This is a genomic window from Mucilaginibacter rivuli (genome assembly GCF_019391655.1).
In the GTDB taxonomy this organism is placed as follows: domain Bacteria; phylum Bacteroidota; class Bacteroidia; order Sphingobacteriales; family Sphingobacteriaceae; genus Mucilaginibacter; species Mucilaginibacter rivuli.
Genome location: NZ_JAHXPQ010000006.1, coordinates 1 through 57671, shown reverse-complemented (window position 1 = coordinate 57671; position 57671 = coordinate 1). Strand labels below are relative to the sequence as shown.

Annotated in this window: 47 protein-coding genes and 1 tRNA gene (1 of these 48 running past the window's edge); 21 read left to right on the top strand and 27 right to left on the bottom strand. The window is 42.0% G+C overall.

Annotation, left to right across the window (positions count from 1 at the left end; translation table 11 throughout):
* On the bottom strand, positions 1-1278 hold the 5' portion of the coding sequence (gene ilvB, locus KXQ82_RS14560) for a biosynthetic-type acetolactate synthase large subunit (RefSeq protein WP_219489131.1). The gene continues 459 nt to the left of window position 1, outside the view; only the first 1278 of its 1737 coding nucleotides appear in the window; the start codon lies at positions 1276-1278; the stop codon falls past the left edge of the window.
* A gap of 93 nt (positions 1279-1371) precedes the next feature.
* Positions 1372-3078 carry a dihydroxy-acid dehydratase gene (gene ilvD, locus KXQ82_RS14555; protein WP_219489130.1) on the bottom strand — a complete coding sequence of 569 codons (1707 nt, stop codon included), beginning with the start codon at positions 3076-3078 and terminating at the stop codon, positions 1372-1374.
* A 534-nt stretch (positions 3079-3612) separates the two neighbouring features.
* Here ilvD and KXQ82_RS14550 point away from each other — a divergent pair.
* Positions 3613-4992: an alpha/beta hydrolase family protein gene (locus KXQ82_RS14550; protein ID WP_219489129.1), complete on the top strand. Its 1380-nt coding sequence runs from the start codon at positions 3613-3615 to the stop codon at positions 4990-4992.
* Between the two features lie 18 nt (positions 4993-5010).
* The gene (locus KXQ82_RS14545) at positions 5011-5505 is read left to right on the top strand and encodes a gamma-glutamylcyclotransferase family protein (RefSeq protein ID WP_219489128.1); all 495 of its coding nucleotides are present in this window, start codon (positions 5011-5013) and stop codon (positions 5503-5505) included.
* 263 nt (positions 5506-5768) lie between these two features.
* Here KXQ82_RS14545 and atpC read toward each other — a convergent pair whose 3' ends face one another.
* A complete protein-coding gene (gene atpC, locus KXQ82_RS14540) occupies positions 5769-6017 on the bottom strand; it encodes an ATP synthase F1 subunit epsilon (protein WP_219489127.1) in 249 nt (82 codons plus the stop codon).
* Positions 6018-6129: 112 nt separating this feature from the next.
* Entirely contained in the window at positions 6130-7632 is a 1503-nt protein-coding gene (gene atpD, locus KXQ82_RS14535) for a F0F1 ATP synthase subunit beta (RefSeq protein WP_219489126.1), read from the bottom strand.
* A gap of 247 nt (positions 7633-7879) precedes the next feature.
* Between atpD and KXQ82_RS14530 the strand changes: the two genes are divergently transcribed.
* Entirely contained in the window at positions 7880-9091 is a 1212-nt protein-coding gene (locus KXQ82_RS14530) for an OmpP1/FadL family transporter (RefSeq protein WP_219489125.1), read from the top strand.
* Between the two features lie 19 nt (positions 9092-9110).
* The gene (locus KXQ82_RS14525) at positions 9111-10421 is read left to right on the top strand and encodes an SGNH/GDSL hydrolase family protein (protein WP_219489124.1); all 1311 of its coding nucleotides are present in this window, start codon (positions 9111-9113) and stop codon (positions 10419-10421) included.
* Between the two features lie 268 nt (positions 10422-10689).
* Here KXQ82_RS14525 and KXQ82_RS14520 read toward each other — a convergent pair whose 3' ends face one another.
* Positions 10690-11670 (bottom strand): NAD(P)H-quinone oxidoreductase, encoded by a 981-nt coding sequence (locus KXQ82_RS14520; RefSeq protein ID WP_219489123.1) that lies wholly within the window; start codon positions 11668-11670, stop codon positions 10690-10692.
* 255 nt (positions 11671-11925) lie between these two features.
* Here KXQ82_RS14520 and KXQ82_RS14515 point away from each other — a divergent pair, with 255 nt between their 5' ends.
* The 4 genes from KXQ82_RS14515 to obgE all read left to right on the top strand — a co-directional run bounded on the left by KXQ82_RS14515 (position 11926) and on the right by obgE (position 14340).
* Positions 11926-12387: a redoxin domain-containing protein gene (locus KXQ82_RS14515; protein WP_219489122.1), complete on the top strand. Its 462-nt coding sequence runs from the start codon at positions 11926-11928 to the stop codon at positions 12385-12387.
* Positions 12388-12475: 88 nt separating this feature from the next.
* Positions 12476-12549: transfer RNA gene (locus KXQ82_RS14510), tRNA-Arg, on the top strand.
* A 56-nt stretch (positions 12550-12605) separates the two neighbouring features.
* Positions 12606-13178, top strand: coding sequence for an adenylate kinase (locus KXQ82_RS14505; protein ID WP_219489121.1), 573 nt, complete (start codon positions 12606-12608; stop codon positions 13176-13178).
* Between the two features lie 157 nt (positions 13179-13335).
* Positions 13336-14340, top strand: a complete 1005-nt coding sequence (gene obgE / locus KXQ82_RS14500; protein ID WP_219489120.1) for a GTPase ObgE — start codon at positions 13336-13338, stop codon at positions 14338-14340.
* Positions 14341-14439: 99 nt separating this feature from the next.
* Here the strand turns inward: obgE and KXQ82_RS14495 are convergent, their stop codons facing one another.
* The 15 genes from KXQ82_RS14495 to KXQ82_RS14430 are packed head-to-tail and all read right to left on the bottom strand — an operon-like array spanning position 14440 to position 29661.
* The gene (locus KXQ82_RS14495) at positions 14440-16008 is read right to left on the bottom strand and encodes a hypothetical protein (RefSeq protein ID WP_219489119.1); all 1569 of its coding nucleotides are present in this window, start codon (positions 16006-16008) and stop codon (positions 14440-14442) included.
* Positions 15989-16720 carry a glycosyltransferase family 2 protein gene (locus KXQ82_RS14490; RefSeq protein ID WP_219489118.1) on the bottom strand — a complete coding sequence of 244 codons (732 nt, stop codon included), beginning with the start codon at positions 16718-16720 and terminating at the stop codon, positions 15989-15991. Before KXQ82_RS14490 ends, KXQ82_RS14495 begins: the two co-directional genes overlap by 20 nt.
* 28 nt (positions 16721-16748) lie before the next feature.
* The gene (locus tag KXQ82_RS14485) at positions 16749-17918 is read right to left on the bottom strand and encodes a glycosyltransferase family 2 protein (protein WP_219489117.1); all 1170 of its coding nucleotides are present in this window, start codon (positions 17916-17918) and stop codon (positions 16749-16751) included.
* Complete coding sequence (locus tag KXQ82_RS14480) at positions 17915-18838, bottom strand: glycosyltransferase family 2 protein (protein ID WP_219489116.1); 924 nt, start codon at positions 18836-18838, stop codon at positions 17915-17917. The genes KXQ82_RS14485 and KXQ82_RS14480 overlap by 4 nt, the downstream gene beginning before the upstream one ends.
* Positions 18839-18846: 8 nt before the next feature.
* Positions 18847-19701 (bottom strand): beta-1,6-N-acetylglucosaminyltransferase, encoded by an 855-nt coding sequence (locus tag KXQ82_RS14475; RefSeq protein WP_219489115.1) that lies wholly within the window; start codon positions 19699-19701, stop codon positions 18847-18849.
* Between the two features lie 27 nt (positions 19702-19728).
* Positions 19729-20616, bottom strand: a complete 888-nt coding sequence (locus KXQ82_RS14470) for a glycosyltransferase family 2 protein (protein WP_219489114.1) — start codon at positions 20614-20616, stop codon at positions 19729-19731.
* 44 nt (positions 20617-20660) lie between these two features.
* Positions 20661-21275 carry an acyltransferase gene (locus KXQ82_RS14465; RefSeq protein ID WP_219489113.1) on the bottom strand — a complete coding sequence of 205 codons (615 nt, stop codon included), beginning with the start codon at positions 21273-21275 and terminating at the stop codon, positions 20661-20663.
* A 7-nt stretch (positions 21276-21282) separates the two neighbouring features.
* Positions 21283-22488 carry a glycosyltransferase gene (locus KXQ82_RS14460; protein ID WP_219489112.1) on the bottom strand — a complete coding sequence of 402 codons (1206 nt, stop codon included), beginning with the start codon at positions 22486-22488 and terminating at the stop codon, positions 21283-21285.
* Positions 22478-24010 carry an O-antigen ligase family protein gene (locus KXQ82_RS14455; RefSeq protein ID WP_219489111.1) on the bottom strand — a complete coding sequence of 511 codons (1533 nt, stop codon included), beginning with the start codon at positions 24008-24010 and terminating at the stop codon, positions 22478-22480. Before KXQ82_RS14455 ends, KXQ82_RS14460 begins: the two co-directional genes overlap by 11 nt.
* Before the next feature lie 5 nt (positions 24011-24015).
* Positions 24016-24150, bottom strand: coding sequence for a hypothetical protein (locus KXQ82_RS19885; protein WP_255563670.1), 135 nt, complete (start codon positions 24148-24150; stop codon positions 24016-24018).
* The gene (locus tag KXQ82_RS14450; RefSeq protein ID WP_219489110.1) at positions 24147-25343 is read right to left on the bottom strand and encodes a glycosyltransferase; all 1197 of its coding nucleotides are present in this window, start codon (positions 25341-25343) and stop codon (positions 24147-24149) included. The genes KXQ82_RS19885 and KXQ82_RS14450 overlap by 4 nt, the downstream gene beginning before the upstream one ends.
* A gap of 22 nt (positions 25344-25365) precedes the next feature.
* Positions 25366-27492, bottom strand: coding sequence for an exopolysaccharide transport family protein (locus tag KXQ82_RS14445; protein WP_219489109.1), 2127 nt, complete (start codon positions 27490-27492; stop codon positions 25366-25368).
* The gene (locus tag KXQ82_RS14440; protein WP_219489108.1) at positions 27492-28187 is read right to left on the bottom strand and encodes a TolC family protein; all 696 of its coding nucleotides are present in this window, start codon (positions 28185-28187) and stop codon (positions 27492-27494) included. The genes KXQ82_RS14445 and KXQ82_RS14440 overlap by 1 nt, the downstream gene beginning before the upstream one ends.
* A gap of 6 nt (positions 28188-28193) precedes the next feature.
* Positions 28194-29279, bottom strand: coding sequence for a sugar transferase (locus KXQ82_RS14435; RefSeq protein ID WP_219489107.1), 1086 nt, complete (start codon positions 29277-29279; stop codon positions 28194-28196).
* Positions 29263-29661, bottom strand: a complete 399-nt coding sequence (locus tag KXQ82_RS14430; RefSeq protein ID WP_219489106.1) for a response regulator — start codon at positions 29659-29661, stop codon at positions 29263-29265. Before KXQ82_RS14430 ends, KXQ82_RS14435 begins: the two co-directional genes overlap by 17 nt.
* Before the next feature lie 506 nt (positions 29662-30167).
* Between KXQ82_RS14430 and KXQ82_RS14425 the strand changes: the two genes are divergently transcribed.
* The 3 genes from KXQ82_RS14425 (at position 30168) to KXQ82_RS14415 (ending at position 39684) form a co-directional block, all read left to right on the top strand.
* Entirely contained in the window at positions 30168-33239 is a 3072-nt protein-coding gene (locus KXQ82_RS14425) for a PAS domain-containing hybrid sensor histidine kinase/response regulator (RefSeq protein ID WP_219489105.1), read from the top strand.
* 62 nt (positions 33240-33301) lie between these two features.
* Positions 33302-35524, top strand: coding sequence for a PAS domain S-box protein (locus tag KXQ82_RS19990; protein WP_219489104.1), 2223 nt, complete (start codon positions 33302-33304; stop codon positions 35522-35524).
* Between the two features lie 221 nt (positions 35525-35745).
* Entirely contained in the window at positions 35746-39684 is a 3939-nt protein-coding gene (locus KXQ82_RS14415; RefSeq protein ID WP_219489103.1) for a Pls/PosA family non-ribosomal peptide synthetase, read from the top strand.
* Positions 39685-39688: 4 nt separating this feature from the next.
* Here the strand turns inward: KXQ82_RS14415 and KXQ82_RS14410 are convergent, their stop codons facing one another.
* Positions 39689-40903 (bottom strand): 3-deoxy-D-manno-octulosonic acid transferase, encoded by a 1215-nt coding sequence (locus tag KXQ82_RS14410; RefSeq protein WP_219489102.1) that lies wholly within the window; start codon positions 40901-40903, stop codon positions 39689-39691.
* 66 nt (positions 40904-40969) lie between these two features.
* Here KXQ82_RS14410 and KXQ82_RS14405 point away from each other — a divergent pair, with 66 nt between their 5' ends.
* The 5 genes from KXQ82_RS14405 to KXQ82_RS14385 are packed head-to-tail and all read left to right on the top strand — an operon-like array spanning position 40970 to position 46134.
* Positions 40970-42283, top strand: coding sequence for a UDP-glucose dehydrogenase family protein (locus KXQ82_RS14405; RefSeq protein ID WP_219489101.1), 1314 nt, complete (start codon positions 40970-40972; stop codon positions 42281-42283).
* Position 42284: 1 nt separating this feature from the next.
* A complete protein-coding gene (locus KXQ82_RS14400; RefSeq protein ID WP_219489100.1) occupies positions 42285-43268 on the top strand; it encodes a UDP-glucuronic acid decarboxylase family protein in 984 nt (327 codons plus the stop codon).
* A gap of 2 nt (positions 43269-43270) precedes the next feature.
* The gene (gene galE, locus KXQ82_RS14395) at positions 43271-44296 is read left to right on the top strand and encodes a UDP-glucose 4-epimerase GalE (protein ID WP_219489099.1); all 1026 of its coding nucleotides are present in this window, start codon (positions 43271-43273) and stop codon (positions 44294-44296) included.
* 39 nt (positions 44297-44335) lie between these two features.
* On the top strand, positions 44336-45388 hold the full coding sequence (rfbB, locus tag KXQ82_RS14390) for a dTDP-glucose 4,6-dehydratase (RefSeq protein ID WP_219489098.1): 1053 nt from the start codon (positions 44336-44338) through the stop codon (positions 45386-45388).
* A gap of 2 nt (positions 45389-45390) precedes the next feature.
* Entirely contained in the window at positions 45391-46134 is a 744-nt protein-coding gene (locus KXQ82_RS14385; RefSeq protein ID WP_219489097.1) for a tyrosine-protein phosphatase, read from the top strand.
* On the opposite strand, the gene KXQ82_RS14380 is transcribed toward KXQ82_RS14385, so the two are convergent.
* Together KXQ82_RS14380 and KXQ82_RS14375 are read right to left on the bottom strand one after the other, a co-directional pair.
* Entirely contained in the window at positions 46135-47373 is a 1239-nt protein-coding gene (locus tag KXQ82_RS14380; RefSeq protein ID WP_219489096.1) for an ABC transporter permease, read from the bottom strand. It lies immediately after the preceding gene.
* 123 nt (positions 47374-47496) lie between these two features.
* Positions 47497-47850 (bottom strand): HesB/IscA family protein, encoded by a 354-nt coding sequence (locus KXQ82_RS14375; protein WP_219489095.1) that lies wholly within the window; start codon positions 47848-47850, stop codon positions 47497-47499.
* 92 nt (positions 47851-47942) lie between these two features.
* On the opposite strand from KXQ82_RS14375, the gene KXQ82_RS14370 reads away from it, so the two are divergent.
* The 3 genes from KXQ82_RS14370 to dnaA all read left to right on the top strand — a co-directional run bounded on the left by KXQ82_RS14370 (position 47943) and on the right by dnaA (position 51935).
* The gene (locus KXQ82_RS14370) at positions 47943-48473 is read left to right on the top strand and encodes a DUF7935 family protein (RefSeq protein WP_219489094.1); all 531 of its coding nucleotides are present in this window, start codon (positions 47943-47945) and stop codon (positions 48471-48473) included.
* Between the two features lie 9 nt (positions 48474-48482).
* Positions 48483-50033 (top strand): acyl-CoA mutase large subunit family protein, encoded by a 1551-nt coding sequence (locus tag KXQ82_RS14365; RefSeq protein ID WP_219489093.1) that lies wholly within the window; start codon positions 48483-48485, stop codon positions 50031-50033.
* Between the two features lie 474 nt (positions 50034-50507).
* Positions 50508-51935 (top strand): chromosomal replication initiator protein DnaA, encoded by a 1428-nt coding sequence (dnaA, locus tag KXQ82_RS14360; RefSeq protein ID WP_219489092.1) that lies wholly within the window; start codon positions 50508-50510, stop codon positions 51933-51935.
* A 100-nt stretch (positions 51936-52035) separates the two neighbouring features.
* Here dnaA and KXQ82_RS14355 read toward each other — a convergent pair whose 3' ends face one another.
* The 4 genes from KXQ82_RS14355 to KXQ82_RS14340 form a co-directional block, all read right to left on the bottom strand.
* Positions 52036-52584 (bottom strand): NUDIX hydrolase, encoded by a 549-nt coding sequence (locus tag KXQ82_RS14355; protein WP_219489091.1) that lies wholly within the window; start codon positions 52582-52584, stop codon positions 52036-52038.
* 85 nt (positions 52585-52669) lie between these two features.
* The gene (locus KXQ82_RS14350; protein WP_255563669.1) at positions 52670-53476 is read right to left on the bottom strand and encodes a TPM domain-containing protein; all 807 of its coding nucleotides are present in this window, start codon (positions 53474-53476) and stop codon (positions 52670-52672) included.
* 49 nt (positions 53477-53525) lie between these two features.
* Complete coding sequence (locus KXQ82_RS14345; protein WP_219489090.1) at positions 53526-53960, bottom strand: TPM domain-containing protein; 435 nt, start codon at positions 53958-53960, stop codon at positions 53526-53528.
* 88 nt (positions 53961-54048) lie between these two features.
* Entirely contained in the window at positions 54049-54627 is a 579-nt protein-coding gene (locus KXQ82_RS14340) for a LemA family protein (RefSeq protein ID WP_219489089.1), read from the bottom strand.
* Positions 54628-55066: 439 nt separating this feature from the next.
* Between KXQ82_RS14340 and KXQ82_RS14335 the strand changes: the two genes are divergently transcribed.
* Positions 55067-56614, top strand: a complete 1548-nt coding sequence (locus KXQ82_RS14335; RefSeq protein ID WP_219489088.1) for an NAD(P)/FAD-dependent oxidoreductase — start codon at positions 55067-55069, stop codon at positions 56612-56614.
* A 55-nt stretch (positions 56615-56669) separates the two neighbouring features.
* Complete coding sequence (locus KXQ82_RS14330; RefSeq protein WP_219489087.1) at positions 56670-57035, top strand: CoA-binding protein; 366 nt, start codon at positions 56670-56672, stop codon at positions 57033-57035.
* Positions 57036-57671 lie beyond the last annotated feature (636 nt).

Genomic DNA, 57671 nt, shown 5'->3' with positions numbered 1-57671 from the left:
GCTGCGTGTTTTGTTGAATTTGGCATAGCGGCAAGCTACCATTTGGTGCTGGCCTACATCGGTAACAATAACAGCTTCACCTAAAGTAAGGTCATTCAGTTGTTTTATCACTTCGCCCATTGTCATTTCTTCGGTAGTTGGGTTAAGCTCTTTTTCTATAACAGCTTCAACTTCCTGGCGGGTATATTCGTTAAACTTAGCCAACCATTCGGTATGTTGTTTTTCGTCAACCAAAGCGGTAAGTAATGGTAAAGTCTCTTTACAATCGCCCCAAACGGGTACTGTTGATTTTACGTTCTTGTCAATTTCGGCAGGGTCAATATCCAAATGTACAACCTGTGCCTGTTTTGCATATTTATCTAAGCGGCCTGTAACGCGGTCATCAAAACGCATCCCGATAGCGATCAATACATCACACTCGTTAGTTAAAACATTCGGCCCGTAGTTACCGTGCATACCCAACATACCCACATTTAAAGGGTGATCTGTCGGGATTGCACCTGCACCCAAAACTGTCCATGCTGCCGGGATACCGCTTTTTTCAACAAAAGCTTTAAACTCCTGCTCTGCACTTCCCAATAAAACCCCTTGTCCGAATAAGATGAACGGCTTTTTAGCCTGGTTGATCAATTCTGCAGCTTGCTCAATGTATTGGTGTCTTACTACCGGTTTTGGTTTGTAGCTGCGGATATGTTTGCATTTTACATAACCCTCAAAATCAAATTTCTGGATCTGAGCGTTTTTGGTAATGTCGATCAATACCGGTCCGGGGCGGCCGCTTTTAGCGATGTAGAATGCTTTGGCGATAGCTTCCGGGATCTCGCGGGCATCGGTAACCTGGTAGTTCCATTTGGTAACCGGGGTGGTGATGTTGATCACATCCGTTTCCTGGAAAGCATCAGTACCCAACAAGTGCGCGAACACCTGGCCGGTAATACAAACCAATGGCGTACTGTCAATCTGCGCATCGGCTAAGCCTGTAATTAAGTTGGTGGCGCCTGGCCCGCTTGTCGCGAAAACCACCCCTACTTTGCCCGATGTACGTGCATAACCTTGCCCTGCGTGAATACCGCCTTGCTCATGGCGAACAAGGATATGCTCTAATTTCTCTTTATAATCGTACAGTGCATCATATATCGGCATGATGGCACCGCCGGGATAACCAAAAATAGTTTCAACACCCTCGGCTATCAGTGCTTCCAGCAAAGCTACCGAGCCCGAAACCTCAACGGTTTCCTTTTTCGGAGTGTCAATTGTTATTTCTTGTGTAGTTTCCATATTCTTATTTCGGATTTCGAATTTTCGATTTCGAATTTATTTTTATTGATTCTGTTTTCGCTTTCTGCTTTCGCCTTTAAGCTTTAAACTCTCTTAGTTTTCGTCAGTAACGCAACCTTCAGCGGCTGTACTTACTGATTTTGCGTACTTATATAATAAACCACGAGTGACTCGGAGCGCAGGCTGTTTCCATGCTGCTTTCCTTGCGGCTATCTCTTCATCGCTTATCATCAGGTTAATGCTGTTTTTAGTCGCATCAATTAGTATCCTGTCGTTATCTTTAACCAATCCTATCAAACCACCATCGAAACTTTCAGGCGTGATGTGACCCACCACAAAACCATGTGTACCGCCCGAAAAACGACCATCGGTAATTAAAGCTACTGAGCTACCCAAGCCTGCGCCAAATATGGCCGAGGTTGGTTTTAACATCTCGGGCATGCCGGGTGCACCTTTAGGGCCTACGTTAGTAATTACTACTACATCGCCGGCCTTAACCTTGCCGCTTGTTATACCTGCTATCAGTTCAAACTCGCCATCAAATACACGGGCAGGGCCTTCAAAACGTTCGCCTTCTTTACCGCTTATTTTTGCAACGCTACCGCCTTCGGCAAGGTTTCCGTATAATATTTGTAAGTGTCCCGTAGCTTTTATCGGGTTTTCTTTCGGGAAAATGATCTTTTGGGTCTCAAATTCAAAATCAGGCACCGATGCTAAATTCTCAGCTATTGTTTTACCGGTAACAGTTAAACAAGAACCATCTATCCAACCCAGTTTCAACAAGTATTTCATTACTGCCGGCACACCGCCAATGTTGTGCAGGTCTTCCATCATGTATTTACCACTTGGTTTCATATCGGCCAATACCGGGATACGGTTACTTACCGATTGAAAATCATCCTGTGTTAATGGTACGCCAACACTTTTAGCCATGGCTATCATGTGCAGCACCGCGTTGGTTGAGCCCCCCATTACCATAATGGTAACTATAGCGTTCTCAAAAGCCGCACGGGTCATAATATCGCTTGGCTTGATATCGCGCTCCAATAAAACCTTAATGGCTTTACCGGCTGCTAAACATTCTGCTTTCTTTTCTTCGCTTAAAGCGGGGTTTGAAGAGGAGTAAGGCAAACTCATACCCAATGCCTCAATAGCCGATGCCATGGTATTTGCTGTATAGATACCGCCACAAGCACCCGCGCTCGGGCAGGCATTTTTTATGATGCCCATAAAATCGATATCATCGATCTGTCCGGCAATCTTTTTACCCAATGCTTCAAAAGCTGATACAATGTTCAGGTCTTCACCTTTGTAGTGGCCAGGCTTTATTGTACCGCCATACACCATAATAGACGGGCGGTTTAAACGGCCCATGGCTATAATAGAACCCGGCATATTTTTATCACATCCCGGCAAGGTAATTAAGCCATCATAATATTGAGCGCCGCAAACTGCTTCTATCGAGTCGGCAATGATATCGCGGCTCACTAAGCTGTAACGCATACCTTCGGTACCGTTGCTCATGCCATCGCTTACGCCAATGGTGTTAAATATCAATCCTACTAAACTTTCGTCCCAAATACCTTGTTTAACCAATTTAGCCAGGTCATTCAGGTGCATGTTACAGGTGTTGCCATCATAACCCATACTTGCCACACCGACCTGTGCTTTTTTCATATCCTCGTCGGTTAAACCTATTCCGTAAAGCATAGCCTGCGCGGCCGGCTGGGTAGGGTCTTGCGTAAGTACTTTACTGTACTTGTTTACTTCGGTAGCTTGAGTGGTATCGGTAGTACTCATTGTTTTGGTTGTAGAAATTGGATATTATAAAAAAGACGCCTTCAAATTTTTTGTGAGAAGGCGTCTTTCTGAATTTATTTTCTTAGTGATTGAAACGCTTTCTCGTTATATGAATTGGTACCAGCACCAGGTTGTTTTGAATGCCGGGCACGCTGAGTAAAAATGTATTAATTACAGCCAGAATTTCTGATGTTTTGGTTAATAATTTCATAGCGTTTGTTTGTTTGAATTGTATAATTGTAAGGTAGGTGCTTTCATTTTATGTATCAATACCCTATGTCATTTATTTGCAATTAGTATTTAATTTTGTTTTATTATAATATGCGAAATTAAATAATGGTAATTGCTTGTAATTTGTTATTTTTAAATGTGTACCGTATACCAAAGTTATAATTGGTATACGGTACAAAAAAATAGTTTAGATACGGTACACCTCAAATTCTGCCTAAATTTGGAGGTGACATGAAAAAATTTGTAATTTCAACATACCTAAATACACGCAGTGATCTATTAGTATATTCAGTATAATTTTTGATGAGGAAGGTTATTTTAAGCTGTGTTTTTATCTTATTTGCTTTGGGTAGTTTTGCACAAGATATTACCGGGACATGGTATGGAGCAATGCTAACACCAGGTGGTAAGTTTACCCTGATTTTCCATATTAATAAGGATGAAGATCTGTACGGATCGACCATGGATAGCCCGGCGCAAAATTTTGCCGGTGTACCTACAGCGGGTACAACATTTACCAATAGTAACTTAACCATAATTGGGCCAGGCGCAGTTTTCAGCTTTACCGGCAAGTATAATATAGACAGCAACAAGGTATTTGGCACGTTTACACAAGGTACGGTAAAGCTGCCCATGACATTTACGCGCGACCTGGCAGGTACCGCCGTGCGAAGGCCACAAGATGCAAAAGACTATCCTTATATAAAGGAAGAAATTACCGTTCTGAATGCCAAAGCGCCGGAGGTGATGCTTTCGGGCACGTTAACTATGCCACGGGATAAGAAGGCGAGCAAAATAGTAGTGCTCATCACAGGATCCGGACCGGAGAACAGGGATGAGGAAATGTATGACCATCGCCCCTTTGGAGTTTTGGCCGACTGGCTTACCCGACAAGGTATCGCTGTGATACGCTGTGATGACAGGGGGGTAGGGAAATCCACAGGGAACTTTTTAACTGCTACCACTTATGATTTTGCTGATGATGCCAACGCGATAGTAAGTTACATTAAATCGCGCGCCGATTTGAAAGATATGAAGGTGGGTTTGGTAGGCCATAGCGAAGGCGGCGTGATGGCAGCCATAGCAGCAGGGCAAAACAAGCAGGTTGATTTTACAGTATTGTTAGCTTCGCCGGGTGTGCCGCTTACACGTATATTAATAGAAGGTACGGAACTGGCATCGGGCAGTAATGATGCTTCATCGTTATATGAAAAAATATATCAATTCATTATACAAAACCCCACTTTAAGTACCGACGAAATAAATAAAGGGATAGATGCTGTAATTTATAAAACATTCGCATTAACACCCGGTGGCAAAATTAACAGCTTAACCGCTAAAGCATTTTCCGACCTGTGTAAAGCTCAGGGCTTTTCTGGCCCGTGGTTCAGGAAGTATGTGGCTTTGGAGCCGGTGGTATTTATATCAAAACTGCAATGCCCCGTTTTAGCCATTAACGGAACTTTGGATATGGTGGTGCGTAGCGAAGAAAACTTAAATGCCATAAAGGGCGCTTTGCAGGCAGGTGGCAACAAGCATTTTGAAGTGACACCCATCACTAACCTGAACCACCTGTTTCAAACCACAAAACCAGGGCCTATAGTCACCTATGATAAGATAAGTGAAACCTTTAGCCCGGTGGCTTTAGCTAAGGTGAGCGATTGGATTAATGGTTTGAAGTAAAATCTAATAAAAAATACCATGATACTTTTTGCATATGCCTCGAACATGAATATGGAAGAGTTCCGTGAGAACATTCCATTGGCGCAAAAGTTATGTAACGCTTATATACCGGGTTACGAGTTTTGCTTTAATAAAAGCGGCGATGATCTTTCCGCGAAAGCGAATATACAGCCATCGACAAACGCTGCCGCGAAAGTTTGGGGTGTGCTGATATCAATACCCGAAGAACAAGAGGAACATTTCCACGAAAATGAAGAGCTGGACCTGGTACAAATGAAATGCATGTGCAGCGATGGCGAAATGAAGGAAGCTGCTGTATTAATATCAAAACCACATGCAATAAATAATTACCTGTTGCCCTACGATTGGTACAAGCAAAAGATTGTTGTTTTTGCTAAAATGGGAAAACTGCCTGAAGAGTATATAAAGCAGCTGGAAAGAATGGAAGCCAAAATCGATCCTGATACTAAAAGGCGAGAACGCAGGTTGGAGAAAATTGCGAAGTATTTGTGAGGTCGAGTAAAGACACAAAGGCGCTAAGAACTCCGTAGGACTATCCTGTTTATAGTAGGTTTTCGAAACGAATTATAAGCTCCGTAGGTGCTTCCTGTTATTTATTAGTTTTGGGAGGCACCTACGGAGCCATTTCTCTGTCTTTCCTTTTTTATAAACAGGATACTCCTACGGAGTTGGGATAATATTTCAAAAATATTATCCCAACAAAAAAGCCGTCCCGATAATTATCGCGACGGCTTTTTTAATATGTTATGGTAATTTTATTTGGCCGAAGCAGCTTCCGCTAAAACCATTACCTGGTTGTTCAATACTTCAACAACGCCGCCTTTTACCAAAAACACTTCTTCTTTACCTGCAGTACGCACGATCAGTTTACCATCGTCCAGCGTAGATATGATAGGAGCGTGGTTATTCAATATCTCGAACGAACCCATTGTACCCGGTACCGTTACCGAACGCACTTCGCCTTCGAATATCTTTTTATCGGGTGTTAATATTTCTAAATTCATTTGTCCTTAAATGTGCAAATGTGCAAGTGTGCAAATGTGCAGATGAATTATTTTAATGTTTATTAGCAATGAGAGCATATGCATATTTGCACATCCTCTCATTTGCATATTATTAGTTATTAGCGTCCGCTAATAGTTTTTTACCTTTTTCTATAGCCTCTTCAATGCTGCCTACAAGGTTGAATGCTGCTTCAGGATACTCATCAACTTCGCCATCCATAATCATGTTGAAACCTTTGATGGTATCTTTAATATCAACCAATACACCTTTTAAACCGGTGAACTGCTCAGCAACGTGGAAAGGTTGAGATAAGAAACGTTGAACACGGCGTGCGCGCGATACTGTTAATTTATCCTCCTCAGATAACTCATCCATACCTAAAATGGCGATGATATCCTGTAACTCTTTGTAACGTTGTAAGGTTTCTTTAACGCGTTGAGCGGTGTTGTAATGCTCATCGCCCAATACTACAGGGTTAAGGATACGTGAAGTTGAATCCAACGGATCCACCGCAGGGTAAATACCTAACTCAGCAATTTTACGTGAAAGTACAGTAGTAGCATCCAAGTGGGCAAATGTTGTTGCCGGTGCAGGGTCAGTTAAATCATCCGCAGGTACGTAAACGGCCTGTACTGATGTAATTGAACCACGTTTTGTTGATGTGATACGTTCCTGCATCAAACCCATCTCGGTAGCCAGGGTTGGTTGGTAACCTACCGCCGATGGCATACGGCCCAATAACGCCGATACTTCGGCACCAGCCTGGGTGAAACGGAAGATGTTATCAACGAAGAAAAGGATATCTTTACCCTGGCCTTCGCCGTCACCATCACGGTAATATTCAGCAACAGTTAAGCCTGATAAAGCCACACGTGCACGTGCACCTGGAGGCTCGTTCATTTGGCCAAACACCAATGTCGCTTTCGATTCTTTTAATTTTTCTTTATCAACTACTGACAGATCCCAGCCGCCTTCTTCCATCGAGTGTTTGAAAGCATCACCGTAGTTAATTACGTTCGATTCGATAAACTCACGCAATAAGTCGTTACCTTCACGGGTACGCTCACCTACACCGGCAAACACAGATAAACCTGCATAAGCTTTCGCGATGTTGTTTACCAGCTCCATGATCAATACGGTTTTACCTACACCGGCACCACCGAACAACCCAATTTTACCACCTTTTACATAAGGCTCTAACAAATCGATAACCTTGATACCTGTAAAAAGCACTTCGGTTTCGGTTGATAACTGATCGAATTTTGGAGGCAGGTTGTGAATTGGAGAACCGTTAGAATTATCTAACTGGTCAATACCGTCAATAGCTTCGCCCACAACATTTAACAAACGGCCTTTAACGGCATCGCCAACAGGCATTTTAATGGCCGAATGCGTGTCTAAAACAGGCATACCGCGCAATAAACCGTCAGTCGAGTCCATCGCGATGGCACGAACACGGTCTTCGCCTAAGTGTTGTTGAACTTCAAGAATGATCTTTTGGCCGTTTTCTTTTGTGATCTGTAACGCATCAAAAATTTTAGGCAACTGGGCACCCTCAAAACTTACATCGACAACTGGGCCGATAATTTGTGCTATTTTTCCAATGTTTGGCATACTATTGAACTATGTCTTTTGTTTAATTATTAAGCAGCAAAAGGCGCTGTTAAAACCATGTGCTGTTTCGGGTTGCAAAAATAAGCTTTTGTACCGATAATCAAACACTTCGGTAAAAGAATTTATGTACAATATTTTTTTACCTGATTTTAATAAAAAAATAAAGATTTACTATGTTAGCATAGTATTTTTTATTTATATTTGTTTTAAGAAAAACCTTTTACAGGATAAACCAATTTATACAATTATGAGAAGATTACTACTAATGGGGCTTTTGCTATTGCCTTTTTTGGGTATGGCACAAGGCTTCCAGGTCAATTTGCACGGAGAGAAGCAGATTGGTATGGGCCACACAGGCACAGGGCTTTTACAGGATGGCGCGTCTGTGCTGTTTAATCCGGGAGCGGTGGCCATGTTGCCCGAAAACTTTATCCAGGGAGGTATTAACCCCTTGTTTTTTAATTCGTCGTTTTTACTGGCAGGCTCAAACCAGCAAGAGAATGTAAAGAACAACGTAGCCACACCTTTTAATGTATATGGCGTTTGGGGGCCTAAAAATGCCAAATGGAAAATAGGCATGGGTATTTATACACCTTTTGGCGGTTTAACCGAATGGGGTAATACCTGGAGCGGTAAATACTCGCTCATTAGCCTTAACCTTAAAGCTATTTATTTCCAACCAACATTAAGCTATAAATTTAACGATGTGATAAGTGTAGGTGCCGGCTTTGTAATTGATTACGGCAGCGTTAATTTAAAAAGAGCTATACCAACAACACCTGATGGGCAGGCAGAATTGGATGGCAGCGGCAGCGGTACAGGTTTTAACGTAGGTGTGTTTATTAAAGCGAGCCCTAAATTTACCATAGGCTTAGATTACCGCTCAAAAGTGCAAACCAGTATAAATGATGGTAAGGCAACCTTCAGCGTTCCTGCTTCATTGGCTTCAAGTTTCCCTTCGCCAAATACCTTTTCGGCATCAATACCATTGCCTGCAACGGCATCAATTGGTTTAGGTTATAAACCATGCGATAAATGGTTGGTAGCTTTTGATTTTCAGTGGGTAAACTGGGATGTATATAAATCGCTCGATTTTAATTACGGACAGACTACCAGTACGCTGAAAAATACCTCATCGCCACGTAACTATGAAGATGCATTTGATTTTAGGGCAGGTGCGCAATATGAAGCTGATAAAGGTGTATTCATCCGTTTTGGCGGTGGTTATGCAACTACCCCGGTTAAAGATGGTTATGTAACACCTGAGGCGCCTGATGCTAACCGCGTTTACGGTACAGCAGGTTTGGGTATTAAAGCAGCTAAACATTTGGATATTGATATCGCCTTTGAGTATGAGCATTTAATGAGCCGTACCCAAACCAATATCGAATCGGGCTTGTCGGGCACATTTGCAACCAACGTATTTATCCCGGGTATATCATTAGCTTATCACTGGTAAACCTTAAACTATTACAGCAATGAAGAATTTTAAAAATTACGCATATATACTACTGGCGGCCGCATCAATAGCGGCGTGTAAGCCGGTTATTACAGTGCCTACACCCACAACCGGCTCGGCAGATTTTACCCGGTACATATCGGTAGGTAACTCATTAACGGCAGGTTATGCAGATAATGGCTTATACCTTTCGGGACAATTAAACTCGTACCCAAGCATTATAGCGGCGCAAATGCAAACTATAGGCGGTCCTGCCAGCTTTAACCAGCCTTTGTTTAGCACCGCACAGGCAAGCGGAACGGGTTATTTGTCTATAGATAAGTTTAACGCTGACGGAACTCCGCATTTTGTTACGATAGCAGCTACTGCGGTACGTGGGATAAGCACTGTTACCGGCGGTCCGTTATTTACAAAATACTCAGGCCCTTTAGATAATTATGGTGTGCCGGGTATTAAACTCTCGGATATTACCAATCCGCTTTATGGAAACGGGAATCCATATTTTGAGCGCTTATTGCCGGGTAATGGCCCGTTCCAAACCCAATACATTGATTTCATTACCGCAAGCAGCTTTACCTTTTTTACCAATTGGTTAGGTAATAACGATGCGCTTGGTTATGCAACAGGTGGCGGCGGTGGTTATGCAGGAGCTGGAGTACTTACTGATAAAGGAAATTTTAGCACTTTATATACTACCTTAATAACCAGGTTAACAGCAAACGGAGCCAAAGGCGCATGTGCTACTATACCCGATGTAACAACTATACCTTTCCTTACTACTGTAACATATGGAGCCATATTAGCGGGTGTGCAAAAAGTTGCCCCACAAGTAACTGATATTTATATTAATGCGGCTGATGCAACAGGTGCTGTTTACGCGCCACGTAAAGCAACAGCAGCAGATTTGTTCACTTTAACATTTAACTCAAGTGGGCAGCTTGCTAAAATTGGTACTAACGGTTATGGTGTATCTCCATTAAACCCTATCGAAACACAATACGTGTTGGATGCTAATGAGGTAGCTTTGGTTAAAGATTATGTAAACTCATATAACAACACTATTAAAACTGCTTCGGCTTCAAAAGGGCTTGCTGTATTTGATTCCTTTGCCTTCCTCACTAATATTAAAACCAATGGCTTGTTAGTAAACGGCATTAGCCTTAATTCTAATTTTGTAAGCGGTGGTATATTTTCTTTAGATGGTGTGCATTTAACGCCACGTGGCTACGCAATTGTAGCTAACCAGTTCATATCGGTTATTAATGCTCAGTACGGATCGAATATCCCTACAGTTAATGTTTCCGCTTATGCCGGTGTGACATTCCCGTAATTAAACTTTTGTGATTGTTAGTTTTTTATGGAAGCCGTTCTGATCTGTCAGGGCGGCTTTTTTTATTATTAATATGGATTTTTTTATTTACCCCATCGGGGTAATAGCCCGGTAGAAGAAAATGAGTTAGTCATTTTTGCGCCGTTAGGTGCAATACATTTCCGAAGGCCGGGTTTTGTACCTACGGCACAAATTTCTTCTTATGCATAATATGGCTACCGGGCTTTTGCTCCGACGGAGCAACCTTTCTAAAGATGTTGCGTGTATTCTATTTTATCGTCAATACGATCTTACCAATATGCTCGCTGCTTTCCATTAGCCTGTGCGCATCAGCAACCTGTTCAAATGGAAAGGTTTTATAGATAACAGGTTTGATTTGCCCCGATGCAAGTAAGGGCCATATTGTTTTCTCCAGATTTTGGGCAATGGCACTTTTAAAGCCCGTGTCGCGGGCACGCAAAGCCGAGCCGGTTACAGTAAGCCGTTTATGGGTGATGAGGCTCAGATCAATAGTTCCCTCTTTACCTTTTAAAGAACTGATGACAACAAGCCGCCCATCAAAGGCCAATGAGCGGATATTATCAGGTGTATAATCGCCGCCTACCATATCCAATATCACATCAATGCCTTTGCCGTTGGTTATTTCTTTTATTACTTCCCTAAAGTTTTCTGTTTTGTAATTAATGGCACGGGTCGCGCCAAGTTCTAAACAGAATCTGCATTTCTCATCACTACCTGCTGTAACGTATACATCGCAACCCATTGCTTTTGCCATTTGGATGGCCGTTACACCAATGCCGCTTGTGCCCCCATGTACCAGCAAGGTTTCGCCTTTTACCAGCTTTGCGCGATCGAAAACATTGCTCCAAACGGTAAAAAAGGTTTCGGGTAATGATGCCGCTTCTGTAAATGATAAACCTTTGGGAATAGGCAAGCACTGCCCTTCGGGTACGGTGCAATATGCTGCATATCCTCCCCCTGTTACCAGTCCGCAAATTTGGTCGCCAATTTTCCATCGTTTAACACCTTCGCCCAGTTCGGTTATGGTTCCGGCAATTTCCAGTCCTGGTATATCCGACGCTCCGGGTGGGGGAGCGTATAATCCTTTGCGCTGGGCTATGTCGGGCCGGTTAACGCCCGCGGCTGCAACCTTTATCAATACTTCGCCGGGAGCGGGTTTGGGTATGGGGCGTTCTTCGGTTTTTAATACTTCCGGCCCGCCGGGTTGGCTGATGGTGATGGCTTGCATGGTTGTTTAACTTGGGAGCCAAATTAATGTTTTATATGTGAAGGAAAGATTTGACAAATCTAAACGTGCAGATTTTCTGATGAGGATATTTTTTGCTATATTGTATGGTATTGGGATGAAGGAATAAGAGCAAGGAATAAAGATGAATGTTTTTAAAAGATACCTGTTTTTACTGCTTTTTTAATACAAAAAGACACAAAACCAACAATTGAAAAGGAAGATATCCTTAGTTTCGTACCAAAATATAAACTCACTATGTCATTACAACCAGGCCAGGCCGCACCACAATTCATTTTAGTATCCGACGAACTTAAATCGGTTAGCCTTGCCGATTTTAAAGGCAAAAAGGTAGTTGTTCATTTCTTCCCAATGGCATTTACCGGTACATGTACCACACAGCTGTGTACCATGCGCGATAGCTTTGGCTATTACGATGGTTTGAACGCGCAGATATTGGGCATTTCTGTTGATTCGCCTTTCACTTTAAAGAAATTTAAAGAAGAGAACAATTACCAGTTCCCGCTATTGTCTGATTTTAACAAGGATGTATCGCGCGATTACGGTGCTATTTATGAAGAATTTGTGTTGGGTTTAAAGGGGGTGTCTAAAAGGGCGGCCTTTGTTATCGACGAAAATCAAAACATTATTTACGCCGAAGTGTTGGAAAAAGCCACTGATCTGCCCGATTTTACAGCTATTGCAGAGAAAGTAAAATAATTCAAATTTTTTTTAGGGATTTGAAAAGAAATCATATTTTTGCAGTCCGTTAAAAAAGGCATTCGCCACTTAACGGATTTGTTAAAACGCACTCGTAGCTCAATTGGATAGAGCGTCTGACTACGGATCAGAAGGTTAGGGGTTCGACTCCCTTCGAGTGCACTAAATATGAAGTCTTTCTGCCAATCACAGAAAGACTTTTTAAATTTTATCACAGGATGCTGAATTTAGTACTGTTTGGCCCTCCCGGTGCAGGGAAAGGGACTCAATCTCAAAAACTGATTGAAAAATATCAGTTGGTTCATCTTTCAACCGGCGATATCCTTCGTGGTGAAATTACACAGGGAACAACCCTTGGCCTCGAAGCTAAAAAACTGATGGACGAAGGTTTATTAGTACCTGATGCGGTGGTTATTGGTATGATAAGCAATAAGCTTGATGCCAATAAAGATGCAAAAGGTTTCATTTTTGATGGTTTCCCACGCACAGTAGCACAGGCAGAAGCATTAGATGGTTTGCTGGCATCTAAAAACGACAGCATATCAGGTATGATAGCGCTTGAAGTTAATGATGACGAACTGGAGCACCGCTTATTATTAAGAGGAAAAGAATCGGGCAGGCCCGATGATGCTAACCCCGAAGTGATACGTAAACGTATTGTTGAATATAATAGTAAAACAGCCCCTGTAGCTAATTTTTATAAAGCACAGGCTAAGTTTAAAAGTATAAACGGCATTGGCAGTGTTGATGATATATTCCACTCGGTTTGCGGAGTGATCGATACGCTGTAAGCTGCTGATATAATAAAATACGCCATCACGAGGTACGAAGCAATCCTCGCTCATACAATTGGCGCAAATACAAAGTTTAGGATTGCTTCATGCCTCGCAATGGCGCGTGGTTTAAAAAAATCCGAAATCGGACATCCGACTTCCGAAATCCATAACTATGTCTCAAGGTTCAAATTTTGTTGATTACGTAAAGATATGTTGCCGCTCGGGACATGGCGGTGGCGGCTCGTCGCATTTGCACCGTGATATCCTCACATCAAAAGGTGGCCCCGATGGTGGCGATGGCGGCCGTGGCGGCGATATTATTGTAGTTGGCAATGCACAACTTTGGACTTTACTACACTTAAAATATCGTAAACACATTATAGCCGGCGATGGCGATGCCGGTGGCAGCTCATTGCGTACAGGTAAAAGCGGACGTGATGAGATTTTAGAAGTTCCTTTAGGTACAATAGCCAAGGATGCCGAAACAGGCGAGATCTTATTCGAGATAACAAAAGACGGCGAAAAGCGTGTGCTTACACAAGGTGGCCGCGGTGGTTTAGGTAACTGGCATTTCCGCTCGGCAACGCAGCAAACACCTCGTTTTGCCCAAACCGGTGAAGAAGGAAAAGAAGAGTGGAACATTCTTGAATTGAAAGTGCTGGCCGATGTGGGTTTAGTTGGTTTCCCTAACGCAGGCAAATCTACTTTACTATCTGTAGTATCGGCTGCCAAGCCTGAGATAGCCGATTACGCTTTTACAACGTTGGTGCCTAATTTGGGTATCGTGGCGTATCGCAACAACAAATCATTCGTGATGGCGGATATCCCGGGTATCATAGAAGGTGCATCAAAAGGTAAAGGTTTAGGATTTAGGTTTTTGCGGCACATTGAGCGTAACTCGGTGTTGTTATTTATGATACCTGCAGATACCAGCCGAAGCATTAATGATGAATACCAGATACTGCTACACGAGCTTACCGAATACAATGCCGAGCTTACCCACAAACCACGCATATTAGCCATTACAAAAAGCGATATGCTGGATGATGAACTGCAAGCCGAAATGGCGAAGGAAATTCCGGCAGGCATCCCTGCGGTATTCATCTCATCGGTAGCACAAAAGGGCCTTACCGAATTAAAAGACCTGCTCTGGAAAGAGATAAACAACCATATTTAATTGTTGGAGTAAGGAGTAAAGAACAAAGATGGTGTTTCTTTAAAATGCCGGCTTTTATCACCTTTTTTTGAGTACAGCTACAACGCTCTTAGGTGATGGTTAGTTCTCTGCCGAGTACAGGTAGTTGTTGCCTAATTTCTTCACTGTAAAGTGATGGTAGTTTACGAAGGCCTTGCTGATGTGATAAGCCACCCCATTTTTTTGATAAACTTCGGGCATTAGCATATAAATTGTTCCGGCTTTACCGGTGTATTTTACTTCCTTTAACTCTTGCGCACTCATATCCTGTACGCTTAATGTTAAAACCCGGTTGTTGCGTATTTCAATTGCCAGATCAGGGGCAGTAGTTACAAAGAGGGCAGTATTTGGGTGGAGGCTGTCAAGCCGGCTTAGTTCATTAAGGGTAAGCTGATCATAAGCCTGCTGTGATAAACCCGAAGGGCCATGGCCCGAATGGATGTTCACCTTGTATTCAATTTTAAAGTACGATGTTTCCCAGCAGATAAATAAAAACCATACCATGCCGAAAACTATTCGGGCAATTTTTGACTTGCTTACCCAATATATCAGTCCGGGTATGGTTAACAAGCCAATCACACGGAAGTGCCTGCCTTCAAAAGATACATCTGCCTGTTTAATATATAGGTAGCTGAAAAACAATGTACCGGTAATGTAAACTATAATGAGGGCCAATGCATAATCTTTATTAGGCAAATGTTTTAATACGCTGTTTACAAAAAATACGCTGCCAAATGCAAGCAGGGCAAGCAGCACTATTGACCAGGTGTAAGATAATATTGCTGCATCAGGGTGATAGATAAGTCCGTTGAATATCTCATCGATTGACAGACCTGATAATAAAGGCGATGCCAAAGGAAAGCTAAAAGTTTCGGGCATAATAAGCCATGGCCCGTCGGCGTTTGATGGGTTAACTCCTTTTGTTATGTAGCAAAAGTAAATGATAGCCACAGCAGCCAGTACAGGTATAGCCAGCAAAACCCCGTTACGAAGCCAGTGTTGAATATTTTTTTTACTGGCTGATAGGTTGATCCATACACAAGCCACACCTGCAGCATACATCCACAAAACAGATGATTTTGCTACGAAGCCCAGTAGCCCTGCAAGGAAAAGAAAAACAAAAGCCTGCCAGTTTAATTTTTGAATGCCAAAGCAGTAATATAAAAACCAGCCACCAAAAGCGAATAGCAATACCTCGCCGCCAGGATAAAAAATAAACGGCAAAATGAAATAGGCCTGGCTGGCTATAAAAGCAATGCTGATGGCCGATAACCAGTTTGTAAAGCCTAATCTTTTAAATAATTGATAGTAGCCCGCCAAACCAAGTATTGAGCACAGGGTAACGGTAAGTGCTACGGCTTTGCCGGTGTTAAGCCCGAAAATGATTTTGAACAGGTAGGGCAACAGGTATTGCCCCGGCGACCACCATGATAAAAAATCAGTATTATCAATGGCTATGTTAGCCGGATTGGGGCTTGGGATGAGATTAAACGCATGCCCCTGTTCCATATACCGCATTACCTGGAAACCCCAGCTTGGGTCGGGGAAAGGGTTGGGTGGTACAACAAATATGAGTACCCCGAGCATCAGCGTGATAGTGCCGATGACCAGGAGCAAAATACGGTAAGGTTTACTTTTTAATGAAAACATTGTACTTAAATATACACCATATTGCCCTGAAACCATCTTTCCAGTTTATCTTTTTGCCTTCGCTGTATGTACGGCCGTAGTAAGATATACCTACCTCATAAATTTTTATGTTAGGTATACGTGCAAGCTTAGCGGTTATTTCGGGCTCAAAGCCAAAGCGCTTCTCCTGTAGTACAAGGTTTTTTAATATGGAAGTACGTATCAATTTATAACAGGTTTCCATGTCAGTAAGATTGAGGTTGGTAAACATGTTGGATAGGAAGGTGAGTATCTTGTTGCCGATACTGTGCCAGAAAAATAGAATACGGTGTGGCTGATCGCCCATAAAACGCGACCCATAAACCACATCGGCACCTGCTTTTAATACAGGTTTCAGTAATATGGCATATTCATCAGGATCATACTCCAGGTCGGCATCCTGAACTATACAAAAGTCGCCCGTAGCAACTTCAAATCCACGATGAATGGCGGCGCCCTTGCCTTGGTTAAAGGCTTGCTCTATCAGGTTAATATCCATATCATGTTCATCGGCGAAAGCCTTAACAGCTGTTGTGGTGTTATCAGTTGAGCAGTCATTTACAACAATAACCTCTTTGGTAATACCAAAAGGCAATTGTGCATGTACAATGCGTTCTAATATGAGGGAAATAGTTGCTCCCTCGTTATACGCAGGGATGATGATGGAGAGTTTATGTACAGCGGGGAGTGTCATGAAGCCGCTAATTTAATAAAATAACCGATTATCTGCGTTCGGCTTTTTCCCAAACGGCGCTTTGGTTTTTGCGGTAATACCGGATGATGCCGGCGAGCACCGCGTAGTTCATTACGCAAAAATAGTACGGGATAAAGAGTATTTTGATACGCAGTTCGCGCTTCTCCAAAATGAAGCCTAAAAAAGCCATCAGGTAAAACATGATCTGGGCCACAAAGAGGATCTGGTAAAAAGTAGCTTCAGCGTTACGGGCTATAAGGAAGTTGAGCACGAAAGCTAATATCAAAAAGAAAGGAGTAACCGTCCACCGTAAAACACGGTGGCTAACGTACTGAAAGTTTAGTACGCTCGCAAACGGGTTGAGCAGGCTTTTTAACCGCAAAATAGATTGGATACCGCCCGCGGCAATGCGCACTTTGCGCTTCAACTCTTCGGATACGTTGGCCGATGCTGTTTCTGTAGCGTAGGCCGTTGGTTCATAAACAATGCGGTAACCTTGTTTGGCTATCAGCATCGATATCATAAAATCATCAAGAATGGTATCCGGATAAACAGGTTTATACAGGTTGGTGCGTACACTGAACAGCTCGCCCGCGGCACCAACTACCGAATATAGTTCAGAGTCCCATTTTTTTAGCGCAGATTCATACTTCCAGTAAAAACCTTCGCCGGCAGAGCTGGCATCAGCATTTTCTTCAACATGTACACGTTTTTCGCCTGCAACGGCGCCTACGGTCTGGTCGGCATAATGGCGACAAATGTTAATGAGCGCATCAGGGTTTAAAAAGGTATTGGCATCGGTAAATACGGTTATTTCGGTATCAACGCTTTCCATGGCGCGGTGTACGGCAGCAATTTTGCCCATACGCCCGGGTCGGTGCAGCAATTGTATTTGTTGGTAAGCGGCTATTATTTCAGGCGTTCCGTCATCAGATCCATCGGTAACAAAAAGCAATTTGAGTTTACCTGCAGGATATTTTAGTTTGAGGGTATCGGCAATTTTTTCTTTTATGAAGCCCGCTTCGTTGTAGGCAGCTACCACCAGTGTGCAAGTTGGCAGGGTATCCATATCAACAGGTATTTGTTTTGGCATGCCTTTCACTTTACGCTTAATGCGGATAATGATGTACAGCAAAATGCCATATCCCACAAAAGTGTATACAACAATAAAGAGGCTTAACCATAAAAGTATTTTCATGCGATGGTTTTAATAGGGTAACCCAGTTTCATGCTGTTTCGTGGTTGAACAATATTCCAGCCTATGGCTTTAAACAGCATAAGGATAAAATTATAGTTTTTATCTTTAATATAAAGTATGATGTTGCGGGGCGTAACTAACAGCAAAAAGTAAATGTAAAAGAACCAGCGCTTTAAAAATGGCGCGTTGCGGCGCATAAACAAAATGCGGTTACGATTCATAAAGTATTCCTTCAACGCACTTTTTGCACCTACAGATACCGACTCTTTATGATAGATGAGCGCATTGGTGCAAACCCAGGCCTCATAACCCGCACGCTTGATGTGCTCGTTCCAATCCATTTCTTCGTAATAGAGAAAATAGTTTTCGGCCATCAGTCCAGCTTTATCAACGGCCTCACGGCGCAGCATCATGGCGGCACCATGACAAAAGCCGGTAGGAGCGGTAATTCCATCGTACTGACCCTTATCTTCCTCAAACTGGCCCACACATTTATTAGCGCAGGTATAATAGTTCATTGGTGTAAAGCCAACGTACTGCAGCACATCCGGCTGTTGGAAATATTTTATTTTTGGTGAGATGATGCCTGTGTTTGGGTTGGCTTCTAAAACGTTTACAAGCGTTTCTGTTAACCCTGTTGTAAATTCAGTATCATTATTCACCAGAAAATAATAATCGCCTGTAGCGGCTTTAATGCCTAAGTTATTGCCGCCTGCAAAACCTAAGTTCGCATCAGAACGGATGAAAATAACATCAGGATATTGCGCCTGCCATTGTGGTACCGGATTGGTTTTGCTACCATTATCCACCACGATAATTTCGATATTATTATAGGTATTGGTATCACTGATAGAAGAGAGCAATGCCTCGGTTACAGCGGGCTGATTAAAATTTACGGTAATGATGGATACTTTCTTCATAATCATCCTCAGAATTTATTCAGCAGTTTTTCATCAAGGTAATTCAATACTTCGGGTTTTTGATCCAGGTCGAATTTACGCGCATACAGCGCCGGTGATTGGAGTAGCTCGCCGGCATCCTCCATGCCTAAAGTTTTTGGGCTGACATCATTTGCCGACCAATCAATATACCTCAGGTTATTATTCACTATTTTGAACTTGAGGTGCGAGTTGTACAATACGGTTTGTATCACCACCTCATCAGAACCCCATGATAGCCTGAAAAAATCGACTACTTTTGGGTGTTCCACCAAAAAATTAATGACGTACTTAGCTGCTTCTTCAGTTATGGTTAGCCATTGCGAGCGCCCAACAAACTCCAGATCGGCCGGACGTTGGCGGGCCGGGAAGAAATTGTTAATTAAAGATTGTATAGTATACTTTCCGGGAAACCGGTAATCAGTTAAGTGGTATTGGGTAACCCTGCTTTTAACGCTTTTCCACCAGTCCGAATCTTCGGTAAGGTATTCCATAAATATCTTATCAGTATTGGCTGCAAAATAGTTATGGATATCCTGAACGGTTTTTATAGGGTAATCATCACCACTTAGCAGGTTGATATAAGCGTAGTTGTTCTTAGCATCCAATATTTCCCTAAATCCATTTAGCGTGGCTTCTACAATGCTATACGAACCCCAGTAAACTTTTATTCGCTTTTTGATGGCATAAACGTTCGGCCGCTGTAGCAGTTTTTCAAAAGGTTCAAACCTGGTTTTAGCATCCAAATGAACATAGATATCAGCATCCGGATGTTGTAACCTGTCCATTAACCGGGCTAATTGCTTAGGGTTTTTGTGTACCAGGATCAGGTGCGCTATCTTCATCTATGAAATTAGGTAGGTGACAATAAATTAAGCGTCTTTGCTTTTGCCGGTAACATATTCGCCAAGGCCGCTGCCATGGCTTTTAAAACGATTTTTAAAAGCGGCCCAAATACCACCATCGTACATTAGCCGGCGCGGCGAAGTAAATACCCGTGCCTTCATATCAAGCACCAGTTTTAAACGGCCTTTCTTTTTTAAATTAACAGCCATGGTGCCGTCTTCTGCTTCATCAACAAAGTAATCACTGCCGGCGGCGTTATCAAACATGCGTACCTGTTTTACTTTAAAGCCACCTGTTTCGCGGCCTACCTGGGTAACAAAACCCATGTTAAAGCCAAGGGTGTTTAAGTATTCGCGTTTGCGTTTGCGTATTTGTACCAGTATACCGGTAATTAACTCGTAAAACCAAAGGCCAAACCTGTTATACCCTTCGGGTGGGATGAATGAATAGCGCCCGTAAACACCGGTAATGCCCGGGTCTTCTACCATTGGCTTAACCATCAGGTCGATCCATTGGGGCGGGTAAAATGTATCCGAGTCTGCACAGAGGTGGTATTTGCCGCGGGCTTTTTCGAGGCCCATTTGCCGTGCATGGGGGGTACCTTGTTCGGGCTGCAGGTAACTGCGTACGCCAAGCTGGTCTAAAACCTGTTGTGTACGGTCTTTGGAGTTGTTGTTTATTACAACTATCTCCACCTTATATTTTGTTTGGTTTGCCGATAAGGATGACAGGGTACGAAAAATATTATTCTCCTCGTTCCAGGCGGGTATAACCACCGAAATATCAGGCTGATCTTCCGTAAAAGCAGAAATTTGCTTTTGCAGGGCAGCTATTTCAACGGTGGTTAAATCGTCAAATTTTTTGCCTGTAAACAGGTGAGGTTTTATCCAACCGGGAAGTGCGAATAGTGACATGCTTCTTGTTTTAGGGCTACTGATGGTTTACCAATTTACGTTTACTATGCTTTTTCCCACTTTGCAATTTCAAAATTATATTTCTTTATCACTTTGGCAGGATTACCTACCGCTACCGAATAATCGGGGATATTTTTTGTTACTACGCTGCCGCCACCTATTACCACGTGTTTGCCAATGGTAACACCTGCTGTTACAACGGCATTAGCACCTATCCAAACATCATCGCCGATGGTAATTTGGGCGGTAGTTTCTTTCTGAACGCTTGGTGGCAGGCTCACGTCCTCATACCCATGATTTAAGCCTGATACCACAATATTTTGAGCAAACATTACATCGTTACCGATACTTACCGGGCCGATGATAACATTGCCAATACCAATAATAGTGCGGTCGCCAATTATCACATCGCCTACGCCATTGTTAATGGTCGAAAAATCTTCAATTACCGAATTTTCTCCCAATTCAAACTTATTATACGGAAAAACATCTGTCCTGGTTCTGTTTCTTATGATAGATTTCTTTCCGCGTTTGTGTTTAAACGGATTGACCATCATTTTTACCCAAAGCCGTGGTTTATGTTGCCCGGCAGGTATCATCATCCACAACGCTAATTTTTTTAACGTAGGGTTAGCTTTTATTTTTGATACGATAGACATCCGGGTGTTAATGATTTAATGTATTTATGGCTTTATATATTTCGTTCGCGTTATTCTCCCATGTGTGCGATGCAGCAAAGCTTTTACGCTCTTGCTGTAGTTCAGTTGTATTTTCGTCGAGTGCTTTTTGGATCAGGTTTAAATAATCCTCTTTCGTTTCCCCAAGATAAGTATAATCTTCGAAAATTTCCATAGCACGGGTTTTTGTAGCAACGGTTGGTTTACCCATGGCCAGGTACTCATCAATTTTGCGGGGGTAGTTACCAATGGTAACTTCGTTTATTAGTTGTGGGTTAATGCATACATCAAACGAGTTAATATATGTAGGCAACATACCACCATCCTTAGCACCTAAAAAGTGAATGTTTTTCACTTCGTGCAGATCGCTTACTTTAAACGCTTCATCTTGCGGGCCAACCAGCACAATGCTCCAATCGGGGCGTTTAACGGCAATGTATTTTAACAATTCCATATCAAGCCTGATGCTTTGCAGTACACCAACATAACCAATTATGGGGCGTTTTATCAGTTTAACATCATCGGGTATAGTAAAACCTTCGGTGTTGTTAAAAAGGCTCAGATCGCAACCCTGCCCAACGTAATATGAGTTCGGATTATATTGGGCACAATAATCAGACAGGTATGGCGAGTTGGCTACGCACAGGTCACTTTTGGCAATTAATTGCGGCTCTAAAGTAGTGCCATGCTTTTTCCAGTAATCTGTAGCTATCATATAATCGCGCGAGTAGTATATACTTATGGCGGGCGATAAAAATTCCTTTAAATAAAAGCTCCTGAAAATATCCGAATCGTTAAAAAGTATAAAGTTTTTAAAATGGAGTTTTTGGATAGCTTTTTTTATTGAACGTGCAAAACGCCTGTTATTAACTTTATTAAAAATGCTGAATATAGCAGTACTACCAATCCAGTTAATGGAATGAATGGTTTCATCGGGATAATACGTCCAAAGGTTGCCATCAACATGCTCTAAACCGTCGGCCTTTTTATTTATTATGGCAAGGCGTTTCTGTATTTTAGGATCGTGCTTGTTTGTGTATTTGGTTTTAGTATCAAGGGGCGAGTTAACATACAGCACGCGGTTATGCTTGCTAAACTCCATGGCCAGGTTTTTGCAATTGCTGCCTATATCGGTATCCCAGGCTTGCTGACCCACAACAATAATATCCCGGCCGCTTATGAGGTTAGTTTGCATTGGCGGCCTCCTTTAATTTCTGCCTGTCTAAGCGGTAACAAACCGGTATAATAGCCATCGCAAAAAAGAAAACAACGTTCGACGGGAATTGCACAATAGCTTCTTGTGGGTAGTTGCCTATGTTATAGGCAAAAACTACCAGTGTTACTGCAAGGCAATAGTTTTTAAGTCGTGGATCGTGAATGAGGTAGTAGTTGTTTATTCCGCAGTAAAGCGCCATAAAAACTACTATGCATATTAATATCAGCCCTATATAACCCAATTCTACGGCAACCCTTACATAGCCGCTATCAGGCGGGAAATTTGCCAGTTGTGAGTTTGGTGCAAAGCGTTGCCCCCATTGCCCTGTTGAACCCAGGCCACCACCAAAAGGGTGCGATTGTATGAACGGGCGTATTTTTGCCTGGTTTATTTTACGAACATTAAACGACGGATCATTGTTGGGTTTAAATGCTGTTTGAAACCTCATGATATTAGGGTTTGAGGTAGGCATAAAAATAAGCACTCCAAAAAGTGCCGCAGCTCCTATTACAAAATAAAGTACCTTTTTGTTAAAGTTTAATATGGAAAACAAACCCATAGCCACCGGTACCAGCGGGTAAGCGCCACGTGTTCCCGAAAAAAGCATCGAAAACATAAAAAGCAATACCAAACCAAAAAGGATATACTTTTTTGATGTTTTTATTGGCCCGTACATTAGTGTTATACAAAGAATACTGGCCGCCGTCATGTTATAAGCAAAGGCAACAGGATCCGAAAAAATAGAAAACTTGCGCATATGCCCATCAATGAATAGTAAACCAACTTTCACAGGATCACTATACAGGTATTGGGATTCTGAACTCGAGAAACCAATAAACTCCTGCTTAATTCCATTTAACGCACCTAATGCAGCCAGGCCTATCCATATTTTGAACATGAGGGTAATAAACGAAACTTCGCGTATCTGATACACAAACACATAATACATCAATATAACAACAGCTGTTGTGCGGATGGTAAATATCCAGGCCAATGCGGATACCGATTGCGGGTTTAGCACCTCGAGAAAATTATAGCCTATCCATATCAGCATTACAATGCTTAGCTTATCCGTAAAATAATGCCATTGCCGGTTTTCAGGGTTTCGTTGCCGGTCTTTTTTTTGCTGGATGAAAAAACCGAGTATCAGCAAAAATTCAAGCAGGTCCATCACCGTGCCCAGCGGGAAACCATGTGTATCCATTTTCATGGGAATGAATAACAGGTATGCCGAAACAAACAGTGCTATAATGCCAAATTTGGGATAAAATACAATGCCATAAACTAATGGTGGCCCAACCATAAGTATGATAAACAGCAGCGCGGCAATAACGCCAATTTTATAGAGGAGGAGCGCCAGTATTAAACAAACAAAGGTTAAAAAAATAAGGCTGGCAGGATGGGCCAGCTTTTTGAGCAGGATATCTTTCCATAAAGCACTGAGCCGGTTTTTAAAACCGGAAGGCTTTTGAGGGTTATCTATATGAATAACAATATCCATTTGTATTAAAATACTATTTTAATGAACCATATGGCTACCCCCGCAAAAGCCGCCGCAATTGCCATACGACGTGAGTTTTTTTGCAGCAGCGTAAGGTGCGCGTATGGATTTTTTTCTATTTTATCTGGTTTGATCTTCACTTTTGCTCTTTTATATCATCAATATGCTTATCAACATAATGCACGGTTGCAACATTGTTTTTTTGCCCTTTAAATATCTTTAGCAAGGATAGTATCTGTAAAAACATAAACCGCGGAATGTTTACCAGCGATTGATAGATCCTTTTATCGGTTACTGAAAGCTTTAATGATAAAACAAAACCTGCAACAAATAGCAATAGGCCCAATACCCATATGGCGCTAATTAAAAAATGGCCCGTTATTAAATTGATGAATGTAAAAAGCACGGATAATAGCAAGAAAATGAACAATGGCGGGCGTACCAATACCAACCCGAAAATAAACTGGTTACGGCTAAAATGAATAATGCCGTTACTTATCATACCAAAACCGTATTTAAAGTATTTAAACCAGGTATTTATCCAACGGGCGCGTTGATTAACCAGTTGCTCGGGGCGTGATGTTTTTTCATCATACACAACGGCTTTGCCTGTAAATGCTATGCGGTAATCGCGGTCAACTATAGCAGCCTGTAAAACTTTATCAAAGCCGGCGCCTGTAATATCTAAATGCTCAAGGCACTCGCGGTATAAAGCAGTGGTAAATGCCATGCCCGATCCGGCCAATGTAGCTGATGAACCTGCCCCAAAAAGTATCTTTCCATCATAAAAGTGATAATAAATATCGCGGGCGGCATCAAGGCAGGCAAAGGTTGTATCCAGGTTTTTAGCTTCCCTTATACCTTGTACGGCGCTGTAGCCGGCAGCAAAATATATGTTTAATTGGTCCAGGTAATCGGGCTCAACAAGGTTATCGCTATCAATAATTGTTAAATAAGTGTGCGGGCGCTCAAAGTTTTTTATGGCATAAAAGTGCGAGCGTGTATTGCTGGCTAAAGTTTCTTCGGGCCTTAATAATACTACACGGTCATCATCAAATTTTAAATTGCTGATATCGCAATTATCAGCAACAATATAAATAAGGTAGTTGGTGTATTTTAATTGCAGCAATGATTTTACTACCTGTGGCAAACTATCTGTTTGCTGGTACGCGGTTACAATAATGGCATAATCAGGCGCAAGAAAAAAGGTACCGGGTTTAACCGATGGCTTTTTACTGATCAAATAAAATACATACAGCAGTAGCGGGAATACCAGGTTATAGCCAATGATAAGCTGAAAGATGATCCATACAATATAAACAGGCTCATTCATTGAAGTAAATATTTACAGGTAATTAAATATTGTTAACCGGGTTCATTTTATTGAATATCCAGCCACCAAACTTATCACCTAATGATTTTAAATATTTAATTGATAATCTTTTGTTTTCGGTTAAAGTTTGATCGGCTTCAAATACACCTATAACTTTATCAGCAAACAGCAGCCACTCCTTGGCTTTATTCATTTTATCCAATGCCGGGGCCTCAATAATTATCAGGTCGTAAATCTGTTTCAGTTCTGTTAAACGTTCGTTTATCGTTCTCTCATCCTGAATTTCAAGTAATGTTTGGTCGCCGCCTTTATTACCCAATACTGTTACGCCCGCATCACTATTTAAAAGGCTATATTTAAAATAGTCTTCAATTGTATTTTTAAGAGGTAAGGTTGTGCTTATGGTACGGCTGTCAAAGTTGCCATCAATAACCAACACCTTTTTACCAATAATTGAGTATGATTGTGCCAGGCTCAGCGCCATCAAAGTTTTTCCTTCGCCGCCAATTAAGCTGGTTAAGGCAAGTATTTTGTTGTTCTTAAACTCCTGGTCAATCTCAAACCTGATAGAACGGAGCTGATCTTTAAAGCCGGCTGTTTCGTTGCCGTTATCAGTGCTTAAAAGTTCTTTAATATCAATAGTTTGAGGGGGCAATCTGTACAAAACACCAAGCACCGGTATATCGGTAACGTTAGCCAACGCTTTTGGTTGTTTTATTGAATGATCGATATAATACAATACAAATAAAAACAGCATGCATATCATAAAACTTACCATACCGCTAAGTATAACCAACAGCATTTTTTTAGATGCCTGAGGGGGTTCGGGAACGGCAACGTCTACCTGCTGCAGTTTTGAATTGTAGCTCGATTGCATGGTGATCTGATTGTCTTTTTGTAATACCTCAAGGTACTCGCGCGTTTTTACATCAGCATCGTTCTCTAACGATTGTATCACAGCTTCGTTAGGTACCAATACGTCCAGGCGCTGGTGTAAACGTAGAATCTCGTCGGATAATGATTTTATACTGAATCGGGCAATATCAAGTGTTACCTGCAAGGTAAGCTTTTGACTTATTAATGCTGATTTTGTTGATAACGGTGTATTTATGCTTTTATCTATCGATTCATTTATCTGCCGGGTTATAATATCCTGTAACGAATCGATGCTGTGTTTATAGCTATCGGCATGGTTGTTTTTTATCCACAGGTCAGTTAACTGAGCTAATTTTTGTTTGTTAGCTAAAATGCTGCTGTTTACTTGCATTAAAGTACTTTCAATGTACTTTTTATCAGTAGGGTTAAACTGCCTGTCAATATTATTAATAGAGCCTGTATAAGCTATAACATCCTTTTCAGCCTGTTGCTTTTTATCTTCGGCGGCGGCCAATTGGGTGTATAAGCTGCGCGCCTGCTCACTTAAACTAAGTATGTGATTTTTAATTTTATATTGCTTTAAACTGGATATAGAGCTATCCATTGTTGTTTTTTTCTTTTTAAGTAAGCTATCTAAAAAGGCAACATCTTTATCCTGGTTCTGTTTGGTTTGGGCGGTGTAATATGTTGTGAACTCCTTAATAAGTGTATTTACAACGAATGCGCAAAGTTGTGAATTTTCAGATTCGTAGGCTACTGTTATAAAATCGCTGTTCTCAGACCGGTAAACATTTAATTTTGATGCTATTGAACCCGGATCGTATTTCATTGAGCCTAAAACACGGTCGAGTCCATTTTGATCAGGATCATCCAACGATAATGTACCTTGTGTTGCGTACATGTTGTTATAAACTTCAATAGCGTGTTTACGCGCGCTGGCATTCATACTCAGAAAATCTTTACTGGTACGAAAAGGGGCCGGTGAAGTAAGATCGTGCAAAATAAGTTTGTATGAAACCAGCTTTAACAGTTTTTTGGTTTGTAGAATGGCGATCATGTTGCTAAACTTCTGGTTCGCCTGCGATTCGCCTACAACCTGGGTAAGCAGGTTTTGCGATTCGTTAACTATCCCCGTAGCTATTTGCGATTGCGACGAGTAAACGTTTGGCAGTTTGCGAACTAAAAAATAAGTAACAATAACGGTTGCCAATGGAATTAGCAGCAACGCGAGCTTAAAACGCTTGAGCAGATTTTTGAAATTTTTTAATTCCATTATTTTATATCCTCTAATTTCTTACCCAAAATTTCTTCGAGCGTACTTTTGGCAATTAAAAAAGCGGTTTCCGCATCTAAACGTGCCTGGTTACTTTCTGAGTATGACAACGAAGCTTTTGTATAATTCTCTATCGTTTCGTTACCATTTTCAAATTGGTGCTTTGATTGGTTATATATGCTTTCGGCATCGTGGCCGGATTTGGTACGTAAACGCAAAATAGCTAACTGTTGCAGGTATGTAAAATAGCGCTTTTTAACTTCAAGCTCAATGTTAAGGTTGTAAGAATCTTGCTCTAATTGTGCAATAACAAGGTTCTCTTTGGCATTACGGATGGTAAAGCGTTTGCCTAATAAGTTACCCAGATTATATGATACAGAAATTTGATAGCCTGTAAAAAAACTTGTAAAACCACCGCCGGCAGCAAGGGCAAAGGTATTTTGAGGACTATATACGTATGAAAATGAGAAAGCATCCCACCAGGTTTCTTTTGCTAATTTATAACTATTGTCAGCAATGGTAACCTGTACTTGTTTTATTTTTACGGCCGGGTAATTGGTTTTAGCCGTTGCAATAAGTTTTTCAAGGTATGGATAGGAAACAGCATCCAAAATACTCTCCTGGCCATAACTTGTTATTGTAAACAATATAAAAAACAGTGTAAAATACACTTTAACAGCAAATACTTTCTTCATTCTTAATTACACTTTCTCTTTCTGGAACAAAGCAGGGAATGTACCCAAAAGAATTTTAAGGTCGAGCCAGAAAGAATAGTTTTGGGCATAAAAGTTGTCTAATTTTTTCCGCTCACGTTCAGACATGTCTTCTTTTCCCCTTTTGCTTATCTGCCATAATCCGGTTAAACCCGCAGGCCCCAAAAATCGCATCGACCACTCGTTCGAAGTCAGCATTTCTGCTTCATAAAGTGGCAGCGGGCGGTTGCCTACTAAAGACATGTCGCCCATTAAAATATTAAACAGCTGTGGTAATTCGTCAAGGCTGCTGCTGCGCAAAAAGCCACCTATGCGTGTTATGCGCGGGTCGTTCTTTATCTTAATAAAAGCTGCTTTGCTTTTACCTTCTTCCTCGGCTTCATATTGGTTAAGGCTTGATAAGGTAGATAATACCTGATCTGCATCTGTACGCATAGAACGGAATTTATAGAAATCAAAAACCCGGTAGCCCGTGCCTACACGTTTGCTTTTATAAATAATAGGCCCTTTGGAGTCAAGTCTTACTATAATAGCCACAGCAAGCATAATGGGCGATAGCAATAAAATTGCACCACCCGATGATACAATATCAAATGCACGTTTAAACAAGGGCATTTTATATTCAATATCAACTTTATTTAGTAACTCGGATAATTTTGGCCTGATCAGCTTAAACTTGATCAAAAAGTTTAACCGCTCACATAGGTACTCTACAGGCAGGGGGTAAGTATACAGGTCATTTACCTTTAACTGCATCGCTTTATTTTTCCACTCCGGTACATGGGTTTTGGCCAATAAAACAATGAGCAACCCATGCAGCATGGGGTTTTTCTTTATTTTTTCAACCAGGGTAAAGCAATACTCATCCTCGTCAATTTCCATCAATAAAATATCCGGTAATGTAAGTATTGATTGCTCTGACAGGTAGTCTTCGAAGGAATTGAATGATATCAAATGCTTAACCGCAAATTGATGCTCAAGTTCATTTACCAGTATTTCTTCAGGTCCGGAGCTTACATAAGCTACTTTATTCTGTAGCTGAATAGCGCCGTCCCAGTTAGTTGTTATGTGCATGCCCGCTTGTATAGTATAAATTTAAAACCATAGTTATTGCAGATTTTAAGGAGGTTGGGTTAAATGGCTTTTGCAAATAAGCATCTATTTTAAACGGCATTCCTTCCACCTCGTTTTCAAGGTTTTCTGCACCCGAAAGTACAATGATTGGGGTATCTCTGTAAAAGCCGCTTATTTTTAAGTTTCTAACAAAAGTTTGACCATCAAGGTATGGCATCTGCAAATCCGAAATTATCAGCGTCGGATCATTACCTTCTTCTAACCAGCTTAAAGCCTCCAGCCCGCTGTTTTTAATAACCAGATCATAATCTTTTGACAATATAAAGTTGAGTAACTTTAATATGCTCATATCATCATCAACTACAAGTATCTGTGTTTTCATACAGTAAATTTAAAAAAAGGGGGTTAACTTAGAAGTATATATACGTATGTTTTTGATATTGGTTGCAAAGCTATCATATTATAACCTTAAATTTTTTAACTAACATAGCTATTTAAAAGTTCCTATCCAATTATTAACTGGCGCATTAGTTATACCAAAGTTGGTTAACTTGTTAATTGGTAAGGTAGAAAACTATTAGGAAATATTCGTAACTTTTAATTGTTGTGGTATGTTGTGTGGTAATAACCTGAAAATCATCCCCAATGTAGTTGATTGCACTGAGTGGGGAGTATAATTGCAAACACTACTTTATTTTACTTGCTTCATAATTAAACATAAAACTAAATTATTTTTCTCTTTTTATCAATATTAACAAGCCCGAAACCTCTGTAAATTTTTTTAATTTAATATTACAAACATGCTGTTATTAAAATTAAGCTGTAAATTTATTAACTGAGCGTACCGAAAATGTAACCTTGTAATTGTATAATCGTATAAAACAGGTAATGATGTTAACACGAGAAATATCTCAACAATACGTATCAAGGCAATGGTCGGTGTCCTTTTTTAAATACGGGCCCGATAGTGCCGGCAATGCCATGTTTTTTGATCTGAGCAGAAATACAGGCGATTTTTTTGAGATGGGTAAGCAGGGGCATGTAGTTAATAACAAAGAGTTTAACACCTTTGCAAAAAGTATTGATGGTTTTTTGCATGCTGCAGATGATTGCCTTACAACAGGTGCGGCATGGGATTGGGAAGGCACTATACCCGCACGCGACGGAAGTATTAAATGGATAAAAGCCAGTGCCGAAATAGAGAATTTTGACGGCCGCATGGTTTTGAATGGTGTGTTTTTCGATATTACTGAGTACAAAGAAATAAAAGCCGAATACAAAAAAAATAAAGAACTTTTATCACAAACCGGAAAGCTTGCTAAAATAGGAACCTGGGAAATTGATTTGGTTGCCAATAAACTCTACTGGTCTGAAGAAGTGTACCAGATGCACGAGCTTGACAGCATTGAAAGGGTAGACTTGAAGACCGCATTAAGCTTTTACCCCGAAGCCTCGCGCCCGATAATGGTGGCCGCGGTTGATAAACTGATTACAGATGGCATACCTTATGATATTGAATTGCCATTGCTTACTGCAAAAGGTAACAGGTTGTATATACGCTCAAGCGGAAATGTTGTTATTGAAAACGGAAAAGCGGTGCGCATTTACGGCATCATTCAAAATATAACGGCCAGCAAACAGCAGGAAGAAAGCCAGCGGGTAATTTTTGAATTTTCAACAGACGCGCATTTGCTGATAGATGATGATGGGATAATTGATTGCAATAATGCAGCATTACGTATGCTAAAATGCGATGATAAAACAAAGGTAGTAGGCCGCAACCCATCCGAGTTTTCGCCGGAATACCAGCCCGACGGGCGCTTGTCGGCAGAGAAAGCCGCCGAAATAAACCAGCGCGTTTTTGAAAAAGGGCACCAACAGTTTGAGTGGATGCATACCCGTGTTGATGGAACCGATATTATGGTTGAGGTAACCATAAACCCGGTAACTATTGATAATAAGCCCGTGTTGCTTGTGGTATGGCATGACATTACTACACAAAAGCAGGCCCTGGAACGACTAAAAAGTAATGAGGCACTACTGCGCGACACACAGCAGCTTACCCATAGTGGTAGTTGGGAAATAGATATGCTTACAGGTAAAAACTATTGGTCGGCAGAGGCATTCCGTATTTTTGGTTTGGAGCCCAAGGGCAATGGGCCAACTACCGATGAGTTTGATAAAATGATACATCCAGACGATCGAGAAAAATATCTTGATTCTATACGGATGGCGCTAAAAGGGGGCACCTCATCAAATTACGATCTTCGCATAATAAAACCCGATGGGGAGGTAAGGCACATACAAGCTATCGGCAAACCATTCTATAATGATAATGGCCAGGTAATTAAGCTACATGGAGCAATAATAGATATTACCGATCATAAACGAGCTGAAGAAAATATCCGCGCGAAACAAGAACAATTAATATCCTTTATTGAGTTTTCGCCGGCCGCGATAGCTATTTTTGATAAGGATATGCGCTATATAGCAGCCAGCAATATCTGGAAAAGAGATTATAAGCTGGAACGAAAGAACATTATCGGTGTGAGCCACTACGATATTTTCCCCGAGTCGTCATTACGATGGAAAGAGTTTCATCAGCGTGGTTTTGCGGGCGAGGTTGTAAGCAATCCCGAAGATAGCTACGTGCGTAAAAATGGCCGGATACAATGGTTTAGGTGGGAGATTAGACCATGGTATGAAAAGGATGACGAAATAGGCGGTATCATCATGTTTACCGAAATTATTACTGAGCGTAAAGAGGCAGAGCAGGCTTTGGTTAAAGCCAAAGAACAGGCCGAAAATGCCGCGCAGGCAAAAACTCAGTTCCTCTCAACCATGAGTCATGAAATACGCACGCCAATGAACGCGGTAATAGGCTTTACACATTTGCTGTTACAAAACCCGCGCGAAGATCAGTTGGAGTACCTCAATATCTTAAAGTTTTCGGGCGAAAATTTATTGGTGCTCATTAATGATATACTTGATTTTAGTAAGATTGAAGCAGGCAAACTGGAGTTTGAAGATGTTGATTTTAGTGTAAAAGACCTGATAAGGAACACCCGCTCAGCGTTGATACAGCGTGCCAACGAAAAAGGTATCCAGGTTAAGCTGATGGTTGATGAAGACCTGCCCGATGCGGTAATTGGCGACCCGGTGAGGCTGGGGCAGATACTTACCAATTTAATAACCAATGCCATTAAGTTTACAAACGAAGGTAAGGTGCTCATCGCGGCATCATTAGTAAGCCAGGATGATGAATATACAACCATCTGTTTTGAAGTAAAAGATACCGGCATCGGTATCCCGCTGGATAAGCAGGAATCTATATTTGAAAGCTTTACACAGGCAAGTTCTGATACAACACGCAAATACGGTGGTACAGGGCTTGGCCTTACCATTACAAAGCGCCTGCTCGAAATGCAGGGCAGCCAGATAAAATTAGACAGCGAGCCGGGCAAAGGCTCAACCTTTTATTTTGATCTTAAATTAAAACGCAGTTCGTTAAAAATTGAATCAGAGCCAGGTTCCAGTAAGCCTGTAGTTGCCAAAAGCTTAAAAGGAGTACGCATTTTACTGGCCGAAGATAACCAGATCAACGTGCTGCTGGCAAAACAATTTTTAAAGCAATGGGATGTAGAATGTGACGTTGCCGAAAATGGTGTGATAGCCGTACAGTTAGCAAAAACCAATAATTACGATATGATATTGATGGATATCCAGATGCCGCAGATGGATGGCTATACAGCTACCGAAGAGATCCGTAAAATGGAACCAGCCTCAAAATATCAAAAACTACCCATTATAGCCCTTACGGCTTCGGCTATGCTTGATAATAAAGATCGCGCCTTTGTTGTTGGTATGAATGATTATGTGAGCAAGCCTTTTAATCCTGATGACCTGTACCGCAAAATTTCGCATTACCTGCAGGTATCGGCAAGCCAATCCGATTCATAATATTATTGTAAATTAGCCATTTATTATTTGCCGATCTCTGAAAAATTTACCTGTTACAATAAGTGGATAATATTTACAAAACCATACTTGAAGATACCCTTGCCGGGTTTTGGGATTGGGATATCCGATCGGGTAGGGTATACCTGAGCCCGGCTTTTAAAGCCATGTTTGGTTATGCTGATGTTGAGCTTGCCGCTGATATGGAGACCTGGCAAAGCCTGGTTTACCCCGAAGATATTTCGCTCGTTACTGAAAGCATCAGGAAACATATTGATAGCAATGGCCAATTGCCGCATAGTGTTGAGGTGCGTTGCATGCACAAAAATGGTAGCTTGTTATGGGTAATGTCAACCGGGCAGATCGTAGAACGCGATGGCGATTTGCCAGTAAGAATGGCTGGTTGCCACATTAATATCGATAAGCAAAAAAAAGCGCAAATAGAATTGCAAATAAGTGAGCAACGTTTCCGCGGTGCTTTCGAATACTCGGCTATCGGCATGGCGCTGGTATCGCCGGAAGGTAAATGGCTTAAGGCTAATAAAAAGCTGTGCCAAATGCTGGGCTATAAACATACCGAGTTACTAAAAAAATCCTTTCAGGATATTACCCACCCGGAAGACCTTGGAAAGGATATCGAACTGCTCGGTCAACTATTAGCAAAAGAGATAGATAGCTATCAGTTAGAGAAGCGTTATTTACATAAAAATGGTGGCATAGTATGGGCAATGCTTAGTGTTTCGCTGGTGCGCGATGAGGTTGATATGCCCCTGCATTTTGTATCGCAGGTAGAAGATATTACACTCCGGAAAAAAGCTGAGAGCGAACTTCAACAAAGTAAAGATCAATACCGGCTACTTTTCCGCAGCGTTCAGGATGTTTTTTTTAGGGTAGATGTTAATGGTAACCTTTGCGAGATAAGCCAGTCCATAGAAAAATATGATGGGTATAAGCAAGCTCAGTTTATTGGGCAGCCAGCCTCTGTTTTTTATTATGACCCCAGCGAAAGAGAGGCGGTAGTAGAGGCATTAACCAAGTATGGCCGAATAAACGATTACGATGTGCGTTTAAAAACTCCTGATGGCCATTTTGTATATACATCAATAAACGCCTATGCTATTTTTGATGAGTACGGCCATTTTGCCGGATCTGAAGGTAGTATTCGTGATATTACGGAGCGTGTGCTGATAGAGGAAGCATTAAAAGAACGGGATGCATTGCTAACTAAACTTTCCGAACAGATCCCGGGTGTTATTTACCAGTTTCAGGCCAGCCCCGATGGGCGGTATTTTTTGCCATTTGTAAGTAATGCTATTATCGATCTGTATGACCTTACCGCTGAAGATATCCGTTATGATGCCACACCTGTTTTTGAGCGGGTGCACCCCGACGATCTGGAAGCATTTTCTACCTCGATAATAAAGTCGTTTGAAACACTTGAGAAATGGGAGCAGGAGTTTAGGATAAACGTACCCGGTGCAGATACCAAATGGGTTCACGGGGCATCGCGTCCCGAAAGATTGGAAGATGGCAGTGTGTTATGGCATGGCTTTATTGCCGATGTTACCGAGCAAAAGCAAAAAGAACAACAGCTAAGACATACTTACGATTTGATAACCGAACAAAATAGCCGCCTGGTGAATTTTGCCTATATCATATCGCATAACCTGCGCACACACTCGGGTAACTTTGAGATGCTGGTAAAGTTGATAGAAGACACTCATGACGAGGATGAAAAGGCCGAGCTGATGCAACACCTTAAAAAGGTATCAGAAATGCTGAGCGAAACTATTATGCACCTTAATGAAGTGGTTTCGGTGCAAACCTCCATTAATCAGCAACTTACTACCATCGATCTGTTTGAGTATATTGAAAAAGCCATCGAAGTTTTAACCATTAAAACTAACGATAAAGAGGTGATAATAAAAAATCATGTTCCCGAAGGGTTTGAGCTTGAGTATAATGCCGCCTATATCGAAAGTATCATCTTTAACTTCCTGTCTAACGGTATTAAGTACAGGCATCCCGAAAGGCAAACCGTTATTAATGTGTCTGTTTATCAGGAAAACGATCATATTATATTGGAGTTTGCCGATAACGGCCTTGGTATTGATATGGAAAAAAACCGTGAAAAGTTGTTTGGCATGTACCGTACTTTTCACCATAATGCCGATGCCAAAGGTATTGGCTTGTTTATCACCAAAAGCCAGGTTGAGGCTATGGGGGGTAAAATTGATGTGACCAGCGAAGTGAATAAAGGCACCTCCTTCAAGATCACGTTAACCTGATCATATTCTGAATGTAATATATCTGTTAATATTTGTTAAAACATAATTTTCAGGTTGCTCAACATTAAACCATCCTTGTTGTTGTAAGGTCATAACGGTATGCTTTTGGCAATGCGAATAATAAAAAAGAGTAAAGCATTTGCACATAAAGTATTACTATTATTGTGATGCAATTTAGCCTGCACCTATTAGATTAGACCTGAAAATACAACCAATTATATATGAGTTTACTCAGTATTGTTAACGGTGCCCATCGTGCCGACTTGTTGCGTGACGAAACTTTATCAGACATATTCACCACATCGGCACAACAATTTGCCGATAAAACCGCGCTGATCTTTAATGATGAATCAATAACTTACAGTGAGCTTAATAATTGGGGCAATGCAATAGCTGCTTATCTTAACAAACAGGGAATAAACCATGGCGATAAAGTAGGAGTTTGGTGGCAGCGCGGTTTAGATCTGCACGCTGTAATATTAGGCATTATAAAAGCAGGCGCCGCTTATGTACCCGTTGACAGGGAAATGCCTGCCGAACGTGTTGAAACGGTAATGAAGGAGGTGGAAGCCAATGCCTGTTTCAGTAAACAACCTTTAAATGTTACATGCAAATTATTAAAAGTACCCGCGAGGCCTAAACAAGGCGAAGTGTTTCCAACACCGCAAGGCCCTCAACCCGATAACTGCGCTTATGTATTGTATACATCGGGCAGTACCGGCACCCCCAAAGGAATCCCGATAGGGCACAGGCAAATATGCCATTTGGTACGATCTGAGCAAAGCGTGCTGCAAATTCAACCTATTGATAAGGTTTACCAGGGCTTCTCTGTATCTTTTGATATGTGGTGCGAAGAAACATGGATAAGCTATTTTGCAGGTGCAACCATTTGGGTAGCCGATAATACCACATCAAAAGCTATTGATGAGCTGAGCTCTGTACTACGCGAACAGCGCATAACGGTACTGCACGCCGTACCGAGCCTGCTGGCTGTAGTGGAAGACGATAACCTGGCACTACGCATAGTTAATGCCGGCGGCGAGGCTTGTACCCGCCAGGTTCTGGACAGATGGGCAAAACCCGGCAGGCAATTTTATAACAGCTATGGGCCAACAGAAACTACAGTAACATCAAACATGGGTACGTTAAACCCCGGCGATGCGATAATGATAGGCGACCCTTTACCTAATTATAATGTTGCCATAGTTGATGAGCAATTAAATGTTGTTCCTAGGGGCGAGCGGGGTGAATTGGTGTTAAGCGGCCCGGGCCTGTCAGGCGGCTATGTTAAACTCCCTGAGCTAACAAAACAAAAATTTATACCTAAACCAGCCTCGCTGGCCGATATGCCGGGCGATATGATATACCGCTCGGGCGATGCCGCAATTATTACCGAAGACGGAAAAATTGATGTGCAGGGCCGTTTTGATGATCAGATAAAGCTGCGTGGCTACCGTATTGAATTGGGTGAGATAGAAGTAAAGCTAAACGGGTTAACCGGTGTTCTTTCGGCAGCGGTAGCAGTTAAAAAAGACAGTAATGATCAGGATCAGTTGGTAGGCTATGTAATTACCGAAGACAATACTGATTTTGAAGAGATATTGCTCCGTAATGAACTGGCAAAAGTATTACCCACTTATATGGTGCCCGGCACAATTGTTAAAGTGGCAGAAATGCCACGCATGCCGAGTGGTAAGATCAATCGTAAAGCGTTGCCTGTTCCCGAAGCGTTGAGCATAAAAGAAGTGGACGATCCTGATGGCGCATTAGATATGAACCTGCCACGTAAGGATAGGTTTTTAGCCATGCTGAATAAGATATTCCCCAATAAACCTATCGATCTGTCGATGGATTTTTTTGATGACCTTGGCGGGCATTCACTATTGGCTACTGCTTTGGTATCGCGTTTGCGCAGAGATGCCGCTATGCCATATGCATCGTTAAAAGATATTTATACCAACAGGCCTTTAAACAAATTGGTTGATTATTGGGAAAGCCATGATAAAACCAAAAAGCAAACCCGCGTATTCAATAAGGTATCAAAATGGAAATACTATACCTGTTGGCTGGCGCAAACTTTGGCACTCGGCATTATTTATGGCTTGTTTGCTATGGAGATATTCTCGCCCTACCTGGCCTATTACTATGTAGAGCAGGAAACAGATAATAAACTTTGGGGTATCCTTATCGCAATTTTGTTCTTCTGTATCATTCCGCCGGTTTATACCATTACCGCCATTGCAACAAAATGGCTGTTGTTAGGCAAAATGAAAGAAGGCGATCACCCGCTATGGGGCGGCTTCTATTTCAAATGGTGGTTTGTAAAAAAGATGCAGGAACTGGTGCCTACTCAGTTTATGACAGGCACACCGGTTTACCCTATTTACCTGCGCTGGATGGGTGTAAAGGTGGCCCCCGATGCGCAATTAAGCTCAATGTCTGTCGGTGCGGAAGACCTGCTATCTATTGGCAGCGATGTAAGTATCAGCTCTGCAACCATGCTGAACAATGCTTATGTTGAAGATGGTTTACTCAAGCTACGCAGTATCCGCATCGGCGATCACGCTTATATCGGTAGTAGCGCTGTTATATCAGGCGGAGCAACCATGGAAGCCTGGAGTGAACTGCAGGATCTGAGTCACCTATCAGCAGGAAAAATCATTAGGCCCGGCGAGATATGGCAGGGTAGTCCGGCTATTTTAAAAGAGACAAAGCCAATTGAAGAACTGCCACAGCCATTGCCGGTATCAAAAGCCATGCGCCGTAAGTATAACGTGATATTTTCGGTGTTGGTGTTCCTGGTACCTTTCATCGTCTTGCTGCCGCTTATCCCAACTATTATTGCCGTGAATGTATTAGATAACCGCGCCGATGATTGGGATTTTACCTATATGTGGACAGTGCCGTTTTTGGCAGCGCTGTACATCATCATGTTTGCGGGCGAGACGATCATCTTAACGCGCCTTTTACAACGTGGTATCAAACCTGGCAAGTACCCTGTTTATAGCGCTATGTATGTACGCAAGTGGTTTGCAGATCAGCTCATGTCGCTTTGCTTAATTGTACTGCATCCTATTTATGCCACGGTGTTTGTTTCTACCTTCTTTAGGTTGCTTGGCGCGAAGGTTGGCAAGAATACCGAAGTATCAACCGCCAGCAGCGTAACGCACCCTTTATTAGAAATTGGCGATGGCTGTTTTATTGCAGATGCCGTTACTTTGGGCGAGGCCGATGTGCGCGGTCAGCAACTGATATTGGAACATACCGTGATTGACGACACCAGCTTTGTAGGTAACAGCGCGCTCATTCCGCAAGGGTATCATTTACCAGCTAATATGCTTATCGGCGTATTATCCACTCCGCCAAGTGTACAGCAAATGGAAGATACCGGAGCGAAAGATTGGTTCGGTTCGCCGGCCATTGCTATGCCGCGGAGGCAGGAGAGCACGCAGTACCCGCCGGAGTTAACTATTACACCCAATAAATGGCGTAAGTTTGCGCGGGGCACGGTGGAGTTTATCCGGATCATCCTTCCCGAAACGGCCATCATTTGCTTTACCATCATCTTTATTGCGCTTGCTCATACGTTGGTTACCGAGTACCAATTTTGGCAGGTAGTGGTGTTGTATCCGGTACTGTACCTGGTGGCGTTTGGCTTACCCGCATTCCTGATCGTTATCATCCTGAAATGGATATTTATTGGCAAATATACCGCCCGCCAAAAACCTATGTGGACATGGCTGGTGTGGCGCAGCGAAGCTATTACCTCAACATATGAAGCTTTGGCTGTACCTTTCCTGCTCGACTTTTTGCGTGGTACACCGTGGCTGCCTTTAGCTTTGCGCTTACTTGGTGTTAAAACCGGCAAACGCGTATGGCTCAATACCACCGATTTTACCGAGCATGACATGATATCTATAGGTGATGACAGCGCCCTGAACGAAGACTGCGGCCCGCAAACCCATCTTTTTGAAGATCGTGTAATGAAGATAGGCCCGGTTAAGATAGGCGAGCGTAGCAGTATTGCCACCCGAACCATTATTTTGTATGATAGCGATATTGGTAATGATACCAATATTGATGCGCTGTCATTAGTAATGAAAGGCGAAACGCTGTCACCATCTACAGACTGGATAGGCAGCCCCGTTAAGCCCGCGTAATTTGTTAGCTAATAGCTTGCATTATTGAGGCGGTGGCACCGGTATGCTCTTTAACATAAGCTTTTATTGATGCGCTTTTTTCGGCCCTCAGATCATTGTCATGAATGAGCTTTTCGGCAATGGCTTTTAATTGGATATCATTTTCTACACAAAAGCCAAGCTGCAGGTCCACTAAATCGCGGGCCTCCTTAAAGCGTTCGTATTCCGGCCCAAAAATTACAGGCAGGCCAAAAGCTGCGGCCTCTAATGTATTATGTATGCCCGCGCCAAAGCCACCTCCTATAAAAGCGATATCGCCATATTGGTATAATGATGATAACATCCCAATGTTATCAATTATCAGAACATTAAACTGTGATAATTCTTTTTTGGATCGCTCAATTTCTGAATAACGGATAACAGCATCGCCTGGTAATAATTTTAACAGGCGGGCTATTTTAGCTTCCTCAATTTCGTGCGGGGCTAAAATGAATTTCCAGTCCGGGAACAAAGGTATCAGTTGCGCTATTAATTCTTCGTCTTCGGGCCAGGTGCTGCCGCCAATAAAAACCCGTTGCCCGGCTTTAAATTGCTCAACAGGGTTGAGTTGTTTAGGGAATGAGGAATTTTGCCAAACCCTGTCGAAACGTGTATCGCCGCTTACCGAAACATTGTTTATACCCAGGTTTTTTAGTAATCGCTCCGATTCGTTATCCTGGACAAAGAAATGAGCAACAAATGATAATATTTTGCGGTGCAGGCTACCGTACCATTTAAAAAATACCTGTTTAGGCCTGAATATGCCCGAAATAATATATACAGGTATACTACGGCTATGTAGCTCGTTAAAGTAATGGTACCAATACTCATACTTTGTAAATATGGCAATGCCCGGGTTTATAGTTTCAATAAACTGCATGGCATTTTTTTTCGTATCTATCGGCAAATAATATACATAGTTGGCTAAGGGTGTGTTTTTTCTTATTTCGTATCCCGATGGTGAGAAAAAAGTGATCACAATAACACTGCTTGGATATTGAGCACGGTAAGCTTCCAAAACAGGGCGTCCTTGCTCAAACTCGCCGAGGGAAGCAAAATGAAACCAAATGCTTTTTTTTACGTTTAAGAATTTGACATTTTTTCTCCCGTTGATCCATAATTTTGCCTTTTTATTAAAAAAGGAGTATATAAATATTAAATTTAAATAAATTCGGATTATTAGATTGTAAATTAATAACATTTTAAAAACTGAATTACTACCTTCGTCGTCGAAGATAATTCAAATAAAGCAGGATAAAATCAAATTATGAAAATAGCTGTAGTAGGAACAGGGTATGTTGGCCTTGTTACAGGAACATGTTTAGCTGAAACCGGTAACGATGTGATCTGTGTTGATATCAATGCCGATAAAGTAAAAATGATGCAAAATGGAAAGATGCCGATCTATGAACCGGGCCTCGACCTTTTGTTTAACCGCAATATTGACCAGAATAGGTTACAATTTACCACCAATCTTGCCGAAGCTATTGAAGAGGCAAAAATTATCTTTTTAGCCCTGCCAACCCCTCCGGGTGGCGATGGCTCTGCCGATTTAAGCTATGTACTTGGTGCAGCTAAGGATATAGGTAAACTCATAAAAGAATATAAGGTTATCGTAACTAAATCTACCGTACCGGTTGGTACTGCAGATAAGGTAAGAACAGCTTTAGGTGCCGAAACTTCTGTTGAGTTTGATGTAGTATCAAACCCTGAGTTTTTACGCGAAGGTGTAGCCGTTGAAGATTTTATGAAACCCGATCGTGTGGTTATTGGCACTATGAGCGAGCGTGCACGTAAATTAATGGGCGAGCTTTACGCGCCATACGTACGCCAGGGTAACCCTATCATTTATATGGATGAACGCTCTTCTGAGCTTACAAAATATGCTGCAAACTCATTTTTGGCAACTAAAATTACTTTTATGAACGAGGTAGCTAACATGTGCGAGCTTGTTGGTGCCGATGTTGATATGGTACGCCGTGGTATTGGTTCTGATGAGCGTATCGGTCGCCGTTTCCTGTTCCCGGGCGTTGGTTACGGCGGTAGCTGTTTCCCTAAGGATGTACAGGCGCTGGTAAAATCGGCCGATGAGCATAAATACGATTTCAAAATACTAAACTCTGTTATCGAAGTAAATGAAACCCAGAAAAAGGTGCTGTTTGAAAAGGTAAAGAAATTTTATAAAGACGACCTTAAAGGTAAAAAATTCGCGCTATGGGGATTGGCCTTTAAGCCCGAAACTGATGATATCCGCGAAGCCCCGGCTTTGTATATTATTGATGAGTTAACTAAGGCCGGTGCTACAGTTGTGGCATTTGACCCTGAAGCAATGGCTAACGTGCGCAATGTAATTGGCAACAGCATTAGCTACGCGGCCGATCATTACAGCGCGTTGCACGGAGCGGATGCGTTACTTATTGTTACCGAATGGTCGTTATTCCGCACACCGGATTTTGATCAGGTTGGTAGTTTATTAAAAACAAAAACTATTTTTGACGGACGTAACCTTTACGACCTGAGCAAAATGGAAGAGTGCGGATTTTATTACAACAGTATAGGGCGTAAAGTAGTAAAAAATTAATATGGCTGATAGAAAACGAATACTTATTACAGGCGCCGCAGGTTTCCTGGGATCGCATTTATGCGACAGGTTTATAAAAGAAGATTTCCATGTAATTGGAATGGATAACCTGATAACCGGCGATCTGCGTAACATTGAACACTTATTTAAACTGGAAAACTTCGAGTTTTATAACCACGATGTTTCCAAGTTTGTACACGTAGCCGGCGATCTGCATTACATCCTGCACTTTGCATCACCGGCAAGTCCTATCGATTATTTGAAAATACCTATCCAAACCTTAAAAGTAGGTTCGTTAGGTACACATAACCTGTTAGGTTTGGCCCGTGCAAAAGGAGCAAGGATGCTTATCGCGTCAACATCCGAAGTTTATGGCGATCCTGCGGTTAACCCGCAGCCCGAAGAGTACTGGGGTAATGTAAACCCTGTAGGCCCACGTGGTGTTTATGATGAGGCTAAACGTTTCCAGGAAGCTATTACGATGGCTTATCATACTTTCCATGGTGTTGAAACCCGTATCGTGCGTATTTTCAATACCTACGGTCCGCGCATGCGCTTGAATGATGGTCGTGTGCTGCCTGCTTTTATAGGCCAGGCTTTACGTGGTGAGCCGCTTACCGTTTTTGGCGACGGATCGCAAACACGTGCATTTTGCTACGTTGATGATTTGATTGAAGGTATTTACCGTTTACTTTTCAGTGATTATGTTCAGCCGATGAACATTGGTAACCCTGATGAGATCACCATCCGCGAGTTTGGCGAAGAGATCATTAAGCTAACCGGTACCGACCAGGAATTAGTTTGTAAAGACTTGCCGGTTGATGATCCTAAACAGCGCCGCCCGGATATTACTAAGGCTAAAGCTATTTTAGGTTGGGAACCAAAGGTAGCACGTGCCGAAGGTTTGAAAATTACTTACGATTATTTCAAATCCTTGCCTGATAAAGAAATTCACCACAAAGATTTTTCTTACTACAATAAATAAACATGTCTAAAATATTAGTTACGGGTGGTTTAGGTTATATAGGTTCGCATACCGTTGTTGAGCTGGTAAAAGCAGGATATGAGCCGGTTATAGTTGATAACCTTTCAAACTCCAACATCAAAATTTTAGATCAGCTAACTAAGATCATCGGTTTTAAACCTGTGTTCCATCAACTTGATCTGTGCGATGTACAGTCTGTAATCAGTTTGGCCGCGGCCGAACCTGATATTACAGGCATCATCCATTTCGCCGCTTTTAAAGCCGTTGGCGAATCGGTAGCTAAACCTTTAAAATATTATCAAAACAATTTTTACTCACTTATTAACCTGCTGGAAACCTATTATGGCCGCAAAATTAATTTTGTGTTTTCATCAAGTTGTACCGTGTACGGTCAGCCGGATGTATTGCCTGTAACAGAGAATGCGCCTATAAAACCCGCTGAATCTCCATACGGAAACACCAAACAGGTAGCCGAAGAGATATTGCGCGAAATGACAGCATCGGGCAGTGCCTGTAAAGTAATATCATTACGTTATTTTAACCCGGTTGGCGCACATGATAGTGCTTTAATTGGCGAGTTACCAATTGGTGTACCTCAAAACCTGGTACCTTTCATTACGCAAACAGCTATCGGCAAACGCGAAAAACTAACCGTTTTTGGTGATGATTATAATACACCTGATGGAAGCTGCGTTCGCGATTATATCCACGTGGTAGACTTAGGTAAAGCTCACGTTGCTGCACTTAAGTTGATGGAAACCGAAGGTTACTCAAATATTTACGATGTATTTAACCTGGGTACAGGCAATGGCAATACCGTATTAGAAGTAATTAAAGCTTTTGAAGAAAGCACCGGCGAAAAACTAAACTATCAAATTGGTCCACGTCGCCCCGGCGATGTGGAAAAAGTTTGGGGCGATGTAACCAAATCAACCAACGTTCTTAAATGGACAGCCGAGCTTGGCATTGCAGATATGATGTCGTCGGCCTGGAATTGGGAAAAGTATTTGTCGCAAAACCCGTTTTAATATAGGCATGCCTTCAGGGCTGCACAGATTTTATTACTCATGAAAAAGATCATCATTACAGGCGGTGCAGGTTTTATAGGCTCACACGTGGTGCGTCGTTTTGTAACTACCTATCCTCAATATCAGATCATCAATCTCGATAAGTTAACTTATGCGGGTAACCTGGCTAACTTAACGGATGTTGAACACCTGCCAAACTACAAATTTGTAAAAGGCGATATTGTTGACGCCAAATTTATAGATGAGCTTTTTAAAGCCGAAAACCCTGACGCAGTTATACATTTAGCTGCCGAATCGCATGTTGATCGTTCTATCACTAACCCTTTAGAGTTTGTGATGACCAATGTGATAGGTACTGTTAACCTGCTCAACGCCGCCCGCGAATTGTGGAAAGGCAAATACGATGAAACCCGTTTTTATCATGTATCAACTGATGAGGTTTATGGTACTTTAGGCGATGAGGGAATGTTTACCGAAATTACCGCTTATGATCCGCATTCACCATACTCTGCATCAAAAGCAAGTTCAGATCATTTTGTACGTGCTTACCAGGATACTTATGGTATGAACGCCGTAATATCAAACTGTTCTAACAATTATGGTTCTTTCCATTTCCCGGAAAAGTTGATCCCTTTGGCTATTCATAATATCCAGCAATCAAAATCTATCCCGGTTTATGGTAAAGGCGAAAATATTCGCGATTGGCTTTGGGTTGAAGATCATGCCCGTGCTATTGATGTGATATTTCACAAAGCAGAGTCGGGTAAAACGTACAACATAGGTGGCCATAACGAATGGAAAAATATCGACCTGATCCGTTTACTTTGCCAGATATTGGATAAGAAATTGGGCCGTGCCGAAGGTGAATCTGAAAAACTGATCACCTTTGTTACCGATAGGGCAGGCCACGATCTGCGCTATGCTATTGATGCCACAAAGCTAAAAGATGAATTGGGCTGGACACCCAGCATCACTTTTGAGCAGGGTTTAGAGAAAACGGTAGATTGGTACCTGGCAAATGAAGAGTGGTTGCATAACATTACATCAGGCCATTATAAAGATTATTATAACGAACAATACGCTAACAGATAGAAATGTTCGGCATCTTCAAAAAAAAGGAAAAGGCAAGTACTAATTTTAACTTCGATGTGATCGGGGTTGATATGCACTCGCATGTTTTGCCCGGTATTGATGATGGCGCGCAGGATGTTGGCCAATCTATCCAATTGATCAGGGCTATGATGGACCTGGGCATTAAGCGCATTTTTGCTACGCCACACATCATGGCCGATTATTATCGTAATACCCCCGAAACAATAGGCGCGGCGCTTGAGATTTTAAGGGCTGAGTTGGTGAAGGAAAATATCGATATCAAGGTTGACGCCGCTGCAGAGTATTATTGCGATGAAGCCTTTGTTACTAAACTGGAAAACGAAAAACTCCTTACTTTTGGCGAAGAAAAATACCTGCTGTTTGAGTTCTCCTTTATGTCAATGCCCCCGGATTTTATGGAGACCTTACATAAAATGCGTAGAGCCGGTTACCAACCCATTTTAGCTCACCCTGAGCGGTACGGTTATTTTACGGTAGAAAAATGTACTGAATTAAAAGATTGGGGCTGCCTGATGCAGGTAAACACCACATCATTAACCGGGTATCACGGTAAAGAGGTGAAGAAGTTTGCCGAGCAGTTGGTTGATGAATTACTGGTCGATTTTATATCAAGTGATATGCACCACCTCAAGCATGCCGAATCGTTAAGGGAATCTTTAAAGCTGCCTTATGTTCAGCGTTTACTTTCGGAGTATCCCTTACTTCAAAATAAAGGCTTACTGTAATTACTCGTATCTTAATGCCTCTACCGGGTCAAGCTTAGATGCTTTATTAGCCGGGTAAAATCCCGATAATAAACCAATTCCGGTACATAGTACAATAGCGAGTGTTATCCATGCCCATGGTATAACAAATGATCCGCTTATAGCTACTGCTATCCAGTTACCAACGGCCATACCTAAGATAATGCCGCCCGCACCACCCATCAGGCATATTACTATGGATTCGATAAGGAATTGCTTGCGTATCACCGCCGGGGTTGCGCCTATAGCTTTACGGATACCTATTTCGCGTGTACGTTCGGTAACTGATACGAGCATAATATTCATCAGGCCAATAGATGCGCCAATCAGGGTTATTAAACCAATTGCCATGCCGGCAATGGTCATATTTGTCATTTGATCGCCCAATTGCTGTTGTACAGAATCGCTACGTGTAATCTCAAAATTATCATCGCGGCCAATGGGCAGCCTGCGTATGTTACGGAACAGCGAAGTAGCCTCGCCCGTAGTAGCGTCCAACGCTGTTGCTTGTGGTACCGTAACCCCAATAGTGAACGATGGATTTTTACTGGTGGTGATCTGCTTTGCTTTAAATACCGGGATGATGCATATTTTATCACCACTTCCGCCCGCGCTTGAACCTTTTGGCGCGGTTATCCCGATAACCCTGAATTTATTTGCCCCGATACTGATGGTCTGATCGATAGGATTTTGCTTTTTGAAAAGCTTATTTTTTATCTCTTCGCCAATAATAACCACGTTTGCACCATACTCCAACTCTGATGATGAAAAGCTGCGCCCTTGTGCAAGTTTGTATCCGCCTGTTACCAGGTAATTTTCATCAGCACCTATAACAGATATGTTCGGGTTAGTTTTAATATCATTAAATTTAGCAGTAGCGCCACCGGATACGTTGGTATTTACAGATATGAGCGCAGGTATTTTAAAGCCGTTTTTAAATCGCATGGCTTCATCATAACGGATGCTTTGGTAGGTTTTGCGGCGCCCTCCACCAAATTTAATGCCTGTACCCCGGTTACGAATGGTGAATGAATTGGCTCCCATGCTCGAAAAAGCATCAGTGGTAAATTGTTTGATACCCTCAATAGCGGTTAATATCCCCACCAGGGCCATAATACCAATAGCGATTATCAATGCCGTTAGCGAAGTACGTAACCTGTTGCCGCCAATAGATTGCAGCGCAACCGCAACGTTCTCCCTGAAATTCATTTGTACCGACATTCTATAAAAATAGCTTTTTTAAATTGTTTAGACGGTAAGGCGAAGGCAATTGTTACACTTCAATACAAACAAAAAAGCACCCGTAGTTACAGGTGCTTTTATATATTGTGATGATTGGATTACTTATACCGAAAACGAAGTGCCACAACCGCAGGTACTTGCCGCGTTAGGGTTATTAAAGGTAAAGCCACGTGCATTCAATCCATCCTGAAAATCGATCTGCATGCCGGCAAGATATAAACCGTGCGCTTTGTGCATGAATACCCTGATGCCATCGATCAAAAATTCCTGATCGCCATCTTTTTTCTGGTCAAAACCCAATACATAGTTCATGCCTGAGCATCCACCACCTTCAACGCCAACACGTAAGCCAAAATCGTCGTTCAGCTCTTGCTGATCTTTCAATTTAAACAGTTCTTTAACTGCTCCGGCAGTAAAAGAAACAGGGGCAGCAAGGGTTTCAACAGCAGTATTCATCTTATTTTTATTTTGATATACAAATATACAGCAAATTGTGGATTTTTGTCCCCCGGTGATCGTTTATGACATCGTACTAACACTTATAAAAAATGGAGATCTATCCTTATATAATGGATATCATTAAGTTCTTTGTAGCCGGTATGGCTATAGTAGGGGCTACTTTCGCTTTAATAAAACCTTATATCGACAGAAATGAGCGAATACAATTGCTTGAGTTGAAAAGGGCGGCGTCAAACCAAACCCTGCCACTGCGCTTGCAAGCGTATGAGCGTGTGGTGCTATTTGTAGAGCGTATAAACCCCGCAAGTCTGTTAATCCGTTTGAACGCCAATTCATATTCGGCAGCCGAATTGCATAGTTTGGTAGTAGCCGAGATCAGGAACGAATACCAGCACAACATCAGCCAGCAAATTTATGTTAGCACAAAGGCATGGAGCGTAGTACGCCGTGTTAAAGATGATACCATGGGTATTATTACCAATGCTGTAAAAGGCTTGCCCGAGGATGCTTCGGGTTTGGACCTGAGCCGTACCGTGTTAACCCACTTAAGTACGCTTGAAGAAAACCCGTATGATATTGCTACTATATTGATTCGCCAGGATCTGGACAATATTTTATAAATTGCGGATATGGCCGAAAAGAAGATCACCACAAGTTCAGGTATCGAGATAAAGGAAGTTTATACCTGCCTGCCCAAACCGATGGATGAGCGGCCGGGCGAGTTCCCCTTTACCCGTGGTATTCAAAAAGACATGTACCGTGGCCGGCCGTGGACAATGCGCCAATACGCAGGCTTCTCCACCGCTGAAGAATCCAATAAAAGGTATCACTACTTATTAAGCCAGGGTACTATGGGTCTTTCTGTGGCTTTTGATCTGCCTACACAGATAGGCTATGACTCTGATCACGCTTTAGCGGAAGGCGAAGTAGGTAAAGTAGGCGTAGCTATTGATTCGCTGCAGGATATGGAGGCCCTGTTTAACGGGATCGAGCTTCAAAAGATCACCACTTCAATGACTATCAATGCCACAGCATCAACCCTGTTGGCAATGTACATCGCTTTAGCAAAAAAACAAGGTGCTGATCTTAGTCAAATATCAGGCACTATCCAGAACGATATATTAAAAGAGTATGCCGCGCGGGGTACCTATATATATCCGCCGCAGCAATCCATGCGTATTATTACCGATGTGTTTGAATATTGCAGTAAAGAGCTGCCCAAATGGAATACCATATCTATATCGGGTTATCATATCCGCGAAGCGGGATCTACCGCCGTGCAGGAACTGGCCTTTACTTTGGCTAATGGCAAAGCTTACCTGAAGGCCGCTTTAGACGCCGGCTTAGATATCAATATTTTCGCCAAAAGGCTATCGTTTTTCTTTAACTGCCATAACAACTTTTTTGAAGAAGTATGTAAGTTTAGGGCTGCAAGGCGTATGTGGGCAAACATTACAAAGGAGCTTGGCGCTACAGACGCCGGGGCTCAAAAATTACGCTTCCATACACAAACCGGCGGTTCTACTTTAACGGCACAGCAGCCCATGAATAACATTGTGAGGGTTACTACCCAGGCAATGGCCGCGGTATTAGGCGGTACGCAATCATTACATACAAACGGGTATGATGAGGCGCTGTCTTTACCTACAGAAGCTGCTGCTAAAATTGCGTTGCGTACCCAACAGATCATCGCGTATGAAAGTGGCGCTACCGATACTGTTGACCCCCTGGCAGGTTCTTATTTTGTTGAAACGCTCACCACTGAGATAGAAGCCGCGGCCCAATTGTATATAGATAAGATAGATGCCATGGGCGGCTCGGTAAAAGCCATTGAGCAAGACTATATTCAGCAGGAAATAGCAAAATCGGCATACGAATACCAAACCCAGATAGAAAATGGCGAGCGGATATTGGTAGGCGTTAACCAGTTTACCGAAGATGCGGGCATAGGCATGGAAGTTTTCAGAGTGGATGATTCTATCCGTATACACCAAACTGAAAAGCTAAACAAGTTAAAAGCTACCCGCGATAATGAAGCCGTTTCGCAAGCCCTTGTTGAGCTTGAAGCCGCGGCAAAAGGCGGCCCCAATTTGATGCCTTTTATACTGAAAGCTGTGGAAAACTATGCCACACTTGGCGAGATTGCCGACGTGATGCGGAACGTTTTTGGAGAATACTAATAGCAAAAAGACAGCAAATAGCTGTAAACCAATAGGAATAAGAGAGGTGAAATTTTTTTCAAAAAAAGTTGTTAACAGCCCCCTCATCTGCTAAAAATTCCCTAATTTTAATTTTTGAAAATCACCTGCTGGCAGGGGCATTTTATAGGTGTGAAAACATCGTGATCTATGTCGCTTTCGCAGTCTCTTCGGTATCACATAACGTGTGATAATGTAGTAATTTTTAATAGTCGGATCAGTGCGGACGTAAAATGGTGGAAGATAAAAATTTTACTGTTATGGGCTTTTTAACGCTTATTGTGAGCCCCCGGAAAATAATAATATGGCGTAGAGAATAGTGTAGGAAAAGGATGTTTAAAATTTGAAAATATAATTTTTTAATTAGGTTATTTTTTCAATATTCGATGTTCCGAACCCGCCCCCGCGAAAGTTTGGCTGGGGTTAGTAAATCAATATAATAGAAGATAAAGATCAATGGAAAAAACTTGTACGAGCGTTTGGAATAGCTGCTTACTCATTATTAAGGATAACATACCAGCTCAAAGTTTTAAAACCTGGTTCGAACCTATCAAAGCCTTAAGGATTGAAGGAAGCGTATTAACCATACAAGTACCAAGCTTATTCTTTTTTGAGTGGCTCGAAGAACACTATGTTGGCTTACTGCGTAAAACTATAAAGAAACAATTAGGCGAGGATGGGCGCCTGGAGTACAATATCGTTGTAGAGCAATCATCATCGAGCAAACCGTACACTACCAACATGCCATCAAACGGAAATGGGGCCGAAGGTAAAAATCAATCGATGCCTATCCCTATTTCTATCAACAAGGATATTAAAAACCCTTTTGTTATACCGGGCCTTAAAAAGCTGCAGGTAGATCCTCAACTAAACCAAAACTATACTTTTGATAGCTTTATTGAAGGCGATTGTAACCGTTTGGCACGTTCTGCAGGTTATGCTGTTGCGGCTAAACCGGGTGGTACATCATTCAACCCCTTAATGATATACGGTGGTGTTGGCTTAGGTAAAACTCATCTGGCACAAGCCATTGGTAACGAAATAAAACGTACCCTGCCTGATAAGCTGGTGCTATACGTATCGTGCGAAAAATTCACTCAACAATTTGTTGATGCCTTAAAGCATAATAACATAAACGACTTTGTTAACTTTTATCAGGCTATTGATGTGCTCATTATGGATGATGTGCACAACTTTGCCGGCAAAGAAAAAACACAGGATTTCTTCTTCCACATCTTCAATCACCTGCACCAATCGGGCAAGCAATTGATCATTACATCCGATAAGGCGCCTAAAGATCTTGCCGGTTTGGAAGAGCGTTTACTATCACGTTTTAAATGGGGTCTTTCGGCCGACTTGCAGGTTCCTGATCTGGAAACCCGTATGGCTATCCTAAAAACAAAGATATATCAAGACGGCATTGATCTTCCGTACGAAGTGATTGAATACGTAGCGCACAACATTGATAACAACGTGCGTGAGTTGGAAGGCGCCATGGTGTCGTTACTGGCCCAGTCAACCCTTAACCGTAAAGAAATAGACTTGAATCTTGCCAAGCAGATGTTGAAGAACTTCATCAAGAACTCTACTAAAGAGATTTCGATGGAATACATACAGAGCCTGGTATGCGAATACTTTGAAGTTCCTATCGAAATGGTAAAATCGCAAACCCGCAAACGCGAAATTGTACAGGCCCGCCAGATATCGATGTACCTTGCCAAGGCACATACCAAAAGCTCACTCAAATCTATCGGTAGTTTTTTTGGCGGCCGCGATCACTCTACCGTGATATACGCCTGCCAAACTGTAGAAGACTTAATTGATACCGACAAGAAATTTAAAGGCTACGTAGCCGATATTCAGAAGAAACTGAAAATGTCGTAACAATAACGCGTAAATAAATCGAAAGCCTTGCTTATTAAGCAGGGCTTTTTTGTGCCGTATTTCGGATAAAAAAGCTAATAATTATAAACTCCCGACTCTTCTATATTTCCCCCAACTTCATCAGCGCATAAAACAAATTAGTGCAGTGCAAAGCCTGCGCTATCTTATTATCAGCCAAAAGCTGTTTAACCTCGGCAATGGTATACTCCTCTACTATAATCTCTTCATGCTCATCTAAGCTTTGTTCCTGCACTTTTTTGCCATTTTTAGCTAAATAACAATAGGTATGGTTATTGGCTGTGGCAGGGTTGCCGTAAACAACGCAAAGCAATTCAAAATTATCAAAAGCATAACCTGTCTCCTCCAGTAACTCGCGTTTTATGCCAAGTTCGGCCGCTTCGCCTTTTTCAATTACGCCGCCTGGTAACTCCAGTGATACAATGCCCGCCGCATGCCTGTACTGGCGCACCATTACTATCTTGCCCTCATCGGTTATGGCAACAACGTTACACCAGTTGGGGTATTCTAATACAAAGTAAGGGTCTTTAATACGTCCATCGGGCATTTCGCAACGGTCGCGTCTAAGTGTTGCCCAATCGCCTTTGTGTGTATATTCCGACGACAGCACTTTCCATGTAAGATCCTTCATATAAAATAAAATGTATTGTATTTAAACTATTGATTGCAAAGTCATCCAACTAATGACTAATGACTAATGACTAATGACTAATGAACTACCAGCTCCCGCTCGAACCACCGCCGCCAAAGCTTCCGCCACCAAAACCACCAAACCCACCGCCGCCGCCACCCGAGCTTCCGCCACCAAATCCACCACCGCCAAAACCATCATCACCGCGGCTGCTACTACCCAGGGCCGATCCTGCTAAAAACCACCAGAACGGGCTTGCGCTACCGCGCCTGCCAATTATCTGCCCGCCACCGCCATTGTTCTTTCTAAATATCATGATCAATACAATAATTACGATAAAAACAATAATACCAACACCACTGCCATTGCTGTCGTTTTGCTTGTCGGCAGCCTGCTCATCAGCTTTGTATTCACCTTTCATATACTTCATCAACGAAGTAGTAGCTTCATCAAGTCCAGCATAATAGTTGCCCTGTTTAAAATTAGGCTTTATCTGTTGTTGAATAATCTGGCTGGTTATGGCATCCGGTACAGCACCTTCGGCACCATAGCCGGTTTGTATGGTTACTTTGCGGTCTTCAAGCGCGGCTAATACCAATATGCCGTTGTTTTTACCTTGCTGGCCAATACCCCAGGCACGGCCTAAAGCAATAGCGTATTGCGCGATATCATAACTCCCGGTCGATTTCATCAAGACCACAGCTATCTGGGTAGATGTAGAATCGTTAAAGGCAACAAGCTTATTTTCCAGCGCGGTTTTATCCTGCAGCGAAAGTGTATTGGTAAAATCGGTAACCAATGTGCCCGATTTTACAGGAATCTCCTGCGCAAACAAGATACCGCATGTTAGTATGAGGGTACAGGTGAATATGATTTTTTTGAACATCATCATAATTTGATCGATAGTCGGACTTTGTTTCGGGGTAGGCTTAGCGGGGGCTTTATTCGCCATCCATAAATGCGATATCATCGCTAAGCTCGTTAGTTTTACTTTCTTCGCCCGGAAAATATTTAGCCATTTGTTCTCCCGCAAGGCATAAGCCTAAAGTTAGCCCCTCAACAAGCGCCCCTTGTTTAAAGTGTTGTAGCATCAATTCTTTGGTGCTGTCCCAAAAATTGGGAGGCACAACCGCGTCAATACCCTTATCGCCAATAATGGCAAACTTACGGTCAACAGTAGCAAGGTATATCAAAACGCCATTTCTGTGGCGTGTTTGGTGCATATCCAGTTTATGGAAGTATTTAGCGGCACGCGCCAATACATCTTCGTTGCAGGTTTTCTCTACACAAACCCGTATCTCGCCCGAAGTATGCCGCTCTGCATTTTCAATGGCTTTCTGCACCTGTTGTTGCTCCTCGTCAGAAAATAAACTCATCTCTTATTTTTGATTTATTGAATGATCGATTTATAGATTGTTTGTTTTTCAAATTCAATCATTCAATAAATCAATCACTCAAAAATAATTAGAACTTAACCTTTGGTGCGTTCTCTGCACCTGCGTCAGCCTGAAAGTACCCCTTTTCGCTAAAGCCAAACATCTTAGCGGTAAGATTAGCCGGGAATGAGCGTATTTTACCATTATATTCCTGTACCGCGTCGTTAAAATCTTTACGGGCAACGGTAATACGGTTTTCGGTACCTTCCAATTGTGCCTGCAAAGCTAAAAAGCTCTCGTTACTTTTTAAGGTAGGATAGTTTTCTGTAATGCTCATCAGTTTACCCAAAGCGGTACTTAACTGGCCTTGTGCCGCCTGGTATTTCTGGATAGTTTCGGGGGTTAACTTTGTTGGGTCAACCGTCATCTGTGTAGCTTTGGCGCGTGCGTTTATCACATCAGTTAAAGTGCTTTTTTCAAAATTGGCTGTACCCTTAACAGTTTCAACAAGGTTTGGTATCAGGTCGGCGCGGCGCTGGTAATCGTTTTGTACCTGTCCCCATTTCGATTTTATGTTTTCGTCCATTTTAACCATACTGTTATAACTGCACGAACTAAGCGACATAGCCGCTATCACGATCATTAATACTGAGAATATTCTTTTCATTTTATTTATGGGTTTTGTTATTATTATAATTATTCAATCAAACGCAGCGTTTGATGGGTAAATATGGGGTTTTTGATTTTGGATTTTTCGTTTTTGTTTGCTTTTAAAAGGTATTCAAGAGGGCTGCGCCGTTTCGAATGTTCAATTTTGGATTTTTCTCATGGGCAATTATGAGTAAATTCAATCATTTAGTCCTTCAATCATTAAATAGCACATGAGTATTTTTGTAAACTCAATTTTACCCTTTTTTGTTTGATGTTGATTTCCAAAGAGCATTAAACAAAAATACGATTTTTAGCCGCATCGCCTACGCTCCTCCACGCAATAAATAAGCGATGAGCAAATCAACGTAATTACTCAAATCAACAAAATCAACGGTCAACAATCAGCGGCCATTATGTATCTTTGCAGCATCCGGGATAAAAACCCGGCACACATCATGATAAAAGAGATCGAAATAACCTGCCTTCCGCAAGAACATGAAAATACAGATGCATTAATAAAGATAGCATCTGCCGCGCTAAATATTCCGGTAAAACGCATCTCAACAGTAAAAATCATCAAACGCTCTATTGATGCCCGTGGCCGTAAGGTTATCTATCGTATGCAGGTAAAAGTGTTTATTGATGAGCAACCGGTACCCGATGTTTTTATTGGTGATTATCAAAATGTGGCCACAGCAAAACCTGTTATTATAATAGGTGCCGGTCCGGCCGGGATGTTTGCCGCCTTACAATGTATTGAGTTGGGATTAAAGCCCGTGATACTGGAACGTGGTAAAGATGTAAAACAACGCCGCCGAGATCTGGCCGCTATTAATAAGGAAGGCATCATCAATCCCGAATCAAACTATTGCTTTGGCGAGGGTGGGGCAGGCACTTATTCTGATGGAAAACTTTACACCCGCTCAACCAAGCGCGGCGATGTAAACCAGGTACTCAAAATATTTGTAGCACATGGCGCCGATACTGATATTTTGGTTGATGCCCGCCCGCACATTGGCACCAACAAGCTCCCGCAGATCATTGCCGAAATCAGGCAGACCATATTAAATGCCGGTGGCGAAATTCACTTCGATACCAAGGTAACAGGCCTCAATATTTCTTTCGGTAAGATAAAAGGAGTGAAGACGGCATCCGGCAATGATATTAATGCCGATGCTGTCATCCTGGCCACCGGGCACTCCGCCCGTGATGTCTTCGAAATGCTGCATAATCAGGGAATCCTTATCGAGCCTAAGGCCTTTGCTTTAGGTGTTCGCATTGAGCACCCGCAACAAATAATAGATCAAGCCCAATACCATTGCGAAACCCGTGGCGAGTTTTTGCCGCCATCTTATTATAACCTGGTCGAACAGGTTGATGACAGGGGCGTGTTCTCTTTCTGTATGTGTCCTGGTGGCATCATTGCTCCCTGCGCTACCGATTATAATGAGATCGTGGTGAACGGATGGAGCCCTTCAAAGCGTAATAACCCATTTGCCAATTCGGGTACTGTAGTACAAATTAATCTCGAAGATGTACCCGGTAAGCCCGATGATCCTTTCCGCATGCTCAATTTTCAGCACGATATCGAGAAGGCGGCATACGCGTTGGGCGGCGGTAACCTGGTTGCCCCCGCCCAACGCATGGTTGATTTTTGCGAAGGCCGCACATCTGTCAATTTGCCCCTTAACTCTTACCTTCCGGGAACGAAGAGTGTATCCTTAACAGATGTGTTGCCTCAGCGTGTGCATCATAGGTTAAAGAAAGCGCTGCCTGCTTTCGGGCGAAAGATGAAAGGCTACTATACTAATGAGGCTATTTTGGTGGGCGTAGAGTCGCGCACATCATCTCCCGTAAAGGTACCCCGCGATAAAGAAACACTACAGCACCCGCAAATTTCCGGCTTATTCCCTTGCGGCGAAGGTGCCGGTTACGCGGGTGGCATAATTTCTGCTGCTATAGATGGTATCAACTGCGCATCGGCAGCGTTTAAAATTTTGTAATAGCTTTTGCCGGGCTGTATTAATAGTTAGTATATATAATATAAGGAGTAGAAAAATGGCTGATAAAAAAACTTTGGTATTAGGCGCCACACCCAATCCGGGCCGTTACGCATACCTTGCCTCAAACCGCCTGGCTAATAACGGCCATACAATAATTAATGTAGGCCTTAAAACCGGGGTAGTGGCAGGTGTTATTATTGAGAAGCCCGAAGTGATACATTCCGATATTGATACAATTACTTTATATGTAGGCCCTCAAAACCAGCTTCCGCTGTATAATTACATATTACAAACTCACCCAAAACGAATTATTTTTAACCCCGGAGCCGAAAATCCGGAACTCGAAGCATTGGCAATTGAGCAGGGTATACAAACTTTAGAGGCCTGTACACTGGTATTATTAGCTACCGGGCAGTACTAACGCTGTTTAATTATGCCAATGGGTGGGCTATAACACAGGTAGTTACAATATAGTTTTAATTTAATGCAAATTTCTTTTGGTTGGGATAGGTTTTTGTCCCTATATTTGCAATCCCAAAACGAAATATGGGGCTCGTTATTTGAACATTGCAAGGTTAAAAATCAAGTCAAAAAAATAAAATTTATTATTTGGCAATCCTGAAAATCTTATTACCTTTGCAGCCCGCAACGGGGGAACGAAAGGGATAAGAAGAGAAGGAAAAGAAGCAAAAAAGAAAACAAATTTTATTTCAAATAAAATTTGGAAACAAGAAAAGAGTTTCTACCTTTGCAATCCCAAAACGAACGGGTCGAAAAGTTAAAAAGTAAAAGCTTTAAACTTGGAGAAAAAAAGGAAGAGATTCCTTGAAAACAAAAACAAACTTAGAGCGATTTTGAGTTTAGAAAAAATGAAAGTTTAAGTAATTCGGAAGGGTTACATAAATATAAAGCCAAAGCGTGAAGCGGCGGCGAGAAAGTTCTTTAAAAGGAGTAACATGATGCATAGCGATAAAGATCGAAATGCAAGGAAGAGAAAAAAGAAAGATAACAAGAGATAGGTATCTGTAAAAAGAATAATTTACAGATTCTACATATA

Bases quoted from the DNA above. Each gene is read 5' to 3' on its own strand.
- ilvD (WP_219489130.1), bottom strand. From the start codon at position 3,078: ATGAGTACTACCGATACCACTCAAGCTACCGAAGTAAACAAGTACAGT.
- KXQ82_RS14550 (WP_219489129.1), top strand. From the start codon at position 3,613: ATGAGGAAGGTTATTTTAAGCTGTGTTTTTATCTTATTTGCTTTGGGT.
- KXQ82_RS14545 (WP_219489128.1), top strand. From the start codon at position 5,011: ATGATACTTTTTGCATATGCCTCGAACATGAATATGGAAGAGTTCCGT.
- atpC (WP_219489127.1), bottom strand. From the start codon at position 6,017: ATGAATTTAGAAATATTAACACCCGATAAAAAGATATTCGAAGGCGAA.
- atpD (WP_219489126.1), bottom strand. From the start codon at position 7,632: ATGCCAAACATTGGAAAAATAGCACAAATTATCGGCCCAGTTGTCGAT.
- KXQ82_RS14530 (WP_219489125.1), top strand. From the start codon at position 7,880: ATGAGAAGATTACTACTAATGGGGCTTTTGCTATTGCCTTTTTTGGGT.
- KXQ82_RS14525 (WP_219489124.1), top strand. From the start codon at position 9,111: ATGAAGAATTTTAAAAATTACGCATATATACTACTGGCGGCCGCATCA.
- KXQ82_RS14520 (WP_219489123.1), bottom strand. From the start codon at position 11,670: ATGCAAGCCATCACCATCAGCCAACCCGGCGGGCCGGAAGTATTAAAA.
- KXQ82_RS14515 (WP_219489122.1), top strand. From the start codon at position 11,926: ATGTCATTACAACCAGGCCAGGCCGCACCACAATTCATTTTAGTATCC.
- KXQ82_RS14505 (WP_219489121.1), top strand. From the start codon at position 12,606: ATGCTGAATTTAGTACTGTTTGGCCCTCCCGGTGCAGGGAAAGGGACT.
- obgE (WP_219489120.1), top strand. From the start codon at position 13,336: ATGTCTCAAGGTTCAAATTTTGTTGATTACGTAAAGATATGTTGCCGC.
- KXQ82_RS14495 (WP_219489119.1), bottom strand. From the start codon at position 16,008: ATGTTTTCATTAAAAAGTAAACCTTACCGTATTTTGCTCCTGGTCATC.
- KXQ82_RS14490 (WP_219489118.1), bottom strand. From the start codon at position 16,720: ATGACACTCCCCGCTGTACATAAACTCTCCATCATCATCCCTGCGTAT.
- KXQ82_RS14485 (WP_219489117.1), bottom strand. From the start codon at position 17,918: ATGAAAATACTTTTATGGTTAAGCCTCTTTATTGTTGTATACACTTTT.
- KXQ82_RS14480 (WP_219489116.1), bottom strand. From the start codon at position 18,838: ATGAAGAAAGTATCCATCATTACCGTAAATTTTAATCAGCCCGCTGTA.
- KXQ82_RS14475 (WP_219489115.1), bottom strand. From the start codon at position 19,701: ATGAAGATAGCGCACCTGATCCTGGTACACAAAAACCCTAAGCAATTA.
- KXQ82_RS14470 (WP_219489114.1), bottom strand. From the start codon at position 20,616: ATGTCACTATTCGCACTTCCCGGTTGGATAAAACCTCACCTGTTTACA.
- KXQ82_RS14465 (WP_219489113.1), bottom strand. From the start codon at position 21,275: ATGTCTATCGTATCAAAAATAAAAGCTAACCCTACGTTAAAAAAATTA.
- KXQ82_RS14460 (WP_219489112.1), bottom strand. From the start codon at position 22,488: ATGCAAACTAACCTCATAAGCGGCCGGGATATTATTGTTGTGGGTCAG.
- KXQ82_RS14455 (WP_219489111.1), bottom strand. From the start codon at position 24,010: ATGGATATTGTTATTCATATAGATAACCCTCAAAAGCCTTCCGGTTTT.
- KXQ82_RS14450 (WP_219489110.1), bottom strand. From the start codon at position 25,343: ATGAATGAGCCTGTTTATATTGTATGGATCATCTTTCAGCTTATCATT.
- KXQ82_RS14445 (WP_219489109.1), bottom strand. From the start codon at position 27,492: ATGGAATTAAAAAATTTCAAAAATCTGCTCAAGCGTTTTAAGCTCGCG.
- KXQ82_RS14440 (WP_219489108.1), bottom strand. From the start codon at position 28,187: ATGAAGAAAGTATTTGCTGTTAAAGTGTATTTTACACTGTTTTTTATA.
- KXQ82_RS14435 (WP_219489107.1), bottom strand. From the start codon at position 29,279: ATGCACATAACAACTAACTGGGACGGCGCTATTCAGCTACAGAATAAA.
- KXQ82_RS14430 (WP_219489106.1), bottom strand. From the start codon at position 29,661: ATGAAAACACAGATACTTGTAGTTGATGATGATATGAGCATATTAAAG.
- KXQ82_RS14425 (WP_219489105.1), top strand. From the start codon at position 30,168: ATGATGTTAACACGAGAAATATCTCAACAATACGTATCAAGGCAATGG.
- KXQ82_RS14415 (WP_219489103.1), top strand. From the start codon at position 35,746: ATGAGTTTACTCAGTATTGTTAACGGTGCCCATCGTGCCGACTTGTTG.
- KXQ82_RS14410 (WP_219489102.1), bottom strand. From the start codon at position 40,903: ATGTTATTAATTTACAATCTAATAATCCGAATTTATTTAAATTTAATA.
- KXQ82_RS14405 (WP_219489101.1), top strand. From the start codon at position 40,970: ATGAAAATAGCTGTAGTAGGAACAGGGTATGTTGGCCTTGTTACAGGA.
- KXQ82_RS14400 (WP_219489100.1), top strand. From the start codon at position 42,285: ATGGCTGATAGAAAACGAATACTTATTACAGGCGCCGCAGGTTTCCTG.
- galE (WP_219489099.1), top strand. From the start codon at position 43,271: ATGTCTAAAATATTAGTTACGGGTGGTTTAGGTTATATAGGTTCGCAT.
- rfbB (WP_219489098.1), top strand. From the start codon at position 44,336: ATGAAAAAGATCATCATTACAGGCGGTGCAGGTTTTATAGGCTCACAC.
- KXQ82_RS14385 (WP_219489097.1), top strand. From the start codon at position 45,391: ATGTTCGGCATCTTCAAAAAAAAGGAAAAGGCAAGTACTAATTTTAAC.
- KXQ82_RS14380 (WP_219489096.1), bottom strand. From the start codon at position 47,373: ATGTCGGTACAAATGAATTTCAGGGAGAACGTTGCGGTTGCGCTGCAA.
- KXQ82_RS14375 (WP_219489095.1), bottom strand. From the start codon at position 47,850: ATGAATACTGCTGTTGAAACCCTTGCTGCCCCTGTTTCTTTTACTGCC.
- KXQ82_RS14370 (WP_219489094.1), top strand. From the start codon at position 47,943: ATGGAGATCTATCCTTATATAATGGATATCATTAAGTTCTTTGTAGCC.
- KXQ82_RS14365 (WP_219489093.1), top strand. From the start codon at position 48,483: ATGGCCGAAAAGAAGATCACCACAAGTTCAGGTATCGAGATAAAGGAA.
- dnaA (WP_219489092.1), top strand. From the start codon at position 50,508: ATGGAAAAAACTTGTACGAGCGTTTGGAATAGCTGCTTACTCATTATT.
- KXQ82_RS14355 (WP_219489091.1), bottom strand. From the start codon at position 52,584: ATGAAGGATCTTACATGGAAAGTGCTGTCGTCGGAATATACACACAAA.
- KXQ82_RS14350 (WP_255563669.1), bottom strand. From the start codon at position 53,476: ATGATGATGTTCAAAAAAATCATATTCACCTGTACCCTCATACTAACA.
- KXQ82_RS14345 (WP_219489090.1), bottom strand. From the start codon at position 53,960: ATGAGTTTATTTTCTGACGAGGAGCAACAACAGGTGCAGAAAGCCATT.
- KXQ82_RS14340 (WP_219489089.1), bottom strand. From the start codon at position 54,627: ATGAAAAGAATATTCTCAGTATTAATGATCGTGATAGCGGCTATGTCG.
- KXQ82_RS14335 (WP_219489088.1), top strand. From the start codon at position 55,067: ATGATAAAAGAGATCGAAATAACCTGCCTTCCGCAAGAACATGAAAAT.
- KXQ82_RS14330 (WP_219489087.1), top strand. From the start codon at position 56,670: ATGGCTGATAAAAAAACTTTGGTATTAGGCGCCACACCCAATCCGGGC.